Origin of the sequence: Streptomyces sp. 5K101 (genome assembly GCF_046506645.1) — a bacterium.
Taxonomy (GTDB): Bacteria; Actinomycetota; Actinomycetes; order Streptomycetales; family Streptomycetaceae; genus Streptomyces.
Genome location: NZ_JBKFFO010000011.1, coordinates 172,123 through 229,793, shown reverse-complemented (window position 1 = coordinate 229,793; position 57,671 = coordinate 172,123). Strand labels below are relative to the sequence as shown.

General features: G+C 70.9%; 46 protein-coding genes, 5 tRNA genes and 1 pseudogene (2 of these 52 only partly in view). 36 read left to right on the top strand and 16 right to left on the bottom strand.

Translation table 11 applies throughout. The annotated features are described in order from the left end of the window. The 6 genes from ACLB9X_RS22350 to serA all read left to right on the top strand — a co-directional run. Positions 1–205: the end of a 2-hydroxyacid dehydrogenase gene (locus ACLB9X_RS22350; protein WP_410362143.1), read on the top strand. Its footprint begins 749 nt before the window's first position; 205 of the gene's 954 nt are visible here — the last part of the coding sequence; the start codon falls outside the window, past its left edge; it ends in the stop codon at positions 203–205. Between the two features lie 391 nt (positions 206–596). After that, on the top strand, positions 597–3,404 hold the full coding sequence (locus tag ACLB9X_RS22345; protein WP_410362142.1) for a putative bifunctional diguanylate cyclase/phosphodiesterase: 2,808 nt from the start codon (positions 597–599) through the stop codon (positions 3,402–3,404). A gap of 222 nt (positions 3,405–3,626) precedes the next feature. Next, positions 3,627–5,480, top strand: a complete 1,854-nt coding sequence (locus tag ACLB9X_RS22340) for an acetolactate synthase large subunit (RefSeq protein ID WP_410362141.1) — start codon at positions 3,627–3,629, stop codon at positions 5,478–5,480. A gap of 26 nt (positions 5,481–5,506) precedes the next feature. Next, entirely contained in the window at positions 5,507–6,031 is a 525-nt protein-coding gene (ilvN, locus tag ACLB9X_RS22335) for an acetolactate synthase small subunit (RefSeq protein WP_410362140.1), read from the top strand. A 91-nt stretch (positions 6,032–6,122) separates the two neighbouring features. Next, on the top strand, positions 6,123–7,124 hold the full coding sequence (ilvC, locus tag ACLB9X_RS22330) for a ketol-acid reductoisomerase (RefSeq protein ID WP_410362139.1): 1,002 nt from the start codon (positions 6,123–6,125) through the stop codon (positions 7,122–7,124). A gap of 225 nt (positions 7,125–7,349) precedes the next feature. Continuing rightward, positions 7,350–8,942 (top strand): phosphoglycerate dehydrogenase, encoded by a 1,593-nt coding sequence (gene serA, locus ACLB9X_RS22325; protein WP_410362138.1) that lies wholly within the window; start codon positions 7,350–7,352, stop codon positions 8,940–8,942. A 469-nt stretch (positions 8,943–9,411) separates the two neighbouring features. Here the strand turns inward: serA and ACLB9X_RS22320 are convergent, their stop codons facing one another. After that, on the bottom strand, positions 9,412–10,629 hold the full coding sequence (locus ACLB9X_RS22320; RefSeq protein WP_410362137.1) for a PucR family transcriptional regulator: 1,218 nt from the start codon (positions 10,627–10,629) through the stop codon (positions 9,412–9,414). A gap of 183 nt (positions 10,630–10,812) precedes the next feature. Here ACLB9X_RS22320 and ACLB9X_RS22315 point away from each other — a divergent pair, with 183 nt between their 5' ends. Continuing rightward, positions 10,813–11,739, top strand: a complete 927-nt coding sequence (locus ACLB9X_RS22315) for a proline dehydrogenase family protein (RefSeq protein WP_410362136.1) — start codon at positions 10,813–10,815, stop codon at positions 11,737–11,739. 74 nt (positions 11,740–11,813) lie between these two features. Next, positions 11,814–13,445: an L-glutamate gamma-semialdehyde dehydrogenase gene (gene pruA, locus ACLB9X_RS22310; RefSeq protein WP_410362135.1), complete on the top strand. Its 1,632-nt coding sequence runs from the start codon at positions 11,814–11,816 to the stop codon at positions 13,443–13,445. A 179-nt stretch (positions 13,446–13,624) separates the two neighbouring features. On the opposite strand, the gene ACLB9X_RS22305 is transcribed toward pruA, so the two are convergent. Next, positions 13,625–14,623: an NADP-dependent oxidoreductase gene (locus tag ACLB9X_RS22305; RefSeq protein WP_410362134.1), complete on the bottom strand. Its 999-nt coding sequence runs from the start codon at positions 14,621–14,623 to the stop codon at positions 13,625–13,627. Between the two features lie 276 nt (positions 14,624–14,899). On the opposite strand from ACLB9X_RS22305, the gene ACLB9X_RS22300 reads away from it, so the two are divergent. From ACLB9X_RS22300 to ACLB9X_RS22290, 3 genes are all read left to right on the top strand, one after another. Further along, positions 14,900–15,028: a hypothetical protein gene (locus ACLB9X_RS22300; protein ID WP_410362133.1), complete on the top strand. Its 129-nt coding sequence runs from the start codon at positions 14,900–14,902 to the stop codon at positions 15,026–15,028. A gap of 83 nt (positions 15,029–15,111) precedes the next feature. Continuing rightward, positions 15,112–16,155 carry a 3-isopropylmalate dehydrogenase gene (locus ACLB9X_RS22295; RefSeq protein WP_410362132.1) on the top strand — a complete coding sequence of 348 codons (1,044 nt, stop codon included), beginning with the start codon at positions 15,112–15,114 and terminating at the stop codon, positions 16,153–16,155. Between the two features lie 257 nt (positions 16,156–16,412). Continuing rightward, positions 16,413–17,501 carry a branched-chain amino acid aminotransferase gene (locus ACLB9X_RS22290; protein WP_410362131.1) on the top strand — a complete coding sequence of 363 codons (1,089 nt, stop codon included), beginning with the start codon at positions 16,413–16,415 and terminating at the stop codon, positions 17,499–17,501. Positions 17,502–17,507: 6 nt separating this feature from the next. Here the strand turns inward: ACLB9X_RS22290 and ACLB9X_RS22285 are convergent. After that, a pseudogene (locus tag ACLB9X_RS22285) lies at positions 17,508–18,927 on the bottom strand (cytosine permease). 140 nt (positions 18,928–19,067) lie between these two features. Between ACLB9X_RS22285 and ureA the strand changes: the two are divergent. The 8 genes from ureA (at position 19,068) to ACLB9X_RS22245 (ending at position 28,891) form a co-directional block, all read left to right on the top strand. Further along, positions 19,068–19,760, top strand: a complete 693-nt coding sequence (gene ureA / locus ACLB9X_RS22280; protein WP_410362130.1) for an urease subunit gamma — start codon at positions 19,068–19,070, stop codon at positions 19,758–19,760. Next, entirely contained in the window at positions 19,757–21,490 is a 1,734-nt protein-coding gene (locus tag ACLB9X_RS22275) for an urease subunit alpha (RefSeq protein ID WP_410362129.1), read from the top strand. The genes ureA and ACLB9X_RS22275 overlap by 4 nt, the downstream gene beginning before the upstream one ends. An 8-nt stretch (positions 21,491–21,498) precedes the next feature. After that, positions 21,499–22,515 (top strand): agmatine/peptidylarginine deiminase, encoded by a 1,017-nt coding sequence (locus tag ACLB9X_RS22270; protein ID WP_410362128.1) that lies wholly within the window; start codon positions 21,499–21,501, stop codon positions 22,513–22,515. A 43-nt stretch (positions 22,516–22,558) separates the two neighbouring features. Continuing rightward, a complete protein-coding gene (locus ACLB9X_RS22265; RefSeq protein WP_410362127.1) occupies positions 22,559–22,807 on the top strand; it encodes a hypothetical protein in 249 nt (82 codons plus the stop codon). 38 nt (positions 22,808–22,845) lie between these two features. Next, positions 22,846–23,448, top strand: coding sequence for a TetR/AcrR family transcriptional regulator (locus tag ACLB9X_RS22260; protein WP_410362126.1), 603 nt, complete (start codon positions 22,846–22,848; stop codon positions 23,446–23,448). An 836-nt stretch (positions 23,449–24,284) separates the two neighbouring features. Further along, positions 24,285–25,898: a citramalate synthase gene (cimA, locus tag ACLB9X_RS22255; protein ID WP_410362125.1), complete on the top strand. Its 1,614-nt coding sequence runs from the start codon at positions 24,285–24,287 to the stop codon at positions 25,896–25,898. Between the two features lie 264 nt (positions 25,899–26,162). Next, positions 26,163–27,518, top strand: a complete 1,356-nt coding sequence (locus tag ACLB9X_RS22250; protein ID WP_410362124.1) for a hypothetical protein — start codon at positions 26,163–26,165, stop codon at positions 27,516–27,518. A gap of 152 nt (positions 27,519–27,670) precedes the next feature. Next, a complete protein-coding gene (locus ACLB9X_RS22245; RefSeq protein ID WP_410362123.1) occupies positions 27,671–28,891 on the top strand; it encodes a S8 family peptidase in 1,221 nt (406 codons plus the stop codon). 88 nt (positions 28,892–28,979) lie between these two features. Here the strand turns inward: ACLB9X_RS22245 and ACLB9X_RS22240 are convergent, their stop codons facing one another. Continuing rightward, entirely contained in the window at positions 28,980–29,606 is a 627-nt protein-coding gene (locus ACLB9X_RS22240) for a YceI family protein (protein WP_410362122.1), read from the bottom strand. 295 nt (positions 29,607–29,901) lie between these two features. Between ACLB9X_RS22240 and ACLB9X_RS22235 the strand changes: the two genes are divergently transcribed. From ACLB9X_RS22235 to ACLB9X_RS22225, 3 genes are all read left to right on the top strand, one after another. Continuing rightward, positions 29,902–33,771, top strand: coding sequence for an endo-alpha-N-acetylgalactosaminidase family protein (locus ACLB9X_RS22235; protein WP_410362121.1), 3,870 nt, complete (start codon positions 29,902–29,904; stop codon positions 33,769–33,771). A 313-nt stretch (positions 33,772–34,084) separates the two neighbouring features. After that, a complete protein-coding gene (locus tag ACLB9X_RS22230; protein ID WP_410362120.1) occupies positions 34,085–35,686 on the top strand; it encodes an acyl-CoA carboxylase subunit beta in 1,602 nt (533 codons plus the stop codon). Between the two features lie 27 nt (positions 35,687–35,713). Beyond that, positions 35,714–35,923 (top strand): acyl-CoA carboxylase subunit epsilon, encoded by a 210-nt coding sequence (locus ACLB9X_RS22225; RefSeq protein WP_410362119.1) that lies wholly within the window; start codon positions 35,714–35,716, stop codon positions 35,921–35,923. Between the two features lie 430 nt (positions 35,924–36,353). On the opposite strand, the gene ACLB9X_RS22220 is transcribed toward ACLB9X_RS22225, so the two are convergent. The 8 genes from ACLB9X_RS22220 to ACLB9X_RS22185 form a co-directional block, all read right to left on the bottom strand. After that, the gene (locus ACLB9X_RS22220; protein WP_050791473.1) at positions 36,354–36,935 is read right to left on the bottom strand and encodes a GTP-binding protein; all 582 of its coding nucleotides are present in this window, start codon (positions 36,933–36,935) and stop codon (positions 36,354–36,356) included. Continuing rightward, on the bottom strand, positions 36,916–37,548 hold the full coding sequence (locus ACLB9X_RS22215) for a DUF742 domain-containing protein (RefSeq protein WP_410362118.1): 633 nt from the start codon (positions 37,546–37,548) through the stop codon (positions 36,916–36,918). The genes ACLB9X_RS22220 and ACLB9X_RS22215 overlap by 20 nt, the downstream gene beginning before the upstream one ends. A gap of 108 nt (positions 37,549–37,656) precedes the next feature. After that, positions 37,657–38,070 carry a roadblock/LC7 domain-containing protein gene (locus tag ACLB9X_RS22210; RefSeq protein ID WP_005311461.1) on the bottom strand — a complete coding sequence of 138 codons (414 nt, stop codon included), beginning with the start codon at positions 38,068–38,070 and terminating at the stop codon, positions 37,657–37,659. Positions 38,071–38,080: 10 nt separating this feature from the next. After that, entirely contained in the window at positions 38,081–41,368 is a 3,288-nt protein-coding gene (locus ACLB9X_RS22205; RefSeq protein WP_410362117.1) for a nitrate- and nitrite sensing domain-containing protein, read from the bottom strand. Between the two features lie 337 nt (positions 41,369–41,705). Next, positions 41,706–42,287: a GTP-binding protein gene (locus ACLB9X_RS22200; protein WP_307713262.1), complete on the bottom strand. Its 582-nt coding sequence runs from the start codon at positions 42,285–42,287 to the stop codon at positions 41,706–41,708. After that, positions 42,268–42,672 (bottom strand): DUF742 domain-containing protein, encoded by a 405-nt coding sequence (locus tag ACLB9X_RS22195; protein WP_177151452.1) that lies wholly within the window; start codon positions 42,670–42,672, stop codon positions 42,268–42,270. The genes ACLB9X_RS22200 and ACLB9X_RS22195 overlap by 20 nt, the downstream gene beginning before the upstream one ends. 137 nt (positions 42,673–42,809) lie before the next feature. Continuing rightward, positions 42,810–43,223, bottom strand: coding sequence for a roadblock/LC7 domain-containing protein (locus ACLB9X_RS22190; RefSeq protein ID WP_142214992.1), 414 nt, complete (start codon positions 43,221–43,223; stop codon positions 42,810–42,812). A gap of 9 nt (positions 43,224–43,232) precedes the next feature. Further along, the gene (locus tag ACLB9X_RS22185; RefSeq protein ID WP_410362116.1) at positions 43,233–46,772 is read right to left on the bottom strand and encodes a nitrate- and nitrite sensing domain-containing protein; all 3,540 of its coding nucleotides are present in this window, start codon (positions 46,770–46,772) and stop codon (positions 43,233–43,235) included. A 579-nt stretch (positions 46,773–47,351) separates the two neighbouring features. On the opposite strand from ACLB9X_RS22185, the gene ACLB9X_RS22180 reads away from it, so the two are divergent. From ACLB9X_RS22180 to ACLB9X_RS22135, 10 genes are all read left to right on the top strand, one after another. Continuing rightward, positions 47,352–47,525: a hypothetical protein gene (locus ACLB9X_RS22180; RefSeq protein WP_410362115.1), complete on the top strand. Its 174-nt coding sequence runs from the start codon at positions 47,352–47,354 to the stop codon at positions 47,523–47,525. 371 nt (positions 47,526–47,896) lie between these two features. After that, positions 47,897–48,670: a fumarylacetoacetate hydrolase family protein gene (locus tag ACLB9X_RS22175; protein WP_410362114.1), complete on the top strand. Its 774-nt coding sequence runs from the start codon at positions 47,897–47,899 to the stop codon at positions 48,668–48,670. After that, positions 48,663–50,138 carry a glutamate--tRNA ligase gene (gene gltX, locus ACLB9X_RS22170; RefSeq protein WP_410362113.1) on the top strand — a complete coding sequence of 492 codons (1,476 nt, stop codon included), beginning with the start codon at positions 48,663–48,665 and terminating at the stop codon, positions 50,136–50,138. The genes ACLB9X_RS22175 and gltX overlap by 8 nt, the downstream gene beginning before the upstream one ends. Positions 50,139–50,261: 123 nt before the next feature. Then, a complete protein-coding gene (locus tag ACLB9X_RS22165; RefSeq protein WP_410362112.1) occupies positions 50,262–50,933 on the top strand; it encodes a DUF4241 domain-containing protein in 672 nt (223 codons plus the stop codon). Positions 50,934–50,973: 40 nt separating this feature from the next. Continuing rightward, the gene (locus ACLB9X_RS22160; protein ID WP_410362111.1) at positions 50,974–51,696 is read left to right on the top strand and encodes an HAD family hydrolase; all 723 of its coding nucleotides are present in this window, start codon (positions 50,974–50,976) and stop codon (positions 51,694–51,696) included. Positions 51,697–51,785: 89 nt separating this feature from the next. Further along, a tRNA-Gln gene (locus ACLB9X_RS22155) sits at positions 51,786–51,857 on the top strand. A 21-nt stretch (positions 51,858–51,878) separates the two neighbouring features. After that, positions 51,879–51,951 (top strand) — tRNA-Glu (locus tag ACLB9X_RS22150). A gap of 61 nt (positions 51,952–52,012) precedes the next feature. After that, positions 52,013–52,085 (top strand) — tRNA-Glu (locus tag ACLB9X_RS22145). A gap of 16 nt (positions 52,086–52,101) precedes the next feature. Further along, positions 52,102–52,173: transfer RNA gene (locus ACLB9X_RS22140), tRNA-Gln, on the top strand. A gap of 27 nt (positions 52,174–52,200) precedes the next feature. After that, a tRNA-Glu gene (locus tag ACLB9X_RS22135) sits at positions 52,201–52,273 on the top strand. Positions 52,274–52,507: 234 nt separating this feature from the next. Here ACLB9X_RS22135 and ACLB9X_RS22130 read toward each other — a convergent pair. Further along, a complete protein-coding gene (locus ACLB9X_RS22130; protein ID WP_392327983.1) occupies positions 52,508–52,756 on the bottom strand; it encodes an SCO4226 family nickel-binding protein in 249 nt (82 codons plus the stop codon). Positions 52,757–52,875: 119 nt separating this feature from the next. Continuing rightward, positions 52,876–53,592 (bottom strand): IclR family transcriptional regulator NdgR, encoded by a 717-nt coding sequence (ndgR, locus tag ACLB9X_RS22125; protein ID WP_026278050.1) that lies wholly within the window; start codon positions 53,590–53,592, stop codon positions 52,876–52,878. A gap of 144 nt (positions 53,593–53,736) precedes the next feature. On the opposite strand from ndgR, the gene leuC reads away from it, so the two are divergent. The 4 genes from leuC to ACLB9X_RS22105 all read left to right on the top strand — a co-directional run bounded on the left by leuC (position 53,737) and on the right by ACLB9X_RS22105 (position 56,903). Further along, positions 53,737–55,167 (top strand): 3-isopropylmalate dehydratase large subunit, encoded by a 1,431-nt coding sequence (leuC, locus tag ACLB9X_RS22120; RefSeq protein ID WP_410362110.1) that lies wholly within the window; start codon positions 53,737–53,739, stop codon positions 55,165–55,167. 6 nt (positions 55,168–55,173) lie between these two features. Beyond that, the gene (leuD, locus tag ACLB9X_RS22115) at positions 55,174–55,767 is read left to right on the top strand and encodes a 3-isopropylmalate dehydratase small subunit (RefSeq protein ID WP_410362109.1); all 594 of its coding nucleotides are present in this window, start codon (positions 55,174–55,176) and stop codon (positions 55,765–55,767) included. Positions 55,768–55,872: 105 nt separating this feature from the next. Then, the gene (locus ACLB9X_RS22110; protein ID WP_142213448.1) at positions 55,873–56,100 is read left to right on the top strand and encodes a hypothetical protein; all 228 of its coding nucleotides are present in this window, start codon (positions 55,873–55,875) and stop codon (positions 56,098–56,100) included. A gap of 143 nt (positions 56,101–56,243) precedes the next feature. Beyond that, entirely contained in the window at positions 56,244–56,903 is a 660-nt protein-coding gene (locus tag ACLB9X_RS22105; RefSeq protein ID WP_410362108.1) for an HU family DNA-binding protein, read from the top strand. A 95-nt stretch (positions 56,904–56,998) separates the two neighbouring features. On the opposite strand, the gene ACLB9X_RS22100 is transcribed toward ACLB9X_RS22105, so the two are convergent. Continuing rightward, positions 56,999–57,202 carry a hypothetical protein gene (locus ACLB9X_RS22100; RefSeq protein WP_410362107.1) on the bottom strand — a complete coding sequence of 68 codons (204 nt, stop codon included), beginning with the start codon at positions 57,200–57,202 and terminating at the stop codon, positions 56,999–57,001. Between the two features lie 52 nt (positions 57,203–57,254). Then, on the bottom strand, positions 57,255–57,671 hold the 3' portion of the coding sequence (gene cofC / locus ACLB9X_RS22095) for a 2-phospho-L-lactate guanylyltransferase (protein ID WP_410362106.1). It continues 216 nt past the right edge of the window; the window shows 417 of its 633 coding nt (coding positions 217–633); its start codon lies beyond the right edge, outside the window; its stop codon occupies positions 57,255–57,257.

The window sequence follows — 57,671 nt, the reverse complement described above, 5'->3', positions numbered from 1 at the left end:
CACCGCGGCACTGGATGTCACCGACCCCGAGCCGCTGCCCGCGGGCCACCCGCTGTGGCACGCGCCGGGCGTGCTGATCAGTCCCCATGTCGGCGGCTCGACCTCGGCGTTCATGCCGCGTGCCAAGCGGCTGCTGGTGGAGCAGCTCACTCGGTTCGCCGCGGGGGAGCCCCTGCGCAACGTGGTGGTGACCACCGGCCTCTGAGGACTGACGGTCGGACTCTTATCACTCTGTGAAGTCACTCGAATGCATGGCGTGCCTTCATCGTCGCAGGTCGTCACGGAGAGTAGAGGGACTATGTCCCTGAGTGACGATATTGGTGTATCGTCCCGACCTGGGGGCTGCACCGGACGCGAGGGGCGGTGCTGTGGCGCCAGCTGACTGCGGATCAGACCTGAGGGGGGCGACGGGCGATGCAGGGCCGATGGACCGAGAATCCGACGCGGCAGGGCCGCCGCCGACGGCTGCTGTGCGCCGCGGCGCACCGGCCCGGCCGGGCGCCGCGCATGCCGGCGAGCCGACCGCGGTCGGCGCACCCACCGCTCACCCACCCGGCGCGGCCCCAGCCGCCGACCACGCACCCGAGGACGGTCCGATGAGCGCCCCGGGGGCGGTGATGGCCCGGGACGCCGTCCCGGCCGGCGGCGCCTCGCTGCTTCCGCAGCTGACCCTGGCCGCCGTCTGCGCCGCCTACGGCGTGGGCGCGGCCCTCGGCTGGGGATCGCGCGAACTGGCCCTGATCATGGGCGACTTCGGCCTCAGTGTCGCCGCGCTCGTCGCCGCCCTGTCGTGCCTGCTCTACACGCGCACACGCCACTGCCGTTTCCGTCCCGCCTGGCTGCTCTTCGCGATCTCGTCGCTCATGGCGTCGGCGGGCAACGCCGTCTGGGGCTGGTACGAGGTGGTGCTCGGGCGCGAGGTGCCGAGTCCGTCCGTCGCCGACCTGTTCTTCCTCTGCTTCGCGCCCCCGGCCGTCGTCGGTCTGCTGGTGCTCGCCAAACGCCCGGCGACCAGGGCCGGCTGGGTCTGTCTCGGGCTCGACGCCTGGCTGATCGGCGGCTCGCTGCTCACCCTGTCGTGGAGCCTCGCCCTCGCCCACACCGCGCACACCCAGGGCGAGAGCGTGGCCCCGGCCGCGCTGGCCCTCGCCTATCCCATGCTGGACATCGTGCTGGTCAGCATGGTGCTCGCCCTCCACTTCCGGCGTTCGCCGACCAACCGGTCCGCCGTCAACACGGCGATCGCCGGTCTCGCGCTGACCTTGGTGTGCGACGCCCTGTTCACCTCGCCGCTGCTGCGCGAGAGCTACCAGTCGGGACAGCTGCTCGACGCGGGCTGGTTCGCCGGCTCGCTCCTGCTGGCGTACGCGCCCTGGGGCGCACGCCGCTCCGCCGAGACCGGGGCGCCGCCGCGCGGGCCCCGGCAGATCGGCCGCCCCCGCGTGGGTTCGCTGGCCGCCCTCACGCCGTACCTCGCGGCGGCGGTGTGCACGCTCGGCATTCTGTACAGCGTCACCGAGGGGCGCCGGGTCGACCGCGTCGTCGTGATCACCGCCTGTACGGTCGTGCTCGCCCTCGTCGTGCGCCAGGGGATCATGCTCCTGGACAACATCGCGCTGACCCACGAACTGGCCCAGAAGGAGAACCACTTCCGCTCCCTGGTCCAGGGCTCCAGCGACGTCATCATGATCGCGGCGCCCACGGGCGTCCTGCGCTACGTCTCGCCCGCGGCCACCAAGGTCTACGGGCGCGACGCCGAGGAGCTCGTCGGGTCCGGGCTGGCCGCGCTGATCCACCCCGACGACCTCGGGCGCGTCGTCCACGAGGTGCGCCGGTTCCTCGCCGCGCCGCCCGCCGACGAGCCGACGATCCGCATCGAGTGCCGTTTCCGGTCGGGCACGGGCGACTGGCTGAATGTCGAGTCCACGGTCAGCCGCCACCAGGGCGGGCTGATCTTCAACAGCCGTGACGTCACCGAGCGGGTGCGCCTGCAGGCCCAGCTCCAGCACAACGCCGAGCACGACCCGCTGACCGACCTGCCCAACCGCGCCCTGTTCACCGAGCGGGTCCGCCGCGCGCTCAGCGGCCGCAGGTCGGGCGATCCGGGCACCGCCGTGCTCTTCATCGACCTCGATGGCTTCAAGGGCGTCAACGACCGCCTCGGCCACCAGGCGGGCGACGAGCTGCTGATCCAGGCGGCCCGGCGGCTGGCCGATTCCGTACGGGCGGGGGACACGGCCGCCCGGCTCGGCGGCGACGAGTTCGCGGCCCTCATCATCGGCGACGGCACCCGCGACGGGACCGCGCGCGAGCTGCAGGTCCACGAGATCGCCGACCGGCTGCGGCTCATGCTCTCCCAGCCGTACCGCATCGACGGCAACGAGGTGCGGGTGGCCGCCTCCATCGGTGTGGCCTTCGCCGAGCCGGCCATGAGCCCCACCGACCTCATGCGCAACGCGGACCTCGCCATGTACCGGGCCAAGGCCGCCGGGAAGAACCGCGTCGAGCTGTACGCGCCCCAGATGCAGGCCGACGTGGTGCGCAGGACCGAGCCGGCGGCCCGGCTGCGCGGCGCCCTGCCCGACGGGGAGTTCGCCTTGCTGCACCAGCCCGTGGTGAGCCTGACCACCGGCCGGTTCGCCGCCGTGTCCGCGCAGGCCCGATGGCGGTCCGCACAGGGCATCCTGTTCACCCCGGCCGAGTTCCTGCGGGTCGCCGACGACAACCGCACCGCCGAGCTCGGCCGCCGGCTCCTCGAAGAGGCCGTGGAGCAGGCCGCCGAGCGGGGCAGGCTGGGGCATCCCACCCCGGTCGCCGTACGGCTGTCCGCCCGGCTCCTGCTGGACAGGTCCCTGCCGCTCGGCTCGATCGAGGCGCTGCTCACCCGCCACCAGCTGCCGTCCGGCGCGCTGATCATCGAGCTCGCCGACAGCGACCCGCGGATCTCCTTCGACGAACTGGAGCAGCGGCTGGTCGCCCTGCGCAGACTCGGCGTACGGATCGCCCTGGACGGATTCGGCAGCGGCTACGCGGCCATCAACGCCCTGCGCCGGCTGCCCGTGGACGTGCTCAAGCTCGACCGTGGCCTGGTCGAGGGCGTCGTCGAGTCCGCGCGGCTGCACAAGATCACCAGTGGGCTGCTCCGTATCGCCCGCGATCTCGGCATGCAGTCGGTCGCGGACGGCGTGGACGTCCCGGAGCAGATCCTGGCACTGCGGGCGATGGGCTGCACCCATGGCCAGGGCATGGCCTTCTCGGGGCCGCTGGACGAGTACCGGCTGCGCCGTGCCCTGTTCAGGGGCGAGTACCCGGTGCCGGCGGGGCTGGCTCTGCCGGTGCTGACCGGGGGGATTCCTCCGGCGCGAAATGGCTCAAATAATGAGACGCGTGTCCCACCCACTTGACAGTGACGGCGCGACGGGGAGAGGGTCAGTGCCATGCGCACCCGAATTCTCGTACTTGGAAAGCGCGTCGGCTGAGCAGAGCCGCACCGATCAGGCTCTGCGGACACTCCCGACGCGCTCCCCTCGCTTGCCTCACGGCACGAGGGGTTTTTTGTTGCACCGCCACGTACCGAATTCGCACCAAACCCTCGCAAAAACCCTCAGCATCGAGAAGAGAAGCCGATGACCGAGCAGGCCACCGGGGCCCACCATCCCCAGCCGCGGGCCCGTAGCGGCGGACAGCCCTCCGCCACCGTCGAACACGTCACGGGTGCGCAGTCCCTCATCCGCTCTCTCGAGGAAGTAGGGGCCGAGACGGTCTTCGGCATTCCGGGCGGTGCCATTCTCCCGGCGTACGACCCGATGATGGACTCGGCCAAGGTCCGTCACGTCCTGGTCCGCCACGAGCAGGGCGCCGGCCACGCGGCCACCGGATACGCGCAGGCCACCGGCAAGGTCGGCGTCTGCATGGCCACCTCGGGCCCGGGCGCCACCAACCTGGTCACCCCGATCGCCGACGCGCACATGGACTCCGTGCCGCTCGTCGCGATCACCGGCCAGGTCTCCTCCAAGGCGATCGGCACGGACGCCTTCCAGGAGGCGGACATCTGCGGCATCACGATGCCGATCACCAAGCACAACTTCCTGGTGACCAAGGCCGAGGACATCCCGCGCACCATCGCCGAGGCGTTCCACATCGCCTCGACCGGCCGCCCGGGCCCGGTCCTGGTCGACATCGCCAAGGACGCCCTCCAGGCGCGGACCACCTTCAGCTGGCCGCCGCAGACGGACCTGCCCGGCTACCGCCCGGTCACCAAGCCGCACGCCAAGCAGATCCGCGAGGCCGCCAAGCTCATCACCGCCGCCAGGCGCCCGGTGCTGTACGTCGGCGGCGGCGTCATCAAGGCCGGCGCGACCGCCGAGCTGAAGGTCCTCGCCGAGCTCACCGGAGCCCCCGTCACCACCACCCTGATGGCGCTGGGCGCGTTCCCCGACAGCCACCCCCTGCACGTGGGAATGCCGGGCATGCACGGTTCGGTCACCGCCGTCACCGCGCTGCAGAAGGCCGACCTGATCGTCGCCCTCGGAGCCCGCTTCGACGACCGCGTCACCGGCAAGCTGGACAGCTTCGCCCCGTACGCCAAGATCGTCCACGCCGACATCGACCCGGCCGAGATCGGCAAGAACCGCACCGCCGACGTCCCGATCGTCGGCGACGCGCGCGAGGTCATCGCCGACCTGGTCCAGGCCGTCCAGGCCGAGCACAACGAGGGCAACACCGGCGACTACACCGCGTGGTGGAAGGACCTCAACCGCTGGCGCGAGACCTACCCGCTGGGCTACGAGCAGCCCGACGACGGCAGCCTCGCCCCCCAGCAGGTCATCCAGCGCATCGGCGAACTCGCGCCCGAGGGCACGATCTTCGCCGCGGGCGTCGGACAGCACCAGATGTGGGCCGCCCACTTCATCGACTACGAGCAGCCCGCCACCTGGCTCAACTCGGGCGGCGCCGGGACGATGGGCTACGCAGTCCCGGCCGCGATGGGCGCCAAGGCCGGTCAGCCGGACCGCACGGTCTGGGCGATCGACGGCGACGGCTGCTTCCAGATGACCAACCAGGAGCTCACCACCTGCGCCCTGAACAACATCCCGATCAAGGTCGCCATCATCAACAACGGCGCCCTCGGGATGGTCCGCCAGTGGCAGACCCTGTTCTACAACCAGCGCTACTCCAACACGGTGCTGCACTCGGGCCCCGAGGCCACCGGCACGGAGAAGAGCGCCGGCACCCGCGTCCCGGACTTCGTCAAGCTGTCCGAGGCCATGGGCTGCTACGCGATCCGCTGCGAGTCCCCGGACGACCTGGACAAGGTCATCGCCGAGGCCAACGCGATCAACGACCGCCCGGTCGTCATCGACTTCATCGTCCACGAGGACGCCCAGGTGTGGCCGATGGTCGCCGCCGGCACCTCCAACGACGAGGTCATGGCCGCCCGTGGCGTCCGCCCCGACTTCGGCGACAACGAAGACGACTGAGAGCCGTAGGAAGAGGTACGACGCACATGTCCAAGCACACGCTCTCCGTCCTGGTGGAGAACACCCCCGGCATCCTGGCCAGGATCGCCGCCCTGTTCTCCCGCCGCGGCTTCAACATCGACTCGCTGGCCGTCGGTGTCACCGAGCACCCCGACATCTCCCGCATCACGATCGTGGTCAACGTCGAGGACCTGCCGCTGGAGCAGGTGACCAAGCAGCTCAACAAGCTCGTCAACGTCCTGAAGATCGTCGAGCTCGAGCCCGCCGGCGCCGTCCAGCGCGAGCTCGTGCTGGTGAAGGTCCGCGCGGACAACGAGACGCGCTCGCAGATCGTCGAGATCGTCCAGCTGTTCCGCGCCAAGACCGTCGACGTCTCGCCCGAGGCCGTCACGATCGAGGCCACCGGTTCGAGTGACAAGCTGGAGGCGATGCTCAAGATGCTGGAGCAGTTCGGCATCAAGGAGCTCGTCCAGTCCGGCACGATCGCCATAGGGCGTGGCGCCCGGTCCATCACGGACCGCTCGCTGCGCGCCCTGGACCGTTCCGCCTGACGCACCTTCTCGCCTGGCGAGACCCGTAGACCTCCCCATCCCCTCCCGCCGTACGGTGGGACGCAACACCAGCACTCCAAGGAGAATCCCAGTGGCCGAGCTGTTCTACGACGACGACGCCGACCTGTCCATCATCCAGAACCGCAAGGTCGCGGTGATCGGCTACGGCAGCCAGGGCCACGCCCACGCGCTGTCGCTGCGTGACTCGGGTGTCGACGTCCGCGTCGGTCTGCACGAGGGCTCCAAGTCCAAGGCGAAGGCCGAGGAGCAGGGCCTGCGCGTGGTGACGCCCGCCGAGGCCGCCGCCGAGGCCGACGTCATCATGATCCTCGTCCCGGACCCGATCCAGGCCCAGGTCTACGAGGAGCACATCGCCCCGCACCTGAAGGACGGCGACGCCCTGTTCTTCGGCCACGGCCTGAACGTCCGCTACGGCTTCATCAAGCCGCCGGCCGGTGTCGACGTCGCCATGGTCGCCCCCAAGGGCCCGGGCCACCTGGTCCGCCGCCAGTACGAGGAGGGCCGCGGCGTTCCCTGCATCGCCGCCGTCGAGCAGGACGCCACCGGCAAGGCCTTCGACCTGGCGCTGTCGTACGCCAAGGGCATCGGCGGCACCCGCGCGGGCGTCATCAAGACGACCTTCAAGGAGGAGACCGAGACCGACCTGTTCGGCGAGCAGGCCGTCCTCTGCGGTGGCACCGCGGCGCTGGTCAAGGCGGGCTTCGAGACCCTGACCGAGGCCGGCTACCAGCCGGAGATCGCCTACTTCGAGTGCCTCCACGAGCTGAAGCTGATCGTGGACCTCATGTACGAGGGCGGCCTGGAGAAGATGCGCTGGTCCGTCTCCGAGACCGCCGAGTGGGGCGACTACGTCACCGGCCCGCGCATCATCACGGACGCCACCAAGGCCGAGATGAAGAAGGTCCTCGCCGAGATCCAGGACGGCACGTTCGCCAAGAACTGGATGGACGAGTACCACGGCGGTCTGAAGAAGTACAACGAGTACAAGACGCAGGACGAGAACCACCTGCTGGAGACCACCGGCAAGGAGCTGCGCAAGCTCATGAGCTGGGTCGACAACGACGAGGCGTGACCGGCCGGGCGAGGGGGCCGCATCCGGCCCCCTCGCCTCCGCCACTTCGTCCAGCCACGGACGAGTGATCCTTCCACCGCGGCGCAAGACCGACGCCGGTGCACCACTACACTCATCAATACATTCGCGTCAGGCCCACAGTGTCGTGCGTCTTCCACGCGGCTAGCCCCCTCCACCGCTGCGGCCGTCGGGACGGCCGTCTGCACCGGACATGTGAGGACTCACGTGAGCTCGAAACCTGTCGTACTCATCGCTGAAGAGCTGTCGCCCGCGACCGTCGACGCGCTCGGTCCGGACTTCGAGATCCGGCACTGCAACGGCGCCGACCGCGCGGAGCTCATCCCTGCCATCGCCGACGTGGACGCGATCCTGGTCCGCTCGGCCACCAAGGTCGACGCGGAGGCCATCGCCGCGGCCAGGAAACTGCGGGTCGTCGCCCGCGCCGGCGTCGGCCTGGACAATGTGGACGTCTCCGCCGCCACCAAGGCCGGCGTCATGGTCGTCAACGCCCCGACGTCCAACATCGTCACGGCCGCCGAGCTCGCCTGCGGTCTGATCGTCGCCACCGCGCGCAACATCCCCCAGGCGAACACCGCCCTGAAGAACGGCGAGTGGAAGCGCTCGAAGTACACGGGCGTCGAGCTCAGCGAGAAGACCCTCGGCGTCGTCGGCCTCGGCCGCATCGGCGTGCTGGTCGCCCAGCGCATGTCCGCGTTCGGTATGAAGATCGTCGCGTACGACCCCTACGTGCAGCCCGCACGCGCCGCGCAGATGGGCGTCAAGCTCCTCACGCTCGACGAGCTGCTCGAGGTCTCCGACATCATCACCGTCCACCTCCCCAAGACGCCCGAGACGCTCGGCCTGATCGGCAACGAGGCCCTGCACAAGGTCAAGCCGACGGTCCGGATCGTCAACGCGGCCCGCGGCGGCATCGTCGACGAGGAGGCGCTGTACTCGGCGCTGAAGGAGGGCCGGGTCGCCGGCGCGGGCCTCGACGTGTACGCGAAGGAGCCGTGCACCGACTCCCCGCTGTTCGAGCTCGACCAGGTCGTCTGCACCCCGCACCTCGGCGCGTCCACGGACGAGGCGCAGGAGAAGGCCGGTATCGCCGTCGCCCGCTCCGTGCGCCTCGCGCTCGCCGGTGAGCTCGTCCCGGACGCGGTCAACGTGCAGGGCGGGGTCATCGCCGAGGACGTGCGCCCGGGCCTGCCGCTCGCCGAGAAGCTCGGCCGCATCTTCACCGCGCTCGCGGGCGAGGTCGCGGTCCGTCTCGACGTCGAGGTCTACGGCGAGATCACCCAGCACGACGTCAAGGTGCTCGAACTGTCCGCGCTCAAGGGCGTCTTCGAGGATGTCGTCGACGAGACCGTCTCGTACGTCAACGCACCGCTGTTCGCGCAGGAGCGCGGCGTCGAGGTCCGCCTGACGACGAGCTCCGAGTCCCCGGACCACCGCAACGTCGTCACCGTGCGCGGCACGCTCTCCGACGGCGAGGAGGTCGCGGTCTCCGGCACGCTGGCCGGCCCCAAGCACCTCCAGAAGATCGTCGCCGTCGGCGACTACGACGTGGACCTCGCGCTCGCCGACCACATGGTCGTCCTGCGGTACGAGGACCGTCCCGGCGTCGTCGGCACGGTCGGCCGCATCCTCGGCGAGGCGGGTCTCAACATCGCGGGCATGCAGGTCTCGCGGTCGGAGGAGGGCGGCGAGGCGCTCGTCGTCCTGACGGTGGACGACACCGTGCCGCAGTCCGTCCTCTCGGAGATCGCGGAGGAGATCGGCGCGACGTCGGCCCGCTCGGTGAACCTCGCGGAGTGACGCGCCCACGCACGCGTACGGAAGGGCCCGGGGCAACAGCCCCGGGCCCTTCCGCGTGTCCCCGCCACCGTGACCGGGGGCCCGGCCCCCAGTCCCCGCGCTGCAACCTGCCTTGCGGCCCGGCGGCGGTGGGTGGCCGCCGCCTTTTCACCGCAACCTGCCTTGCGGCCCGGCGGCGGTGGGTGGCCGCCGCCTTTTCACCGCAACCTGCCTTGCGGCCCGGCGGCGGTGGGTGGCCGCCGCCTTTTCACCGCAACCTGCCCTGTGGCCTGGCGGCCGTGGGCGGGCCCCGGCGGGGCTGTGGCGGAGACCACTACCCGGTGGTCCACGTCTACGAGCTGGATCCGGTCACAGCCGGGCGCACGGCAGCGTATGTCGCCACCGGCATCCACCGTGAACGGCTCAGTTGTCCGTGCCCTTTCCGTCGGCATCGACCTCACGGCGATCGACAATCTCCAGGGCGGCCGGATCAGAGCCGCGCGCCCTTGAGGGCCATGTGCAGCAGCAGCCGGTGCTCGCCGTCGTCCAAGTCCAGGCCGGTCAGTGCCTCGACGCGGGACAGGCGGTAGTAGAGCGTCTGCCGGTGGATGCCGAGGGCCGCGGCCGTGCGGCCCGCCTGGCCCGCGCAGTCCAGGAACACCTCGGCGGTCCGGGTCAGTTCCGCGTGGGCGGGGGCGAGCAGCTCCCGCACGGCCGGGTCGTCGGCCGCGCCCTCGGGCAGGGCCGTCAGCATCCGGTACGGGCCGAGGTCCGACCACCGGGCGACCGGGCCGAGCCCGGGCTCGGCCAGTACCGCACGGGCGGCGGACGCGGCCTCCCGCCACGCCCCGTCGAGCTCGCCGAGCCCGCGCCGCGCCGAGGCCACGCCGGCGGCCGCGCCCCCGGCTCCTGCCGGCGGCGAGCCCATCGCCGCCGCGTCGCGCAGCCGTGTGGCGACCGCCAGCGCGGGGGCCGCGCTGTCCGCCGACCGCAGCCGCACCAGCGCGGCGACGGCCCGCACCCCCGCCCACTTCTCGCTCCCGTGTGACGCCGCGCCCGACGCGGCCCCCGCCCGCAGCGGCAGCGTGCACAGCGCCGCCGCCCCGGGCAGTGCGCGGGCCGACGGGGCGTCGTCCACGGGCCAGGGCGTCACGCACACCACGGCGTGCGTCCCGTCGGCGTCCGCGCCCAGCGCCGTACGCAGCGCGGCCACCGCCATGTCGTACTGCCAGCCCCGCGCGGCGGCCAGCACCGCCCGCAGCTCGCGCGACAGGTCGGCGCCCGCGCGCTCCTCGTCGGCCATGAGCGTGCCGATCCGCTCCGCCACCTGCATGGCCGCGGCGAGCTGCTCCACGGTCGGACCCGGGTCGGCGTCGAGCAGCCACACGTAGCCGAGGACGACGCCCCGGTGCCGTACGGGCAGGCAGATGCGGTCACGGAAGACGCCCGCGTCCGGGGCGGCGGGGATGCGGACCGGACCCGTCGCGCGGGCGATGCCGAAGCCCTCGAACCAGGCTCGTACCGCCGGGGTGGACTTCCTGGTCAGGATCGACCGGGTGCGCACCGGGTCGAGCGTGGTCTCGTCGAAGGCGCTGTCGCTGTCGTGGGCGCCGAAGGCGATCAGCCCGAAGTCCCGGTTCTCCAGCGTCGCCGGCATGGCGAGCAGCGCGGAGATCTCGTCGACCAGGTCCTGGTAATCGCCCTTCATTGCGCCATTCTCGCACCCTTCAGACATGTGTCTGAGATCCGGGACACGGATGCGTGACAGCTGTCGATGGCCCCCGAACCGAGCGATCCTTAAGTTTCACGGTGGTTCTTCGTGCTGTTCCCGACACGTCCGCAAGACGTTCGGCTGCGGCCCCCTTCAACACCTGTTCCGTGGAGGTGCCCCGTGCTGGGTCCCGTGATCCTCGCCGCGTCGCGCAGCGACAAGATGCGCCGTTTCGTGTCGGCCGCCCCGGGGACCAAGCAGGTCGTCGCCCGGTTCATCGCCGGTGAGACGGTCGACCAGGTCATCCCGGTCGTCGAGGACGCCGCCGCCAAGGGCCTCGAGGTCACCCTCGACGTCGTCGGCGAGGACATCACCACGCCCGAGCAGGCGACCGCCGCGCGCGACGCCTACCTGGAGCTCATCGAGCACCTCGAGCCGCTGGACCTGGGCCCTCGTGCCGAGATGTCCGTCAAGCTGTCGATGTTCGGCCAGTGCCTGGAGGGGGGACACGAGCTGGCCCTCGCCAATGTCCGTCCGGTCGTCGAAGCCGCCGCCGCGATCGGCACCACGGTCACGCTGGACGCGGAGGACCACACCACCCTCGACTCGATGTTCGCCATCCACGAGGAGCTGCGGAAGGACTTCCCGCAGACCGGCTGCGTGATCCAGGCGTACCTGTTCCGCACGGTGGAGGACGCCCGGCGGCTGGCTGCGAACGGCAGCCGCGTGCGCCTGGTGAAGGGCGCCTACAAGGAGCCCGCCTCCGTCGCGATCCAGGACAAGGCCGAGATCGACAAGGCGTACGTCCGCATCCTCAAGATCCTGATGGAGGGCGACGGCTACCCGATGATCGGGTCGCACGACCCGCGGCTGATCGCCATCGGCCAGGAGCTCGCCCGCAGCGCCGGGCGCAAACTGGACGAGTACGAGTTCCAGATGCTGTACGGGATCCGCACCGACGAGCACGTCCGCCTCGCCGCCGAGGGACACCGGATGCGCGTCTACACCGCGTACGGCACCGACTGGTACGGCTACTTCATGCGTCGCCTCGCGGAGAAGCCGGCCAACCTGCTGTTCTTCGTGCGCTCGATGATCACCAAGAACTGAACCCGGGCACAGACCCCCAGAACCGATTCCAGGGCCGAGCCCCTCCCCACCCTCGCAAAGGAGTCACGGAAGTCATGGACGCTGTCACCCAGGTCCCCGCACCGGTCAACGAGCCGGTGCACGGCTACGCCCCCGGTTCCGCCGAGCGCGCCCGCCTCGAGGCCAAGCTCAAGGAGCTGGCCGAGAACCCGATCGAGCTGCCGATGACCATCGGCGGCGTCAAGCGGATGGGCGGCGGCGAGCGGGTCGACGTCGTGCAGCCGCACAACCACAAGGCCGTCATCGGCACCTTCGCCGGCGCCACCCAGCAGGACGCGCAGGACGCGATCGACGCCGCGCTCGCCGCCGCCCCGGGCTGGCGCGCGATGTCCTTCGACGACCGCGCCGCGATCATCCTGCGCGCCGCCGAGCTGCTGGCCGGCCCCTGGCGCGAGACCATGGCCGCCTCCACCATGCTCGGCCAGTCCAAGACCGCTCAGCAGGCCGAGATCGACACCCCCTGCGAGCTCGTCGACTTCTGGCGCTTCAACGTCAAGTACGCCCGCGACCTGCTCGCCGAGCAGCCGCCGGCGAACTCGCCGGGCGTGTGGAACCGCCTCGACCATCGCCCGCTCGAGGGCTTCGTCTACGCGATCACCCCGTTCAACTTCACGGCCATCGCCGGCAACCTGCCGACCGCGCCCGCGCTGATGGGCAACGTCGTCGTCTGGAAGCCGTCCCCGACCCAGACCCACGCCGCCGTGCTGCTGATGCAGCTGCTGGAGGAGGCAGGTCTGCCCAAGGGCGTCATCAACCTGGTGACGGGCGACGGCATCGCGGTCTCCGAGGTGGCGCTGAACCACCCGATGCTCGCCGGTATCCACTTCACCGGCTCGACCAAGACCTTCCAGCACCTGTGGAAGACGGTCGGCAACAACATCGAGAAGTACCGCTCCTACCCGCGCATCGTCGGCGAGACGGGCGGCAAGGACTTCGTCGTCGCCCACCCGAGCGCCGACCGCGCCGTGCTGAAGACCGCGCTGACCCGCGGCTCGTTCGAGTTCCAGGGCCAGAAGTGCTCCGCGTCCTCGCGTGCCTACATCCCGGCCTCCATCTGGAACTCCGGCTTCAAGGAGGAGTTCGCCGCCGAGGTCGACGGCCTCACGATGGGTGACGTCACCGACCTGACGAACTTCATCGGCGCCGTGATCGACGAGCGTGCCTTCGCCAAGAACAAGGCCGCGATCGACCGCGCCACGTCCGACCCGTCCTGCACGATCGTCGCGGGCGGCACCTACGACGACTCGGTCGGCTACTTCGTCCGCCCGACGGTCATCGAGTGCTCCGACGCGGAGAACGAGGTCTTCACGACCGAGTACTTCGGCCCCATCCTCGCCGTGCACGTCTACGAGGACGACAAGTACGACGAGATGCTGGAACAGATGGAGTCGGTGTCCGCGTACGCGCTGACCGGCTCGATCATCGCCGGTGACCGGGCCGCCGCGGCCGACGCGATGGACAAGCTGCGCTACGCCGCGGGCAACTTCTACATCAACGACAAGTCGACCGGCGCCGTCGTCGGCCAGCAGCCCTTCGGCGGCGGCCGCGCCTCCGGCACCAACGACAAGGCCGGCGCCCCGCAGAACCTGATGCGCTGGACGCTGACCCGCGCGATCAAGGAGACGCTGGTCCCGCCGACCGACTACTCCTACCCGCACATGGGCTGACGCCCGGCACCCCGCCTGACACCGCCCCCCTCCTGGACCCCCGAGCCGGGACGGGGGCGGTTCTCATGTCCTCACGCGCCGGAAACGTGCCAGGTCGGGGAACGTGCCGAGCCGGGAAACGCGCCCGGCCGGCAAGTCGTCGATCACGACCGCCGTCCCGGGCGCGTGGCCCGACGAGGTCAGGCGGCGATCAGCATCTTCCCCGTGTTCTCGCCGCGCAGCATCCCGAGGAACGCCTCCACGATCCGTTCGAAGCCCTGCACGACCGTCACGTCGGCGGTGACGGCACCGCTGTGCAGGTGCGGGACGAGGAAGTCCTCGAACTCGCCCTGCAGGGAAGCGTGGTTGCGCACCAGCACACCCTCCAGGCGCAGCGACTTGCCGACCACGTCGAAGAGGTTGCGGGGCGCGGGCGGAGGCTCGGCGGTGTTGTACTGCGCGATCGCCCCGACCCACGCGATCCGGCCCGACTCGCGCAACGCGGCGATGGCGCCCTCCAGATGGCCGCCTCCCACGTTGTCCACGTACGCGTCGATGCCGGTCGGCGCCGCCTTCGCGAGCAGCTCGGCCACCGGTCCGTCGTGGTAGTCGAACGCCGCGTCGTAGCCGACCCGTTCGGTCAGGTACCGGACCTTCTCCGCGGACCCCGCGCTGCCCACGATCCGGCCCGCGCCGAGCAGCCGGGCGATGCGGCCCGCCGCCGTACCGACCCCGCCCGCGGCGGCCGACACGAACAGGTCCTCGCCGGCCTGCAGCCGCAGCGTGCGGGTCAGTGCCGCGTACGCGGTCAGCCCGGTGCCGCCCAGGATGCTCAGGTGCGCGAAGAGCGGAACCCCTCGGTACTCCCGGAGCGTGCGGGTCCCGTCGGCGCCGGCCGTCACGAGTGCGTGGGTGCGCCATCCCGCCCGGTGGAAGACGAGATCGCCCTCGGCCAGTCCGGCGTCCCGGGACGCCACGACCCGGCCTATCGTCCGCCCCTCCAGCGGGCTGTTCAGCGCCCAGCCGCCGTCCATCTCCTCACGGTGGTACGGGTCCACGGACCAGTACAGGTTCTCCACCAGCGCCTGGCCGGGGCCCGGCGCGGGCACGGGCGCCTCGGTGAAGGCGAAGTCGGACGCGCTGGGGAAGCCGGTCGGGCGGGCGATCTGGTGCACGGTCAGCGCTGTGTGAGTCGTCATGATCGTGACGGTAGCCAGGATTGCCGTGGCCCCGCACCCAGTGGCGTCGAGTGAACGGGCCCCCGGAAACGGGGCGCGTCTCAGATAGTAGGAAGTCCGAGTAATTGTGGAGACAGGAGAGCGAGACTCGCCTAGCTTTGTAGGAGCCGAACGTCTCGCTCGATCCAGCGAATGGCGGCCGTGAGCCCGTGCACGAGGCAGGCAACCCCTGCGGCACCGCTCCCCGCCCCTTCCGGCGCCTTCGAAATCTCTTCTGATTCCAAGGAGTCGATCATCATGCCCGCTGAGACCGTCCGCCGAGTCCGTCACGCCTCCCGCACGAGCGAAGCCGACCGCAAGAACGCCGCCGCGGCCCTGCAGCGCGCCCTCGACCGCCGCGACAACGGCGGCTCGACCGGTCACTGATCCGCAGCGATCCCCGTACGACACGCGTGTCCACATGGCGGACGCGGTGTGTCATTGAATGGGACGGGGAGTAGGGTGCCGACATGTCTCGCAGCCTCAATCTCGCAGTAGTCCCCGGTGACGGCATCGGCCAGGAGGTCGTGGCGCAGGGCCTGAAGGTCCTTGCCGCCGTCCTCCCGCAGGATGTGAAGCTGGAGACCAAGGAGTACGACCTCGGCGCCAGCCGCTGGCACCGCACGGGGGAGACCCTCCCCGACGCGGAGCTCGACTCCCTCAAGGGCCACGACGCGATCCTGCTCGGCGCCATCGGCGACCCGTCGGTGCCGTCCGGCGTGCTGGAGCGCGGTCTGCTGCTGAAGCTGCGGTTCGCCTTCGACCACTACGTCAACCTGCGCCCGTCGAAGCTCTTCCCCAACACCGCGACCCCGCTCGCCGGCCGTCCGGACATCGACTTCGTCGTCGTCCGCGAAGGCACCGAGGGCCCGTACACGGGCAACGGCGGCTCCCTGCGCACCGGCACGGAGCACGAGGTCGCGACCGAGGTCAGCGTCAACACGGCGTACGGCGTGGAGCGCGTCGTGCGTGACGCGTACGAGCGGGCCAAGGCCCGTCCGCGCAAGAAGCTGACGCTCGTCCACAAGAACAACGTCCTCGTGTTCGCGGGCCACATGTGGAAGAACATCTTCGACAAGGTCGGCCAGGAGTACCCCGAGGTCACGACCGACTACCTGCACGTCGACGCCGCGACGATCTTCTTCGTCACCCAGCCGGAGCGCTTCGACGTCATCGTCACCGACAACCTCTTCGGCGACATCATCACCGACCTCGCCGCTGCCGTGACCGGTGGCATCGGCCTGGCGGCCTCCGGCAACATCAACCCGACGGGCGCGTTCCCGTCGATGTTCGAGCCCGTCCACGGCTCCGCGCCCGACATCGCGGGCACCGGCAAGGCGGACCCGACCGCCACCATCCTGTCCGTCGCCCTGCTCCTGCGTCACCTGGGCTACGAGAACGAGGCCGTCCGTATCGAGGACGCGGTCGCCGCCGACCTGGCGGCTCGCACCCCCGAGACCGTCCGCACGACGGACGAGATCGGCGACGCGCTCGCGGTACGAGTAGCGAGCTGACCCGCCGGACCACCTTTCCGGGGGTGTCCCCCGGACTCCCCAGAAGCCGCCGGGTCGCATTCCCACCGCGCCCGGCGGCTTTTCCTGTACGGCCACCGGGTGCCACCATCGAACCCTGGGCCGCACCCACGCCACGAAGACCGGACTCCCGCGCGCGATAATCGGGCACGGGCCGTGTCGGCCGGCAATGCTCGGACGTCCAAGCAGTCGGCGTGAGCGCGGTCCGCCACTGACAACCGGTGAAGGACACTGCACTCATGACGACGCCCACGATCGAGCTCAAGCCCTCCTCGCATCCGCTGTCCGACGCGGAGCGTGAGGCGATCCTGGCCAACCCGGGATTCGGCCGGCACTTCACCGATCACATGGTGACGATCAAGTGGACCGAGGGCCGCGGCTGGCACGACGCCGAGCTCGTCCCGTACGCGCCGCTGTCGATCGACCCGGCCAACATGACCCTGCACTACGCGCAGGAGATCTTCGAGGGGCTCAAGGCGTACCGCCGCCCCGACGGCTCGGTCGTCACCTTCCGCCCCGAGGCCAACGCCAAGCGCTTCCAGGCCTCGGCGCGCCGTCTGGCCATGCCCGAGCTGCCCGTGGACCTGTTCATCGCCGCCTGTGACGCGCTCGTCGAGCAGGACAAGGCGTGGGTGCCCGCGCACGGCGGCGAGGAGTCGCTCTACCTGCGTCCGTTCATGATCGCGACCGAGGTCGGGCTCGGCGTGCGCCCGGCCAATGAGTACCTCTTCATCGTCATCGCCTCGCCCGCCGGCGCGTACTTCCCCGGCGGCGTCAAGCCCGTCTCGATCTGGCTCTCCGAGAACCGCGTCCGCGCCGTCCCCGGCGGCATGGGCGACGCCAAGACCGGCGGCAACTACGCGGCCTCCCTGCTCGCCCAGGCCGAAGCGGCCGCCAAGGGCTGCGACCAGGTCGCCTACCTCGACGCCGTCGAGCACAAGTGGGTCGAGGAACTGGGCGGGATGAACCTGTACTTCGTGTACGACGACCGCATCGTCACGCCCGAGCTCACCGGTTCGCTGCTCGCCGGCATCACCCGTGACTCGCTCCTCCACCTGGCCAAGGACCTCGGCTACACCCCCGAGGAGGGCCGCGTCTCCATCGACCAGTGGCGGGCCGACACCGAGAACGGCACCCTCAAGGAGGTCTTCGCCTGCGGCACCGCCGCGGTCATCACCCCGGTCGGCCGGGTGAAGTCCGCGGGCGGCGAGTGGACGCAGTCGGGCGGCGAGCCGGGCGAGGTCACGATGCAGCTCCGCAAGGCGCTGCTGGATATCCAGACCGGCAAGGCGGAGGACGTCCACGGCTGGACCCACCAGCTCGGCTGAACCGGCTCAGGCTCCGGGCCCCGCACCCTGTACGGCAGGCTGCGGGGCCTGCTGCGTCCGCGCGCCGAGTGCCGCGTAGGCGATGCCGCCCACCAGTCCCGACAGGATGAAGCTGCAGTCGACGCCGCCGGTCAGGGCCAGCAGCGGGCCCTCGTAGAGGGGGGTGGACACGGCCGCCAGGCCCACCACCGCACCCAGCGCCCAGGACGCCGTGGCGCGCCGGTGCCAGCCGGCGCGGAACCAGTAGGCGCCGCCGTTGCGCACGGTGGTTGTAGACCTGCAGAGCCTCCGCGTCGTACTCGCCGCCCAGACGGACGTGGGCCGTCAGCGTGATGACCGTCCACGGCGTGCCGATCGCCGTCAGCAGCAGCACGAACGACGTCATCGCGGACTGCGCGTCCCACACGAAGTGGCCGACGAAGACGAATCCGGTCGCCACGACGGCGACGACGAGCGTGGCCCGGGTGCGCGTCGCCTTCGGCAGGATGGCGTCGAGGTCGAGGCCCATCGAGTACAGCATCAGACCGGCGTTGCCGACCGAACCGGCCGCCGCGGCGACCAGCAGCGGGATCACGTACCAGGCGGGGGAGGCGGCGACCAGCGGCCCGGCGTAGTCCAGTCCGGCACGCGCGGCCAGCGCCGTGTACGTGCCGAACAGCTGGGGCACGAGCAGGCCGGCCGTCAGCCCCAGACAGGTCGCCCGCAGCACCTGGCGCGGGCTGTGCCGCTCGGGCGAGATGTAGCGGGTGTAGTCGCCGAGCAGGGTGATGAAGGCGATGGGACCGCTCAGACCGGCGGCGACGGCGGACAGCAGCCAGGTCGGCCAGAACGAGCCGAGCAGGTACGGGGTGTCCGGCGGGGCGGCGGTGGTCAGATCGGGCGCGTACGCGATCAGGCCGAGCAGCAGCACCGTCATGCCGACCGCGAGGATCCGGCTCAGCCGCAGCAGCAGCCGGTAGCCGTAGACCGCGCCGACCACCGTGCAGGCGGCGAGCAGCGCGTAGACCACGGTGTGCGCGACGCCGCCGGTGGGCACGCCGGCGATCCGGGCCAGCGTGCCGAGCATCACGTCGCCGCCGATCCACAGGGTCAGCGCGGTGTAGCCGAGCGAGAGCAGCAGCCCGACGACCGAGCCGACGAGCCGGCCGCGCACGCCGAAGGCCGCGCCGCTGGAGGTCGACAGGTTGGTCGCGGTCCGCAGGGAGATGAGGGCCAGCGGGGCGGTGACCGCGACGCCGACGACGGTGCCGGCCACCACCGGGGTGACCGCGGGCCACAGGCCCGGACCGAAGGAGACCGGCAGCCAGCCGAAGACGATCACCCCCAGGCAGAGGTTGGACCCGAGGAGGATCGATATGAGATCCCTGGGAGTGCTGGTGCGCTCCGGCTCGGGGATCGTGTCGACTCCGCGCTGCTCCACCGGCATGAGGTGCCCCTCTCGCTCGATATTTGAGTGATGCTCTAATTAAGTGCTGCTCAATGTGAGTTGTGCCGGGGTGCAAGGCAAGGCTTTCAGTCATGACATGCGCTTGTTAGAGTCACACTCAAATATGGAGGTGTGGTGACGTGAGACTGACCCCGACCGAGCGCGACCGCCTGCTGCTGTTCGGCGCCGCCGAGCTGGCGCGGGCCCGGCGCGCCCGCGGACTGCGGCTCAACGTGCCGGAGGCGACCGCGCTCATCGCCGACACCGTCTGCGAGGCCGCCCGCGACGGGCGGCGGCTCGCCGAGGCGATCGAGGCGGCCCGCTCGGTGCTCGGTCCCGACGACGTCCTCCCCGGTGTCGCGGACATCGTCACCGAGGTCCATGTCGAGGCCGTCTTCGACGACGGCTCCCGCCTCGCGGTGGTCTCCGACCCCATCCAAGGCGGCGCGTGCGGAGCAGAGGCGCCCGGGGCGCTGCTGCCCGGCCCGGCGGACCCCGACCGTGAGCCGGACGTCGTCCTCACCGTGCGCAACACCGCGCCCGTGCCGGTCAGCGTCACCTCGCACTTCCACTTCTTCGAGGCCAACCCGCGGCTGCACTTCGACCGGGCCGCCGCCTACGGCATGCGGCTCGCGGTGCCGGCCGGCTCCTCCGTCCGCTTCGACCCGGGCGGCGAGGCGGAGGTCGGCCTCGTGCCCATCGGCGGCGACCGGATCGCCGTCGGGTTCGCCGGCCTGGTCGACGGACCGCTGGACGCGCCCGGCGCGAAGGACGAAGCCCTGCGCAGGGCGGCCGCCTGCGGCTACCTGGGCGTGGAAGGAGTGACACGATGAGCAGGCCCACCCGGCACCACGACCACCACCGGCCCGCACCCCGAAGCATCGACCCCCACGAATACGCGGCCGTGCACGGGCCGCGTGCCGGCGACCGGGTCGTCCTCGGCGACTCGGGACTGGTCGTGCGCGTCGAGTCCGACGCCCAGAAGCCCGGCGACGAGTTCCTGGCCGGCTTCGGCAAGACCGCCCGCGACGGGCTGCACCTCAAGGCCGCGGCCGTACGCGAGACCTGCGACGTCGTGGTGAGCAACGTTCTTGTGATCGACGCCGTGCAGGGCATCCGCAAGGTCTCCATCGGCATCCGCGAGGGACGGATCCACGCGATCGGCCGGGCCGGCAACCCCGACACCCTCGACGGCGTGGACGTCGTCGTCGGCACCGGCACGTCGATCGTCTCCGGTGAGGGACTGATCGCGACCGCGGGCGCCGTCGACACCCACGTCCACCTGCTCTCGCCGCGGATCATGGAGGCGTCGCTCGCCTCCGGCGTCACCACTGTCATCGGCCAGGAGTTCGGCCCGGTGTGGGGCGTGGGCATCAACTCGCCCTGGGCGCTGAAGCACGCGTTCAGCGCCTTCGACGCCTGGCCCGTCAACATCGGCTTCCTCGGCCGCGGTTCCTCCTCCGACCCCGCCCCGCTCGTCGAGGCCCTCGCGGAGGGCGGCGCGTCCGGTTTCAAGGTCCACGAGGACATGGGCGCCCACACCCGGGCGCTCGACACCGCCCTGCGCGTGGCGGAGGAGCACGACGTCCAGGTCGCCCTGCACAGCGACGGCCTCAACGAGTGCCTGTCCGTCGAGGACACGCTGCGCGTCCTGGACGGCCGGACGATCCACGCCTTCCACATCGAGGGCTGCGGCGGCGGACACGTGCCCAACGTGCTCAAGATGGCGGGCGTGCCGAACGTCATCGGCTCCTCCACCAACCCCACCCTGCCCTTCGGCCGGGACGCCGTCGCCGAGCACTACGGCATGATCGTCTCCGTCCACGACCTGAAGACCGACCTGCCCGGCGACGCGGCGATGGCCCGGGACCGGATCAGGGCCGGGACGATGGGCGCGGAGGACGTCCTGCACGACCTCGGCGCGATCGGCATCACGTCGTCCGACGCGCAGGGCATGGGGCGCGCGGGCGAGACCGTGCGCCGCACCTTCGCCATGGCCGGGAAGATGAAGGCCGAGCTCGGGCCCCTGGACGGCGACGGCGCGCACGACGACAACGCGCGCGTCCTGCGCTACATGGCCAAGCTGACCATCAACCCCGCGATCGCCCACGGCCTCGCGCACGAGATCGGGTCCATCGAGGTCGGCAAGATGGCCGACATCGTGCTGTGGCGGCCGGAGTTCTTCGGCGCGAAGCCGCAGCTCGTGCTGAAGGCGGGCTTCCCCGCCTACGGCGTCGTCGGCGACCCCAACGCCGCCACCGACACCTGCGAACCGCTCGTGCTCGGCCCCCAGTTCGGCGCGTACGGGGCCACCCCGGCCGACATCTCGGTCGCGTTCGTCGCCCAGGCGGCCGTCGACCTCGGCGGCGACCGGATGCCGACCCACCGCCGCCGCGTGGCCGTGCGCGGCACCCGCGGCATCGGCCCCCGCGACCTGCTCCTCAACTCCCGTACCGGAGACGTCTCCGTGGACGCCAGGACCGGACTGGTCATGCTCGACGGCGACCCGATCCGCTCCGAGCCCGCAGAGTCCGTCTCCCTCAACCGCCTCTACTTCCTCTAGGACGTGACGTGACCTTCCGCATGCCGGCCGAATGGGCCCCGCACGAGCGCACCTGGATGGCCTGGCCCGGCCCCAACCCCACGTTCGCAGGCGACGGGGAGCTGGCCGATGCCCGCGCCGCCTGGGCCGCGGTGGCCCGCGCCGTACGCCGCTTCGAACCGGTGACCGTGATCGCGGGCATCGGCCAGTCGGTCTCGGCCCGCGAACTGCTCGGCCCGGACATGGACGTCGTCGAGCGGGACCTGGACGACGCGTGGATGCGCGACATCGGCCCCACCTTCGTCACCGACGGCACCCGACTGGTCGCCGTGGACTGGGTGTTCAACGGCTGGGGCGCCGCCGACTGGGCCCGCTGGGAGCACGACTCCAAGATCGCCCGCCATGTCGCCGACCTCGCGGACGTGCCCGTCCACGCCTCCCCGCTGGTCAACGAGGGCGGCGCGATCCACGTCGACGGCGAGGGCACGGTCCTCCTCACGGACACCGTCCAGCTCGGCCCCGAGCGCAATCCCGGCTGGACCCGGCAGCAGGTGGAGGCCGAGGTCCACGCCCGCCTCGGCACCACGAAGGCGATCTGGCTCCCGCGCGGCCTCACCGGCGACTACGGCATGTACGGCACCCGCGGCCACGTCGACATCGTCGCGGCGTTCGCCGGGCCGGGCGTCGTCGTCACCCACACCCAGCCCGACCCGGCCCACCCCGACCACGAGATCTGCAAGGCGAACGTCGAGCTCCTGAGGTCGCAGACGGATGCCAAGGGCCGCCGGATCGAGGTCGTCGAGGTCCCGGCGCCGACGGTGCTGCGCGACGAGGACGGCGAGTGGGTCGACTACTCGTACATCAACCACTACGTCTGCAACGGCGGCGTGGTGCTGTGCGCCTTCGACGACCCGCGGGACGAGATCGCGGCGGGCATCTTCCGCCGGCTCTACCCGGGCCGTACGGTCACGCTCGTGGACGCGCGGACGATCTTCGCGGGCGGCGGCGGCATCCACTGCATTACGCAGCAGCAGCCGCGGGTCTGATATCCGCTGGTGGCGGCCGCGGGCTCCGTGTCAGCCTGCGGCCGTGCCACCCGTCGAACCCGCGACGGACGCCTGCCGGATCCAGGCCTGCTGTGCCGTCACGGACGACGAGATCGCGCCCCTGCTCGTCGTGCTGCGCGAGCTGGTGGACGAGGGGTCGCTCGGCACCGTGGTGGAGGCCGCCTTCGAGACCGGCCTCGCGGAGCCGGCCGCGGACGCGGGCAGCGCCTCGCCCGAGGAGGTCCGGGCCCTGAAGGAACGGATGGCGGAGTACGGGTGGACGATCAGGTAGAACGTACGGGTGAACGCATTCTTCCCGGTGGTCGCCGCATGACCCCCGCATCCCGCCGCCGCAATGTCGCGCCCCCGCGCGAGGCGCTGCTCGCCGCGGCCATGGACACGATCGCCGAGCGCGGGCTCGAGGGGCTCACCATGGCCGGGCTCGGCCGCGAGGTCGGGATGAGCAGCGGGCACCTCCTCTACTACTTCCGCACCAAGGACGAGCTGCTGCTGCAGACCCTGGAGTGGAGCGAGGGCCGGCTCGGCGCCGAGCGCAGCGCGCTGCTGTCCCGCCAGGCGTCCGCACGTGAGCGGCTCGACGCCTACGTCGACCTCTATGTGCCGGACGGGCCGCGCGACCCCCACTGGACGCTGTGGCTGGAGGTCTGGAACCGCTCGCAGAACGCCGACGACGACGCCCGCGCCCGGCAGGCCGCGATCGAGGGGGCCTGGCACCGGGACCTGGTGGCCCTCCTCGCGGAGGGCGTCTCCCGCGGCGAGTTCCGCGCGGTCGACGCGGACCGGTTCGCGGCGCGGCTGCGGGCGCTGCTGGACGGTTTCAGCGTCCACGTCGCGGTGGGCATACCGGGCACGGGCCGCGCCCAAGTGCTCGCGCACGTCCGTGACTTCCTCAAGGACACCCTGCTGCCCTGACGGGCTGCGCCCGGGGGCCGTGCGTTGCCGACGCCGGCCGAGGCAGGTGTTCCCCCCACCCCGCCCCTCCCCGAAACCGGGGCTCCGCCCCCTGCCCCGCAGCGGCTTGCAGGCGGCCACCGCGGGCGGCGGCCGCACCGGTGCCGTTCTCGCGGTGCGGGCGGCACGCTGCCCGCACGGCCAGTCGCGCCGCCCGGGTTGGGCCGTTGGCCTCTGGCCGACCGGTGGTGTCTGCCGGCATCGGCTGCTGGTCCTGTGCCGTGGTGCCCCTCGCCCGAACCGGGGCTCCGCCCCTGCCCCGCAGCGGCTTGCGGGCGGCCCCATATGCTTCGCCGCGTGCCCCCGGCGTTCTTCGCCCGGAACGCGATACCGCCGCCTGCGGCACCGCGCCGCTGGGGTCCCGGGGGCGCCGCCCCGGCCCGCATTCGCCCCGCACCGGGCCCGGAAAGCCGTAGCCGCCTCAGGGCTGCGCGCGCCGCGCAGGCGGCCGACGCGGCCGGGCACGGGCCCGGAGCGAGGCCAGGGCCCGGGAAGGGGCGACCGCATCGTGAGATACGTGTCCAGTGGTGGCACCACCTGTGGCACACTGCCACCGTGCTCTCGTTCGCCATGATTATCGGCAGCAGCGCGCCGGTCCGCAGTGACCGCTGACCCGTGGACAGCAATCCCGCGGCAGGCGGCACCGTGCCCCAGACCCGCGCGCAGACCTCTCGCACCCGCGAGAGGTTTTTTCGTTTTGCGGCCTCACCCACGGCCGAGAGCGAGACGCACGCGATGATGGGGGCAAGTGGAGCCAGACATTCCGGAGCCACTCACCCGACAGGAGTCAGGACAGCATGACCACCAACGCCCAGGACACCCACGTCGACGACAGTTTCCACGTCTTCGACACGACGCTGCGCGACGGTGCCCAGCGCGAGGGCATCAACCTCACGGTCGCGGACAAGCTGACCATCGCCCGGCACCTGGACGACTTCGGCGTGGGCTTCATCGAGGGCGGCTGGCCCGGCGCCAACCCCCGCGACACCGAGTTCTTCTCCCGCGCGCAGAAGGAGATCACCTTCCGGCACGCCCAGCTCGTCGCCTTCGGCGCCACCCGCCGCGCCGGGTCGACGGCGGCCGAGGACCCGCAGGTCAAGGCGCTCCTCGACTCGGGCGCGCCCGTGATCACCCTCGTCGCCAAGTCGCACGACCGTCATGTCGAACTCGCCCTGCGCACCACGCTGGACGAGAACCTGGAGATGGTCCGCGACACCGTCTCGTACCTGCGCGACCAGGGCCGCCGGGTCTTCGTGGACTGCGAGCACTTCTTCGACGGCTACCGCGCGAACGCCGAGTACGCCAAGTCCGTCGTGCGCACCGCGCACGAGGCCGGCGCCGACGTCGTCATCCTGTGCGACACCAACGGCGGCATGCTGCCCGCCCAGGTCCAGGCCGTCGTCTCCACCGTCATCGCGGACACCGGCGCCCGGCTCGGCATCCACGCCCAGGACGACACGGGCTGCGCCGTGGCCAACACGCTCGCCGCGGTCGACGCGGGCGCCACCCACGTGCAGTGCACGGCCAACGGCTACGGCGAGCGCGTCGGCAACGCCAACCTCTTCCCGGTCGTGGCCGCGCTGGAGCTCAAGTACGGCAAGAAGGTCCTCCCCGAGGGCGCGCTCGCCGACATGACCCGCGTCTCGCACGCGATCGCCGAGGTCGTCAACCTGACCCCCTCGACCCACCAGCCCTACGTGGGTGTCTCCGCCTTCGCGCACAAGGCCGGCCTGCACGCCTCCGCGATCAAGGTCGACCCCGACCTGTACCAGCACATCGACCCCGAGCTGGTCGGCAACACCATGCGCATGCTGGTCTCCGACATGGCCGGCCGTGCCTCGATCGAGCTCAAGGGCAAGGAGCTCGGCATCGACCTCGGCGGCGACCGCGAGCTCGTCGGCCGGGTCGTGGAGCGCGTCAAGGAGCGGGAGCTCCAGGGCTACACGTACGAGGCCGCCGACGCGTCCTTCGAGCTGCTGCTGCGGGAGGAGGCGGAGGGCAGGGCCCGCCGCTACTACCGCACGGAGTCCTGGCGCGCGATCGTGGAGGACCGCCCCGACGGCACGCACGCCAACGAGGCCACGGTGAAGCTGTGGGCCAAGGGCGAGCGCATCGTCGCCACCGCGGAGGGCAACGGTCCGGTCAACGCCCTGGACCGCGCGATGCGGGTCGGGCTGGAGAAGATCTACCCGCAGCTCGCGAAGCTGGAGCTGATCGACTACAAGGTCCGTATCCTCGAGGGCCGCCACGGCACCGGCTCGACGACCCGCGTACTGATCACGACCGGCGACGGCGCGGGCGAGTGGTCCACCGTCGGCGTCGCGGACAACATCATCGCCGCTTCCTGGCAGGCCCTGGAGGACGCGTACACCTACGGCCTGCTGCGCGCCGGGGTCGAGCCGACGGAGTGAGGCGGCCGGCTCAGCACGCGTCGTCGTCGCGTCGTCGAGTTCCTTGAACTCCTTGCGGGGCGTGGCCCGGTCGTCCGCCCCGACCTCGCCGGGCACCTGGGGCTCCGGGTACCCGGCGCGGAGGCGGCCGGTCCCGCCGTACGCGCTGCTGTCGCCGTCGGCGTAACTCGGGATCGTCGCCCCCGCGAGGGATGCCCCGAAGCCTTCGCGGAGCGACCTCGGAAGGCTATGTCCCCTTTGCCGTCATTCGGGTAGCGTCGATGTATGAGGACACGGCCGTTCACCCTTGTGTCGGCCCTCGCGGGGCTGACGCTCATGCTGCTCCTGATCCTGGCGCCGGCCTCCGCCGCCAGGGCAACGGGACTGTCCGACGCCGCCGCCGCCCTGAAGCAGGGGCCGGTGTACGTCCACCCCGCCATGACCGGCCAGGTCTCGCAGTCCGAGGCCGACGCGCTCGCCGAGCGGATCGAGCAGGCCGACAAGCCGGTGTTCGTCGCGGTGCTGCCCGCCACGGCGGAGTTCCCGCCCGACAACCTGCTGGTCAACCTGCGCACCGAGACCGGGATCACCGGCCTGTACGGGGTCCGGCTCGGCGACGGCTTCGACGCGGGCGCCGACCGCAGCGTCATGTCCAACCAGGCCGTCGACAACCTCGCCCAGGCGGTGCGGGGCAACGGATCCGTCGACGCCGCCACCCAGCTGGAGAGCTTCGTCGACCAGGCCCTGACCCAGGTCCGCGGCAGCGCCCCGGCCTCCTGGGGCACCGCGACCGGTGACGAGGCCGTCGACACCGGCGCGCTGATCGCCCTCGGCGCGGTGGTCGCGGCGGGTGGTGCCGGCGCCTACGCGGTCGTGCGCAACAAGCGCCGCCGCAAGGCGGAGGAGGAGCGCGCCGCGCTCGACAAGCTCCGCGTGGTCGTCGACGAGGACATCACCGCCTTCGGCGAGGAGCTCGACAGGCTGGACTTCCACCCCTCCGAGAAGGGCGCTGACGACGCCATGCGCGCCGAGTACGAGCGTGCCCTCGACGCGTACGACACGGCCAAGTCCCGCATGGGGGCTGCCCAGCACCCGAATGACGTCCGCGGGGTCACCGAGGCGCTGGACGACGGCCGCCACTCCCTCACGGTCCTCGCGGCCCGCAGGGAAGGCCGCCCCGTGCCCGAGCGCCGCGCGCCGTGCTTCTTCGACCCACGCCACGGCCCCTCCGTCAAGGACGTCTCGTGGATGCCGGACAGTGGCGCCGCGGCCCGTGACGTCCCGGTGTGCGCCGCCGACGCGGCCCGCCTCGAAGACGGCATGGAGCCGATGTCCCGCACCGTGGAGACCGGCTACGGCCGCCGCCCCTACTGGGAGGCGGGCCCGGCCTACGGTCCCTGGGTGGGCGGCTACTTCGGCGGCGGCATCCTCCCCGGCCTGCTGATGGGCACAATGCTCGGCAGCATGCTCGCCACTCCCGCGTACGCGGCGGACTACGGGGCCGGAGAGTTCAGCGGCGGCGAGTACGGCGGCGGCGACGTCTCCGGCGCCGACTTCGACGCCTCGGACTTCGGCGGCGGCGGTGACTGGGGCGGCGGCGGCGATTTCGGCGGTGGCTTCGACGGAGGCGGAGGCTTCTAGCCGCGGACCACGAGCCGACGGCCCGGGGGAGGCACGGCCCCGGCCCCGCGTACGGCAAACGGCGGCAGGACCCGTCGCATTGACTACGTGAAGTAGCAAATCGCTACGAACGGTCATCGCTCGCGATCTTCGGGCGTGTTTCCCTCTGCCGCATGTCAACCACATCACGGCTTCGTGCCCTCGCGACAGCGGTCACCACGGCCGCCGCGGTCCTGCTGGCGGCCGTCCCGCCGACCGCCGCCGATCCGTCCGATCCCTTTCCGTCCGACTCGACCACCGCCCGGCACCCGGCGCCGCTGCACCGCTCGGCGAACGCGCTGCCGGGCCGGTACATCGTGACCGTCAGCGACACCGCCGACGCCGCCGGCATGGTGGGAACGGTCGGCGCCAAGCCGCTGTACACCTACACGTCGGCCCTGCGCGGCTTCGCCGCGAACCTCAGCGCCTCCCAGTTGGAGAAGGTCCGGCTGACCCCCGGCGTCGTGGCCGTCGAGGAGGACGCCAAGGTCACGGCGTTCCCGCCGGGCGCGGGAGCGGGCCTGGCGCCGGCCTCGTCGTGGGGGCTCGACCGGATCGACCAGCGCGCCCTGCCGCTCGACAGCGACTTCACCACCGCGGGCGACGGCAGGGGCGTCACGGCGTACATCCTCGACACCGGAATCGACTACGGGCACAGCGAGTTCGGCGGGCGTGCCAGGTTCGGTTACGACGCCGTCGGGGACGGCGCGCGACGCGGGCTGGACTGCCACGGGCACGGGACGCACGTCGCGGGCACCGTGGGCGGCGCGGCCCACGGCGTGGCACGCGAGGCCTCGCTCGTCAGCGTCCGGGTGCTCGACTGTGCGGGCAACGGCACCTGGTCCAGCATCATCGCCGGATTCGACTGGGTGGCCGCCCACGCCGAGAAGCCGGCCGTTCTCAACGCCTCTCTCGGGGGCGCCAGGTCGGCGGCGGTGAACAGCGCGGCCGAGGCGCTCGCGGGAAGCGGCGTCCTGCCGGTCGTCGCGGCGGGGAACGACGCGCAGGACGCCTGCAACGTCTCCCCGGCGTCCGCGGACGGCGTGGTCACGGTCGGCGCGACCACCCGTGCCGACCAGGAGACCACCTTTTCCAACTACGGCAAGTGCCTGGAGCTCTACGCCCCCGGCGCCTCCATCGTCTCGGCCCGGATGGGCGGCGGCAGCATCGAGCACGACGGCACCTCGATGGCGTCCCCGCACGTCGCCGGTGTGGCGGCGCTCTACCTCGCGGGGCATGCCACGGCTTCTCCCGACGATGTCGTGGACTGGCTGGTGGACAGCTCCACGGCCAACGTGGTGACCGCCACCACCGCCGCGTCGCCCAACCGTCTGCTCTACACCGGCGGCCTGTGAGGCGGCCGGCGCACGACCGAGCGCCCGCCGTGCCGAGGGGATCGGCAGGGCGGGCGCGCTCGTGGACGGGCGCCAGGGGCGCACGGGGTCATGCGGCCTGCGGGGCGCTCTTGATCGCGGAGATGTCGAACGTCAGCTTGACCTTGTCGCTGACCATCACGCCGCCGGCCTCCAGTGCCGCGTTCCACGTCAGACCCCAGTCGGAACGCAGGATCTCGGTTGCGCCCTCGAAGCCGACGCGCTCGTTGCCGTAGACGTCGGTGGCGGAACCCTGAAACTCCAGGTCGATGGAGAGCGGGCGCGTCACGTCCTTGATCGTCAGGTCGCCCGTGATCCGGTACCGGTCGCCGCCCAGCTGCTCGGCGCCGGTGGAGCGGAAGGACATGGTCGGGAAGTTCTCGGCGTCGAAGAAGTCGCCGCTGCGCAGGTGGCCGTCGCGGTCGGCGATGCCGGTGTCGATGCTGGCGATGTCGACGTCGATGGCCGCCGTGGAGCGGGACGGGTCGGTGCCGTCGAGGCTCAGGGAGCCCTGGTGGGAGCCGAAGCTGCCGCGCACGTTGGTCACCATCGCGTGCCGCACGGTGAAGCCGATGCTGCTGTGGGCGGGGTCGATCGTGTAGTCGCCGCTCAGGGCCGCGAGCTGTGGGTCGACCGTGGCGGTGGCGACCGCGGCGGAGGTGGCGGACTCGTTGTTCCTGCGGTTGAAGAGGCCCATGACTGCTCCTTGGGGACGGATGCCGGAGGGTCTTCCGGCATGTTGTTCAAGCTTCAATGAAATTGACTGTAGACCTATTCCGTTTAATATTCAACATCTTCTGTGCGGGGCGCCACAGCGGAGACGGCTCGGGAACAGCTGCGCGCGGCGAGGGCGACCACCACGGGGACGTGATCCGGTGCCCGCACGCCTGCCGCGCGCCGACTTGGACTAACCGACGGGGGTTGTTGGACTGCGGCGTCCCTGCCGGTCCCGGTTCGTTGACGCCCCGAAGGCCGGGGGCTACGCAGTCCCCATGCCTCATAGATACCGCGTGGCCTGTGCGATGGCCGCCGCCTCCTGCGCCGTGCTCGTCCTGGCCGGGACCGTCCAGCCGGCCGCCGCCGAAGCCGACGGGCCCGCCGCCGTGACCGCGGCCGGCGGCGGGCCCGTCATCACCTCAGGGGCCCTCTCGGTCACCGTCGCCGACGACTTCCCCCGCGTGCTCTCGTACACCGACCGCGCCTCGGGCGCCTCGCTCCTCGGCAGTACCCGGCCGGTCACCGAGGTCACCCTCAACGGAAAGCCGTACGCGGTCCGGCCGGCGGACGCCCCCCGCGTCGACGCCGCTTCCGTGCGCCACACCCTGGTCTTCCCCGACCTGCCCGGCGTCGAGATCGACACCCTCGTGTCGGTGTCCGGCCGGGCGGTGACCTTCAAGGTCACCGCCGTACGCGACATCGACGCCTTCCGCGTCGGCACCCTCGACATACCCGGGCACGACCTCGTGTCCGTCGGCAGCACGGACGAGGGCGCGGCCACCGCGTTCACCAGGCTCGACCCCGACTCCACCCGGACCGCGGACGTGTTCGGGACGGTCACCGCGGACACGCCCGCCGAGGCCGCCCCGGTCGGCGCCACGTACGCCATCGTCAACACCGCCTCGCTGGCCGCCGCCGTCGAGTCCAACTCCTCGTACGACAAGCCGAGCGGCGCCACCGGCGGCGACGACGCGCGCCTGTGGCACCAGGCCCGCAAGTCGGGTGACGGCTCGGTGCGCGTCGGCGTCTCCTCGGGCCAGTGGACCTACCGCGGCGACGGCGCACCGCAGCCGGAGAGCGGCGAGAACCTGCCCTGGGCGAAGGTCGTCGTCACCCCCGACGCCAACGCCGACAGGAAGGTCGACTGGCAGGACGGCGCCGTCGCCTTCCGCTCGATCGGCATCAGGGCGCCCGGCAGCAAGGACACCCCCGACCGGGTGATCACGCACATCCCGTTCAACTTCGCGAGCCAGGCCACGCACCCCTTCCTGCGCACCCTCGACGACGTCAAGCGCATCTCGCTCGCCACGGACGGCCTCGGCCAGCTCGCCGTGCTCAAGGGCTACGGCTCCGAGGGCCACGACTCCGCACACCCGGACTACGGCGGCAACTACAACAAGCGCGCGGGCGGACTGGCCGACCTCAACAGGCTCCTGAAGTCGGGCAGGAAGTGGGGGGCGACCTTCGGCGTGCACGTCAACGCCACCGAGTCCTACCCCGAGGCGAACCACTTCAGCGAGACCCTCGTCGACAAGACAAGGCCCGGCTGGAACTGGCTCAACCAGAGCTACTACATCAACCAGCGCCGCGACATCAACAGCGGTGACCTCGCCCGCCGTTTCCAGCAGCTGCGCGACGAGACCGACCCCAACCTCGGCTTCCTCTACATCGACGTCTACTACACGCACGGCTGGATCGCCGACAAGACGATGCAGGCCGTGCAGAAGCAGGGCTGGAACGTCGGCACCGAATGGGCGGACAAGTTCGAACGGGCCTCGCTCTGGTCGCACTGGGCCAACGACCTGAACTACGGCGGAGCCACCAACAAGGGCCTCAACTCCCAGATCATCCGCTTCATCCGCAACGGTGAGAAGGACATCTGGAACAACCACCCGGTGCTCGGCCAGACCGTCCTGGAGGACTTCGAGGGCTGGACCGGCGAGACCGACTGGAACGCCTTCTACGACAACGTCTGGCAGCGCAACCTGCCCGCCAAGTACCTCCAGCAGCAGCGGATCACCCGCTGGGCCGGCAACGACATCACCTTCACCGGCGGTCTGCGCGGCACCGTCGAGGACGGCCGGCGCGCCTTCTACGACCGCGGCCGCAAGGTCCTCGACGGCGACCGCTACCTGCTGCCGTGGGACGGCGGCGCCAAGCTGTACCACTACAACAAGACGGGCGGCACCAGCAGTTGGGCCGTCCCCGGGCAAGGTGCCTACACCGTCTACAAGCTCACCGACAACGGCCGCGTGAGGACCGGGACCGTACGGCCCGCGGGTGGGAAGGTGACGCTCACCGCGCAGGCCGGTCAGCCGTACGTGCTCTACCCGGACCGCGCCCCCGAGCAGCGCGACGCACGCTGGGGCGAGGGCACCCACGTCGCCGACCCCGGCTTCAACGACGCCTCGCTCGACGCCTGGACCCGGCGCGGCACGGTCGCCCGCGACACCGACGACCACGGCCGCAACAGCGCCGCCCTGACCGGTGCCGCCACCGCGTCGGTCTCCCAGCGGATCATCGGCCTGGACGCCGGCAAGCGGTACACCGCATCCGCCTGGATCGAGGTGGAGCCCGGCAGCTCCCGCCGCACGACGCTGTCCGCCGGCGGCACGTCCGTCGTCGTCGAGCGGTCCACGGTCAAGGACATGGTCGCCGCATCCGACCGGCACGGCACCTACTTCCAGCGCGCCAAGGTGAACTTCACCGCGCCGTCCGGCGCCACCACCCTGCGCGTCGAAGCCGCCGCGGGCAGCACGGCACGCGTCCGCGTCGACGACGTGCGGGTCGTCGCCAACACACCCAACGGCAAGGAGGGCGCGCTCGTCCACGACGACTTCGAGGACGTCGACCAGGGCTGGGGACCGTTCCTCAAGGGCGACGCCGGCGGCGTCACCGATCCGCGCACTCACATCAGCCAGTTGCACGCCCCCTACACACAGGCCGGGTGGAACGGGAAGCTGGTCGACGACGTGCTCGGCGGCAAGGAGTCCCTCAAGTCGCACGACGAGAACACCGGCCTCGTCTACCGGACCGCGCCGTGGACCGTGCCGATGGAGAACGGCCGCACGTACCGCGTCGAGTACGCCTACCAGTCCAGCCACGCCGGGGCCTACGAGTGGGTCACCGGGTACGACCGGGCGAAGGGCGGCTCCGTGGAGTGCCGCCGCACCCCGATCGGGATGATGGGGGCACCTCCCAGCGGTAGCTGGGGGAGGACCACCGGCCACTTCTCCGAGACGGTCACCGCGGGCTGCGGCGACACGTGGACCGGACTGCGCAAGCGCGGTGACGCCCCGGACGGCGCGGACTTCGTGCTGGACGGCTTCACGGTCACCGACCTCGGCCCCGCGGCCGAGCAGGCCGCCTGCGGCACGCTCGCCGTGGCGGCGCCGCAGACCCTGGTGCCGGGCCGGAAGAACGAGGTCACGGCCGCCTTCGCCAACGACGAGGCGACCGCGGCGGGCGACGTGACGCTGGCCCTGGCACTGCCCGAGGGCTGGACCGCCGAGCCCGTGGGCCCGGTGACCTTCCCGTCGGTCGCACCGGACGCCGAGGTCACGGGCACGTGGCAGGTGACGCCGCCGGCGGACGCCGCGTACCGGACGTACTCGATCGGTTCGACGGCCGCGTACACCGTCGGCGGCACGGGCCGGAAGCTGACTGCGTCCACATCCGTGCGCACCCTGCCGCCGCCGCCCTCCGCCGACACCTGGGCGAGCGACCTCGACTGGACGTCCGCGCAGAACGGCTGGGGGCCCGTCGAGCGCGACCTGTCCAACGGCGAGACCGGCGCCGGCGACGGCAAGCCCCTGACGATCGGGGGAGTGACCTACGAGAAGGGGCTCGGCAGCCACGCCCCCGCGAAGATCCGCTACTACCTGGGTGGCCGGTGCACCTCCTTCACCGCCTCGGTGGGCGTGGACGACGCCCAGACCACCCGCGGCACCGTCCGGTTCGGCGTACTGGCGGACGGGACCGAGAAGGCGGCCTCGCCCGTGCTGAAGGCCACCGACCCGGCCTGGTCCCTGACCGCGGACGTGACCGGGGCCGACTACGTCGATCTCGTCGTCGGTGACGGCGGCGACGGCAACGGCAACGACCACGCCGACTGGGGTGCCGCCCGCTTCCACTGCGGCGGCTGACGCCCCGGTCCCCCTCCGTACCGCCCGGCCCCGCAGGGCGGCCGGGCGGTACGGAGGTCTCCGGGGCCGGTACGGTGGGTCCGCGCCGCCTCGCCCGCCCCGGGAATTCACCCGACCGGCCCAGGGACGCCATCTGGCTGTGAGCCGGCTCTCACCCAGCTCTGTTGTGGGACCTGCACAAAGAAGGGCCGGGCCAGGCTGGTGGTTGGCGCTCTGTACGGGATGGTTCTGTCAGAGGCCGACAGGAGATCGGTCGCGAGACTGTACAGAGTCAACGGCATGCTTTTCTTGGCTCCCTCCGTAGGGTCGATGCATGACCGTTTTGGACCAGACCACCAGCGAGCCGACCGAGGCCGGCGAGCCGGCCGACGCGCGCGGCCGTGTGGCCGAGCTGCACGCCCTGCGCGAGCAGGCGGAGCGCGGCCCCAGTGACCGGGCGACCGAGGCGCAGCACGCCAAGGGCAAGCTGACCGCCCGCGAGCGCATCGAGCTGCTGCTGGACGAGGGTTCCTTCAAGGAGGTCGAGCAGCTGCGCCGGCACCGGGCGAGCGGCTTCGGCCTGGAGGCCAAGAAGCCGTACACCGACGGTGTCGTCACCGGCTGGGGAACGGTCGAGGGCCGGACGGTCTTCGTCTACGCGCACGACTTCCGGATCTTCGGCGGTGCGCTGGGCGAGGCCCACGCGACCAAGATCCACAAGATCATGGACATGGCCATCTCGGCGGGCGCTCCGCTGGTGTCCCTGAACGACGGGGCCGGCGCGCGCATCCAGGAGGGCGTCTCGGCCCTGGCCGGATACGGCGGCATCTTCCAGCGCAACACCAAGGCCTCCGGGGTCATCCCGCAGATCTCAGTGATGCTCGGCCCGTGCGCCGGCGGTGCGGCGTACTCGCCCGCGCTGACCGACTTCGTGTTCATGGTCCGCGAGACCTCGCAGATGTTCATCACGGGCCCGGACGTCGTCAAGGCGGTCACGGGCGAGGAGATCACCCAGAACGGCCTGGGCGGCGCTGACGTCCACGCGGAGACCTCGGGCGTCGCGCACTTCGCGTACGACGACGAGGAGACCTGCATCGCCGAGGTCCGCTACCTCCTGTCGATGCTCCCGCAGAACAACCGGGAGAACCCGCCGGCCGTCGCCTGCGAGGACCCGGCCGACCGCCGCAGCGATGTGCTCCTCGACCTGGTCCCGGCGGACGGCAACCGGCCGTACGACATGCACAAGGTCATCGAGGCACTCGTCGACGAGGGCGACTACCTGGAGATCCACGAGCGCTGGGCGCGCAACATCATCTGCGCCCTGGCCCGCCTGGACGGCCAGGTCGTCGGCATCGTGGCCAACCAGCCGCAGTCACTGGCCGGCGTCCTCGACATCGAGGCGTCCGAGAAGGCCGCCCGCTTCGTGCAGATGTGCGACGCGTTCAACATCCCGATCGTCACGCTGCTGGACGTGCCGGGCTTCCTGCCGGGCGTCGACCAGGAGCACGGCGGCATCATCCGCCACGGCGCGAAGCTGCTGTACGCGTACTGCAACGCCACCGTCCCGCGGATCTCCCTCATCCTGCGCAAGGCGTACGGCGGCGCCTACATCGTCATGGACTCGCAGTCCATCGGCGCCGACCTGACCTACGCCTGGCCCACCAACGAGATCGCGGTCATGGGCGCCGAGGGCGCGGCGAACGTCATCTTCCGCAAGCAGATCGCCGAGGCCGAGGACCCCGAGGCCATGCGCACGCGCATGGTCAAGGAGTACAAGGCCGAGCTGATGCATCCCTACTACGCCGCGGAGCGCGGCCTGGTCGACGACGTGATCGACCCGGCCGAGACGCGCGAGGTGCTCATCCGCTCCCTCGCCATGCTCCGCACGAAGCACGCCGACCTGCCGTCCCGCAAGCACGGCAACCCCCCGCAGTAATCCTGCGACAGGACTGGAGCCCGACCCATGAGCACTCCTACCGACCCCTCGTCCGTCGTCCGCGTCGAAAAGGGCCACGCCGAGCCCGAGGAACTGGCGGCCATCACCGCGGTCCTGCTGGCGCGCGCGGCGTCCCGCACCGACGCGCCGCAGCCGCACCGCGGCCGCACGACGGCGGGCTGGCGCCGCCTGGAGCGTCAGCGCGGCTTCCAGCCGTCCCACAGCTGGCGCGGCTGACGCCACCCCCCGGAAGGCCCCGCACACCCTGGTGTGCGGGGCCTTCCCCGTTGCAGGGGGTCGTCCGCTGCGCGGGGCTGTTCCCCTCCCTGCCCCTTCCCGAACCGGGGGCTCTGCCCCCGGACCCCCGCGCCTCAATCTCCCCCTACGGCCTGGCGGCCGTGGGTGGGGGTCCCCCCGGCGAAGCCAGGGGGAGTGCCCCCAGCGGGGCTGACCTTGTCAGTCCGTCCGGCGCTTGAGGACACCGCGCGAAGCGCGGTACCGGGTCCGGGCGGAGCCCGGTTTCGGGAAGGGGCGGGGAGGGGACTAGCCCGCCGCAGGCGCCCCCCGCCCCCCAACCCAGCCGCCCCGCAACGGCAACGGCCCCCGTGGCTCCGTCCGGAGCCACGGGGGCCGTTGCACAGGGGCGTACCGGCACCCCCGACCCGCGCTAGCGCAGGCGCGCCATCAACGCATGCTCGACCAGTGTGATGAGGGCGCTCTTGGCGTCTGCGCGGTGGCGGGCGTCGGTGGTGATGATCGGGGTGTCGGGTCCGATCTGGAGGGCTTCGCGGACTTCTTCGGGGTTGTAGGGCTGGTGTCCGTCGAAGCCGTTGAGGGCGATGACGAAGGGGAGTCCGCTGTTCTCGAAGTAGTCGACGGCCGGGAAGCAGTCGGCGAGCCGTCGGGTGTCGACGAGGACGACGGCGCCGATGGCGCCGCGGACGAGGTCGTCCCACATGAACCAGAAGCGGTCCTGTCCGGGGGTACCGAAGAGGTACAGGATCAGGTCCTGGTCCAGGGTGATGCGGCCGAAGTCCATGGCGACGGTGGTTGTCGTCTTGTCGCCGGTGTGCGTGAGGTCGTCGATGCCCGCCGACGCTGACGTCATGACGGCCTCGGTACGCAGCGGGTTGATCTCCGAGACGGCGCCGACGAACGTGGTCTTGCCCACGCCGAAGCCGCCCGCCACCACGATCTTCGCGCTGGTGGTTGAGCGGGCTGCACCGCCGCTAGAGCTTGCGAAGTCCACTGAGCACCCTTTCGAGCAGTGTCACGTCTGGCTGGCCGCCGGCGGCCGAGTCGCCGCCGGGCTGGTGGATGGCGACAAGTCCGGCCTCGGCCAGGTCGGCGACGAGGATCCGGGCAACGCCGAGGGGGATGGAGAGAAGCGCCGAGATCTCGGCGACCGACTTGATCTCGAAGCAGAGCCGGCAGATCCGCTGGTGCTCGGGCAACTGCCCTTGCAGCCGGGCCGGATCGGCCGTGGTGCTGACCAGAGCCTCGATGGCGAGCTGGTAGCGCGGCCGGGTCCGGCCGCCGGTCATCGCGTACGGACGGACCAGGGGGTTGTGCTTGCCCGGCCCGGCAGCCGGGCCGGGCTCGGATCCCGTCCGGGGCTCGGGGGACCGGCGCGGCGCCACCGGTTGGACACGGGGCTGCTGTTGTCCGTACGAGGTGCCGTACGACGCCTCGTAGGAGGAGTCGTACGACGGGTCGTAGGCAGACGGCGACTGCGGCTGCTGGTACTGCTGGGCGCCGCCCTGTCTGCTCGGCGTCGAAGGAAAATTGAAGCGGTTGTGGGTGTGTTCACCCTGGGGCTGTTGAGCACCGTCAAATGGGTGTCTGCCTGGGGGTGTTGACACTTTTCCTCCTCCGACTGCCGGTCGCCGGTCCCTGTCCCTGTCCCTGTCCCTGTGGAGCCGCGCCACCGCACCTTATGGTGCGGTGGCGGGAAATGCACTGTCTGTATGTCAGTTGAGCAGACTTCCCTGGAGCTCTGCACGCAGGTCGGGGGTGAGGACGCTGCCCGCCCGGTCGACCAGGAGGGCCATCTCGTAGCCCACGAGACCGATGTCGGCCTCCGGGTGGGCGAGGACGGCCAGCGACGACCCGTCGGAGATGGACATGATGAAGAGGAAGCCGCGTTCCATCTCCACGACCGTCTGGTTGACGGCGCCGCCTTCGAAGATCCGGGACGCTCCCGCGGTCAGCGAGGTCAGACCGGAGGCGACCGCCGCCAGCTGATCGGCACGATCACGCGGGAATCCCTCGGACATCGCCAGCAGGAGTCCGTCGGCGGAGACCACCACGGTGTGGGACACCCCAGGGGTGTTGTCCACGAAGTTGGTGATCAACCAGTTCAGATTCTGCGCCGCCTGGCTCATCGGGCTCACACTAACGCTCCTGGTTGTAGGTACTACCCGGGCCACCGGGTCGATCGTAAGTGGCCGGTCCGTTCGTGTCCGTTCCCGCGTTGCGTCCCTGCTGGACACCGCGCCGCAGGTTGCTCAACCTGCCACGCACGTCCTCAGGGGCGCGGGAGACCTGGGGGCCGCCCTGCGGGGTCTGCTCCGCGGTGCCCTCGATCAGGTTCGCCTTGGGCACCCGCCGGGGGAGACCGGACGAGGTGACTCCGCCCGCCTTCGGCTCGCGGAGCTTCTCCGCCCGCTGCCAGCGCTCGTCGTTCGTCGAGCGCCACTCGTCGGAGGAGGACCCGCTGCCGCCGTTCTCCCCGGCCTGCCCGCTCCGGGGAGCCTGCGGGGCCTGCTCGGCCGGCTGCTGCCACTGCCGCTGGGCCTGCTGCTGAGGCTCCGACGGCTGACCGCTGCCGCGTCGGGGGAGACCGGATGCGGTCATCTCGTGGCCGCTGCTCGGAGTGGGTCCCGGACGTTCGAAGCCTACGCGCTCGGAGCCGTTAAGGGGAGCGCTGGGGGCAGATTCCGATTCCGCGCGGAACTCCGGCTCATAGGCAGCTTGGTAGCTGTCCTGATCCGTCCACTCTGCCTGGTGGGGCTGGGTCTCGTAGGCGCCGTCGTACTGCGGCTCGGAGCTCTGCGAACCCTGGTAGTCAGCTTCCGCATATGCGTCCTGCAGGTGCTCCTGCGCGGGCCGGGACTCGGGGTAGCCGCCGGCCGCGGCCGAGTGGTCGCCGTAGCCCTGCTCGCCGTAGCCCTGCTCGCCGTAGCCCTGCTCGCCGTACGACTGGTCCCCGTAGGGCTGGTCCCCGTACGGCTGCTGGTCGTAGCCCTGTTGCTCCTGTGCGTACTCCTGGGCGGAGAACTCCTGGCCGTACTCGGCGCCGTACTCCTGCTGCTGCTCCTGCGCGTAGGGGGCCGCCTCGTCGCGGAACAGCGGGCGGTCACCGCCCTGCGCCTGTGCCTCCAGCGCGGCACGGCGCTCCTCCCGCATCAGCGAGCGGCCCACCGGGTCGAGCTGGGCCTTGTCGCCGGCCTGCTCGTAGCGGGAGTCGTCGAAGCCGAGTTCGGCCGCGGTCCGCATCGGGGCGGCCTCGTAGGACTGCTGCTCCGGGATGATCTGTGAGACGGTGAAGTCGTCCTGCGGCAGCGCCTCGCCGCCGCCACCGTGCGTGATGGCGTCGGGAAGCATGACCAGCGAGGTGGTGCCGGCCTGCTCGCCCGAGGGGCGCAGCTGGACGCGGATGCCGTGCCGGTCGGAGAGGCGGCCGACCACGAACAGGCCCATGCGCTGCGAGACGGCGGCGTCCACGGTCGGCGGGTTGGCCAGCTTGTGGTTGATGTCCGCGAAGTCCTCGGCGGTCAGGCCGATGCCCTTGTCGTGGATCTCGATCATCACCCGGCCGTCGGGCAGACGGGTCGCGGTGACGCGGACCTTGGTCTGCGGGGAGGAGAACGTGGTGGCGTTCTCCAGCAGCTCGGCCAGCAGGTGCACGAGGTCGGTCACGGCCTGGCCGTGGATCTCCGTCTCCGGGACACCGGTGAGCTCGATGCGCTCGTAGGACTCCACCTCGGAGGAGGCGGCGCGCAGCACGTCGACGAGCGGCACCGGCTGGTTCCAGCGGCGGCCGGGCTCCTCGCCCGCGAGGACGAGGAGGTTCTCACCGTTGCGGCGCATACGGGTCGCCAGGTGGTCCAGCTTGAAGAGGTTCTCCAGCTGGTCCGGGTCGGCCTCGTTGTTCTCCAGATCGGTGATCAGGGTCAGCTGGCCCTCGATCAGGGACTGGTTGCGGCGCGAGAGGTTCGTGAAGATTGCATTGACGTTTCCGCGGAGCATGGCCTGCTCGGCGGCGAGCCGGACGGCTTCGCGGTGGACCTGGTCGAAGGCACGGGCGACCTCGCCGATCTCGTCCGTCGTGTTGATCGGGATGGGCTCCACGCGGGTGTCGACGCGGCCCGGCTCGGTGCGCGAGAGCTGGTCGACCAGCATGGGCAGGCGCTGCTCGGCGATGCCGAACGCGGCGTGGCGCAGCTTGCGCATCGAGCGGCTCATCTGGCGGGCCATGAGGCCGGCCAGGATGAAGGCGGTCAGCAGGGCGACGACGACGATGGCGCCGTTGGTGATCGCGTCGTTGCGGGCGTCGTCGGAGATCGCCGAGGCCTCGGCCACGGCGCGGTCGACGAGGTCCTTCTCGATCTCGGTGTAGCCGTCGAACTTGGCGGTCGCCGCGCCCATCCACGTCTCGGGCGTGACGTCCTTGGCCTTGAGCTGCTTCGGGCTCAGGCCCGAGCCGATCGCACCGGCCATGCCGGTGAAGAAGGAGCCGTCGGGGCCCTTCGGCGGGTTGAGGCCCGCGGCCTGCAGCCGCTTCGCCCCGTCGGCCGCCTTGCCCGTCATGATCTCCTTGAGCTTGGCGGTGTCGGCCTCCGTACCGCCGGAGACGTACTCGCCGATGGCGATCTGCTCGAGGTAGTTGTACGAGTTGAACGCGACGGTCTGCTTGGCGAAGACGGTCTCGTCCTGGCTGGGCCGGATCAGCAGGTGCATGCCGATCGAACGCTCCAGCGACGCGGCGGCCTTGGCGAGCTGTACGGCGTAGACGGTACGGCCGTAGCTGGTGACGTTGCCGGTGCCGAGGCCGAGCTCGTTGGAGAACTCCATGAGCACGTGCTGGACCTTGACGTAGCCCTCTTCGGTCTGCACCGGGTCGAGGGCCTTGGAGTAGGCGGCCTGGCGCAGCTTGGCGAGGTTCGGCTCCTCCTTGTCGAAGAGCTCGAGACGGCGCTCCAGGCCCTGGCCGTCGGGCATGTCCTTGACGGCCTCGCGGAACTTGGCCGCGGCGGCGTCGGTAATCTCGTACGCCTCCGTGACGACGGGGCTCTTGCGGTCGGCCTCGCTGGTGGCGAGCAGCAGCGTGGAGGCGGTGAGGTCGCGCTCGTTGAGCAGGGCCTGGCCGTACTCCGAGGCGGCGCGCACGATCAGCGCCGTCTTCTCGGCGTCCTGGGCCTCGCTCCAGGTGTCCATGGACTGCTTCACCTGGAATCCGCCCATGACCAGTCCGACGAGGACGGGTATGAGGAGGATCGCGTTCAGGCGGGTGGGCACACGCCAGTTGCGCGGGGACAGCTTGCTGGAACTGCCGGCGGCCGGGGACGCGCTCGAACCACCGGACGTGTCCGCGGGCGTCACTGCTGTGCGCGCGGGCGGGGGCGGGGTGAAGTTGCCCCGCGCCTGCTGCCCTGCGGAGCTCGTATTGCTTCGCCTCACTCGACCAACAACCTCTCGGCGTCGGCACCAACGCTGTGCCGTGGTTCGTTCATAGCCGGTACTACTCGGCAGTTCGACGAATTCCAGCACGCCGAGCCGTCCCATTCCAAACACCTGGGAACGGGGATTCCGGTGGCCCAACCCTCAGATAAAACGGGCATAAAGAGCGAGCCCCGCCAAAAAGCGGGACTCATGTGAGCGCAGCGACACCGAACGTGCGCAAGGGGTGGCAGCTATGCCCCAATTCTCTTTCGAAACGTTATGAACAGGAGGGCGGGCCGTGTCAAAGGACACAGCCCGCGACCTGACAACTACGACAACTGCCGTATTGCGCCGCCTACTTGAGGCGTGCCATGAGGGCGTGCTCGACCAGTGTGATGAGGGCGCTCTTGGCGTCTGCGCGGTGGCGGGCGTCGGTGGTGATGATCGGGGTGTCGGGTCCGATCTGGAGGGCTTCGCGGACTTCTTCGGGGTTGTAGGGCTGGTGTCCGTCGAAGCCGTTGAGGGCGATGACGAAGGGGAGTCCGCTGTTCTCGAAGTAGTCGACGGCCGGGAAGCAGTCGGCGAGCCGTCGGGTGTCGACGAGGACGACGGCGCCGATGGCGCCGCGGACGAGGTCGTCCCACATGAACCAGAAGCGGTCCTGTCCGGGGGTACCGAAGAGGTACAGGATCAGGTCCTGGTCCAGGGTGATGCGGCCGAAGTCCATGGCGACGGTGGTTGTCGTCTTGTCGCCGGTGTGCGTGAGGTCGTCGATGCCCGCCGACGCTGACGTCATGACGGCCTCGGTACGCAGCGGGTTGATCTCCGAGACGGCGCCGACGAACGTGGTCTTGCCCACGCCGAAGCCGCCCGCCACCACGATCTTCGCGCTGGTGGTTGAGCGGGCCGAACCGCCGCTAGAGCTTGCGAAGTCCACTGAGCACCCTTTCGAGCAGTGTCACATCCGGCGTACCGCCGGCCTCTCCGTTGCCCGGCTGGTGAATCGCCACCATGCCGGCCTCCGCCAGGTCGGCGACGAGGATGCGCGCGACACCGAGCGGCATCGACAGCAGCGCCGAGATCTCGGCGACCGACTTGACCTCCCGGCACAGGTGGCAGATGCGCTGGTGCTCGGGGAGCAGCCCGGCGAGCAGGGCCGGGTCCGCGGTGGTGCTGACCAGAGCCTCGATGGCGAGCTGGTAACGCGGCCGGGTCCGGCCGCCGGTCATGGCGTACGGCCGGACCAGCGGCTGGTCGCCCTCGTCCCCGTACGCGTCCAGTGACGTGCCGTACGGATCGTGAGAGGCGGGTGGCGGGGTCATGAATCCTCCGGGCGTGACAGCAAGTGGTCGGCTGTGCCGTCTGATGGGGCCGGTGGGGGGCCTTGGGCGGCCGTTCGGTTGTCGGTGCGGTGGTGGCGGCCCGGCCGGCGAGTGGGGTCGCCGGTGCCGCCGGAACGTCAGTGCAGGAGACTTCCCTGGAGTTCGGCTCGCAGATCAGGCGTCAGGACGCTGCCCGCACGGTCGACCAGGAGGGCCATCTCGTAGCCCACCAGGCCGATGTCGCACTCGGGGTGCGCGAGCACGGCCAGTGACGATCCGTCGGAGACGGACATCAGGAACAGGAAGCCGCGTTCCATCTCGACGACGGTCTGGCTGACCGGACCGCCCTCGAAGATCCGGGAGGCTCCCGCGGTCAGCGAGGTGAGCCCGGACGCCACGGCCGCGAGCTGGTCGGCGCGGTCGCGGGGAAAACCTTCGGACATGGCCAGCAGAAGACCGTCGGCGGAGACCACCACCGTGTGCGACACCCCGGGGGTGTTGTCCACGAAGTTGGTGATCAACCAGTTCAGGTTCTGGGCCGCCTGGCTCATCGGGCTCAACTATCGCTCCTGCTGGTGAGTGGGGCCGAGGTTGAAGCTGCCGGTCGTCGAGCTGTTCTGCTGTCGACCCTGCTGAATGCCCCGGCGCAGATTGGTCAGCCGGCCGCGCACGTCGTCGGGCGCGCGCGAGACCTGCGGGCCGGAGGTGTGGCTCTGCTCCTGCGCGGTTCCCGGAACGAGGTTCGCTCGCGGGACGCGACGGGGCAGACCCGAGGTGGTGATGCCGCCGGCCGCGGGCTTGCGCACCCGCTCGGCCTGGCGCACCAGTTCGTCGTTCGGCGAGGTGCGCCAGGCGGCGCCGTTCGCCGACGGCGCGTTGCCCGGGTTCCCCGGGTTCGGCGACGGGGAGTGCTGCGGCATCCGCGGACCGGAACGCTGCGGCTGCTCGGGCTGCTGACCGCCCTGCGACCCGTGGAACCAGTTCGTCTCCAGCGTGTCGTACAGCGGCGTTCGGCCGTCCCCCGGGCCGGACGCCGGAGGCAGGGCCTCGGGCTGGTGCGGAGCGGGCAGGGAGTCGGCAGGCCCGGCCGGGGCGAAGCCCCCGTCCCGGCGGCGCGGGGCCGGCTGCTGCGGCGCCTGGAAGTCCGGGCGGCCGAACTGCGCGGTCTGCGCCGGATCCTGCGGCTGCGAGCCGTCCCGGCCGCCGTACACGTCGGAGCGTACGAAGTGGCCCGGGGAACCGTGGCCCGTGGGCGCGTTGAAGTCCGGCCGGGGGATCTCGGCGGTGGCACCGAGTTCGCGCAAGGCGTCGTGGTCCTCGTGGCCGCGCGGCGCGTCGGCCGCCGGGCGCTGCTGTGGAGCGGGGGCCTGGCCGCTGCCCCAGCTCGTGGTCTGCGGACGCGGCTCCTCGCGCCGTGCGGGGGAACCGCCCGGCAGCTCGGCACGCGGTCCGCCGGTCGGCGGCAGCTGCCGACCGCGGTCGCGAGTATCCTGCGCGCCCTGACGGAAGCCGCTCTGCGGAGCGTCGTTACGGAAGCCGCTCTGCGGAGCGTCGTTACGGGGAGCCGGAGCGCCCTGTCCGCCACGGCCCGCGCCGAACGCGCCGCCCTGACGCGCGGAGTCCTGCGGGGAGGCGGGCTGACCGCCCTGGGCGGGTCGGGGGACGCCGTCACGCCCGGGCAGCGCGGCACGCGGCGCCGAGGGGGCGCCGACCTCGCCGCGCGGCGCACCGGCACCGAGACGGCCGCCCGAGGGCGTACCCCCCGCGCCGGGTCCACCGGCACCGGGGCCACCCGCGCCGGGACCGCCGCCGAGGCCCGGACGGCCGCCGCCGGCCGGAGCGCCGGGACGGCCCGGCAGACCGGCACCGCCCGCGCCCGGGCCACCCGCACCGGGCTTGCCCGGAACCTTCTTGCCGCCGTGGGCGACATCGACGGGCAGCATGACGAGCGCGGTGGTGCCGCCGGAGTCAGACGGGCGCAGCTGGATACGGATGCCGTGCCGCAGGGACAGGCGGCCGACCACGAACAGACCCATGCGGCGGGAGACCGAGACGTCCACGGTGGGCGGCGACGCCAGCCGCTCGTTGATCGCGGCGAGGTCCTCGGGGGAGAGGCCGATGCCGGTGTCGTGGATCTCGACCAGCACACGGCCGTCGGGCAGTGCGTGACCGGTGACCCGGACCTTGGTCTGCGGGGAGGAGAACGACGTCGCGTTCTCCAGCAGCTCGGCGAGCAGGTGCACGAGGTCGTTGACGACGCGGCCGGCGACCTCGGTCGCGGGCACCGCCGCCAGCTCGATGCGCTCGTACTGCTCCACCTCGGACGCGGCGGCACGCAGGACGTCGACCAGCGGGACCGGGCGCGTCCACCGGCGGCCCGGCTCCTCGCCCGCGAGGACGAGGAGGTTCTCACCGTTCCGGCGCATACGGGTCGCGAGGTGGTCCAGCTTGAACAGCGAGGACAGCTGGTCCGGATCGGCCTCGCGGGACTCCAGCTCGGAGATGAGCGAGAGCTGGCGCTGGATGAGGCCCTGGGAACGGCGCGAGAGGTTGGTGAACATCGCGTTGACGTTGCCCCGCAGCAGGGCCTGCTCGGCGGCGAGGCGGACCGCCTCGCGGTGCACGTCGTCGAAGGCCGCGGCCACCTGGCCGATCTCGTCCCGGGAGTGCACGCCGACGGACTCGACGGAGGTGTCCACGTCCTGCGGGTCGGCCTCCGACAGCTGCTTGACGAGTTCCGGGAGCCGGTCCTGGGCGACCCTCGTGGCGGTGTCCTGCAGGCGGCGCAGCGAGCGGATCATGGAGCGCGCCACGACGAAGGCGCCGACGAGCGAGACGCCGAGGACGACGAGGATCAGCGCACCGTTGATGATGGCCTCGCGCTGCGACTCCTGGCGCAGCTCGCGGGCCTTGGTCTCCATCTGGCCGAGGAGGGTGGCCTCGATCTGCTTCATCGCGTTGATGCGGACCGAGTAGTCGTCGGTCCAGTCCAGGTGCGACCGCTTGGGCAGTCGGCTGATCTGGCCCTCGGTGTCCAGGACGCGCTTGGCGTACAGCTCCGAGGCCGCGATGGTCGGGTTGCCGTTGTCCAGTGTGGCGGTGAGCTCCTCGGCATCGCCGCCGGTGGACTCGTAGATCGCCTTGAACGCCTTGAGCTCGGTCTCGCCGTTCTCCACGGCGGCCTTGCCGTACAGGCGGTCGTTCTCCGACAGGCCGGGCGCCTTGGCGTCGTCACCACCGGGCAGGGCCGCGGCGATGATCGCGCGCTGGATGGACGCGTACTCCTTGGCGGACGAGAACGCGGCCAGCGCACGCGTCCGCTTGATCATCTCCGGGTTGCTGGTCGCCTGCGCCATGTCCTGCGACAGGCTCAGCAGCGACTCGATGAGCCGGCTGTACGCCTCCACCGTCTGGGAGTTCGGGACGTCGCCCTCGTACGCCGTGGCCCGGATCTTGGTGAGGCCGTTGACCTGGACGGCAATCTGGTTCGCGTTGGCGCGGATGCTCTCGAGCGCCTCGTCGTCGTCCGTGTTCGGGATGTTGCGGGTGGCGTCGAGGAACGCCTTCTTGACCAGGTCGGTCTGGTTGCGCGGGCCGGAGACCTTGAAGTCCGTGACGGAGGAGCCGTTGGCGAGCGGGCCCGCGGACAGGTCGCGCTCGGACTGCAGCGCCTGCGCCAGGTCGGTCGCCGCCCGGGTCATCTCCGTGAGCAGCTGCATGTGGTCCAGCTGCTTCATGTCGTCCATGGACTCCTGGATACGGAGTCCGCCCAGCGTGGTCGCCGCGACGACCGGCAGGGTGAGCAGTGAGACGAGACGCGTGCTGATGCGCCAGTTCCGCAGCGCTATTCGCGAGCCGGTGTCCGTGGGGCCCTTCGCCGGGGACGGGCTCTTGGCGCCGTCCGCGGAGGGCGCCGACGCGCCGGGGCGCGCGCCTCGCTCACCGCCGTCACCGGGCGCGGCCGGTCCCTGGCCATGGGCGTGCTGGGGCGAGGAGCCGCGGTCGGTCCCGCCGCGCGGCTCCTGTTCCGCCGCAGCTTCCCCGCGGCCCTGGCGGGCCTGGGGGGACCCCAGGCCATCCCTCTTGAAACGTCCCTGCACTAGCGTCGCAACCTCTGGACCAGGCGTCCCTCCGCTTGCACGGCGGGACGGTGTCGGCGTCTCGGGGCATCGATGCCTGCCCCATGGTGGTCGTGATTGACCGGCGCTGCTCCCCCTTCTCCGCCGCCACTCGGCGCTGCGTTGCGCCCCTTGCGCGCCGGCCTGAAACCGCGGCGGTGCGTGGAATTCCAGCACAGTGCCGGATCTCCAACAAGGGCCGCGTACCGGCCTGTGACGTGGGTGACGTGCTGTAAGCGATTTGTCACAAGACGTAGAAAATGATCGCGGAGGAAAGGGACGTTACGGCATGAGTCACTTAGGGGTGGGGGGTGTCCCGGTCGCGATGATCAGGAGCGGAATGGCGTCTTCAGTGGCGGAATGTCCGATCCTGCAAGGAAGATCCACAGCCTGGATTGTCTGAAATGACACTGTCTTCGTGAGCAAACTCACACATAGATCAGCGTCTCCCCCTGGCTTTCCGTGGGAATTGAATGCATAGCCTGTCGCTTTACAAGGGTGGGCGCGCTGTCAACCGCACCTCCCGAAGCATCCCTACTCCGACAAGGTCTGAAACCGGCGATGAAGACGACGATGATGTTCCGCAACATAGCCAACCCCCGTCGCACGACGCTCGCGCACCTCAAGGACGCGGACGAGCTGCAGACGCCGGAGCAGCCGGAGCACGCGGTCGATCTTCCCACCCAGACGGCCAACCCCCGCCGCACCGTCTTGATGGACGCGCCCTCTCTTTGAGGCTCGGTTCCCCTCCGGGGCGCCTAAGTCGGCGTCGACGGTCGATCGTGCTCGACCCCTCGTCCCTCGGGGCCTCCGCGCTCCACCAGCTACCGCTGGGAGGTGCCCCCATCCGTTTCGACACCGCCGCGCCCCTTCGGCTCACTCGCCACGGGGTGGAAGCCACCCGCCCAGTAGTACGGCGCCGGCGCCTTTCGCGTTCACCCCTTCGGCCCGCCGGCCTCGCCGGCGGACTCTCACGCCACCGCACGGGGCGTTATCGGCATGTCGGGCAGTCCCCGCCGCGTTAGCCTGGAGCGTCAGTCTCCGGGCAGCGAGCGTCAGCGAGCAGCGCCGGTCAGCGAGTGAGTAGTGAGGGGCGACAGCAACCCGTGCGCATCGCCAGGTTCTCCATCGACGGCAATGTCGCCTTCGGCGCGGTCGAGGAAGGCCCCGACGGCCTCCTCCTCGACATCATCAAGGGCATCCCGTACACCGACTTCGAGCTCTCGGGCACCAAGGTCCCGCTGAGCAAGGTCCGGCTGCTGCCCCCCGTGCTCCCCAACAAGGTCGTGGCCATCGGCCGCAACTACGCGGAGCACGCGGCGGAACTCGGCAACGAGGTCCCGGAAGTCCCCGTCGCCTTCTTCAAGCCCACCACCTCCGTGATCGGCTCCGGCGACGCCATCGAGTACCCCTCGTTCTCGAACGAGCTCCACCACGAGGCCGAGCTCGCCGTCGTCATCGGCCGGATGTGCCGCGAAGTCCCGCGCGAACGCGTCAAGGACGTGATCTTCGGCTACACCTGCGCCAACGACGTCACCGCGCGTGACGCCCAGAAGCGCGAGAAGCAGTGGGCCCGGGCCAAGGGCTTCGACACCTCCTGCCCGCTCGGCCCCTGGGTGGAGACCGACCTCGACCCCGCCGACCTGACGATCCAGTGCACGGTCAACGGCGAACAGCGCCAACTCGGGCGCACGAGCGAGATGGTCCGGTCCGTCGAGGACCTGATCGTGCACATCACCGAGGCCATGACGCTGCTCCCGGGCGACGTCGTCCTCACGGGCACCCCCGCGGGGGTCGGCCCCCTGAACGTCGGCGACGAGGTCGCCGTCACCATCGAAGGCATCGGCACTCTCACCAACAAGGTGATCAAGCGTGGCTAACGGATCCGTCCGCGTACGTTTCTGTCCCTCCCCGACCGGCAACCCCCATGTGGGCCTGGTCCGCACCGCCCTGTTCAACTGGGCCTACGCCCGGCACAACGGCGGCACCATGGTCTTCCGCATCGAGGACACCGACGCGGCCCGCGACTCCGAGGAGTCGTACAACCAGCTGCTCGACTCGCTGCGCTGGCTCGGGCTCGACTGGGACGAGGGCCCCGAAGTGGGCGGCCCCCATGGCCCCTACCGCCAGTCCCAGCGGATGGACATCTACCAGGACATCGCCGCGAAGCTGATCGCCGGCGGTTACGCGTACCACTGCTACTGCACCGCGCTGGAGCTGGAGGCGCGCCGCGACGCCGCCCGCGCCGCCGGCCGTCCCTCCGGCTACGACGGCAAGTGCCGCACGCTGACCGCCGAGCAGAAGGCCGCGTACGACGCCGAGGGCCGCGAGTCCATCGTGCGCTTCAAGATGCCCGAGGAGCCGATCACCTTCACCGACCTGGTGCGCGGCGAGCTGACGTTCACGCCGGACAACGTCCCGGACTACGGCATCGTCCGCGCGAACGGCGCCCCGCTCTACACGCTCGTCAACCCGGTCGACGACGCGCTGATGGAGATCACCCACGTGCTGCGCGGCGAGGACCTGCTGTCCTCCACCCCGCGCCAGATCGCGCTCTACAAGGCGCTGATCGAGCTGGGCATCGCCAAGGAGATCCCCTCCTTCGGCCACCTGCCGTACGTGATGGGCGAGGGCAACAAGAAGCTGTCCAAGCGCGACCCGCAGGCGTCCCTCAACCTCTACCGCGAGCGCGGTTTCCTCCCCGAGGGCCTGCTCAACTACCTTTCCCTGCTCGGCTGGTCGTTCTCCGCCGACCAGGACATCTTCACGATCCCGGAGATGGTCGCGAAGTTCGACCTCGCGGACGTCAACGCCAACCCGGCCCGCTTCGACCTGAAGAAGGCCGAGGCCATCAACGCCGACCACATCCGCATGCTCGACGTGAAGGCGTTCACCGAGGCGTGCGAGCCGTGGCTGCGGGCCCCGCACGCCAACTGGGCCCCGGAGAACTTCGACCGGACCAAGTGGGAGGCCATCGCCCCGCACGCGCAGACCCGCCTGACGGTCCTCTCCGACATCACCGCCAACGTCGACTTCCTCTTCCTCGACGAGCCGGTCGAGGACGAGGCGTCCTGGACCAAGGCGATGAAGGGCGAGCCGACCGCGCTGCTGACCACCGCCCGCGAGAAGCTGGCCGCGGCCGACTGGTCCAGCGCGGACTCCCTCAAGGAGGCCGTCCTGGCCGCCGGTGAGGCCCACGGCCTCAAGCTCGGCAAGGCCCAGGCCCCGGTCCGCGTCGCGGTCACCGGCCGCACGGTGGGCCTGCCGCTGTTCGAGTCCCTGGAGATCCTGGGCAAGGACAAGACCCTGGCCCGTATCGACGCGGCGCTGGCGAAGCTCGCGGCGTAACCGGCGTAACCGGCGTGTCCGAGGGGGCGGTGGCCGAAGAGGCCGCCGCCCCCTCGGCGTTGTCGGAGCGCGGGACTAGTGTTCGGGGCGATCACGATCGTCTCGGCTCCCTGGGGGACCAGCATGCCCATGCCCGCGCCCGACTTCTCCTGGCACTTCACGCCCGGCAACCGCTTCCAGGACATGGGATCGCTCGTCGGCACGATGTCCGTGGTCAAGGGCGGCGAACTGTGGCTGCCCAGTGGGAAGGTCGTGGCCTGCGACCCCTTCGTCTCGCTCGGCACCGGCGAGTCCGAGCCGTTCACCGCCGAGGTGGCCCCCGGCCGCTACCCGGTGGAGTGCGCCGTCGCCACGCTCGCCGAGCCCGACGAGCCGCCCGCCGACGAGCCCCACCTGCGCATCGCCGCCGCCCGCCTGCTGATCAAGGACACCGAGCCGGTCACCTGGGAGATCGCCCACCAGGCCGGCCAGGACCCGGCGGAGCTCGCCGACGACGAGTTCTTCGCATACGGGGTGGACGCGGGCACCGGCTGCTTCTACGACGCCGCCTGCGACGAGTCGTTCCCCGACTGCGTGGGCGACGAGGGGCCGCTGTGGGACGCCTTCGACGCCGGCGGCGACGCGTACCTGGGCCCCCACACGGTGACCGCCCCCGACACCGGCCACAACCTGATCGCCTTCATGTCCGGCTGGGGCGACGGCGCCTACCCCACCTGGGTCGGCCGCGATGCCTCCGGCGAGGTCGTCTGCTTCGTGACGGACTTCTTCGTGGTCCCGCACGAGGCCACGGCCTGAACGCACGCTGCCGGCCGCGTCACGGCGGTACGGTCGAATCATGCCGATCCGGGCCGTCCTCTGGGACATCGACGACACCATCTTCGACTACGCGAGCGCCGACCGCGCCGGCATGCGCCGGCACCTGCGGAACGAGGGCCTGCCCGGCGGTTACGACACCGTCGAGCAGGCCCTCGTCGCATGGCGGGAGATCACCGACGTCCAATGGGCCCGCTTCGCCGCCGGGGAGACCACGTTCACGGGGCAGCGGCGCGACAGGGTCCGGCAGTTCCTCGGTGCGCCGGGGATGAGCGACGACGAGACCGACGCCTGGTTCGGCCGGCACGTCGCGCACTACGAGGCGGCCTGGGCGCTGTTCCCCGACGCCGTGCCCGTCCTCGACCTGCTCGCGCGTGACTACCGTCACGCCGTCCTGTCGAACTCCAGCATCCACAACCAGGACCCCAAACTCCGCGCCCTCGGCGTGCGGGACCGCTTCGAGGCCGTCGTCTGCGCCGTGGAACTCGGCGTCTCGAAGCCCGAAGCCGCCGCCTTCCTCGGGGCCTGCGAGGTCATCGGCCTGGCCCCGCACGAGGTGGCGTACGTCGGCGACCAGCCCGACATCGACGCCCGCGGTGCCGTCGAAGCGGGACTGACCGGCATCTGGCTCGACCGCGCGGATCTGGGCGGCAGACCGGAGCTCAACCGGATCACCGGACTCGACCAGCTGCCCGCACTGCTGCGCGGCGATACCCGTTTTGGAGCGCCGTCCACCTTCGGGTAATGTTCTTCCTGCGCCAAGGGGAGCGGGCCGAAAGCCCGGAACCGGAAGCGCAAACCCGAACAAGATCCCCACCAGGGGTTGCGTTTTGGTGGCCTATGGTGTAATTGGCAGCACGACTGATTCTGGTTCAGTTAGTCTAGGTTCGAGTCCTGGTAGGCCAGCTCGCAGAGCTCATCTGCAAAGCCCCCGTTGTGTAGCGGCCTAGCACGCTGCCCTCTCAAGGCAGTAGCGCCGGTTCGAATCCGGTCGGGGGTACAGATCCTTCCCGCGATGTCCTCAGGGTCGCACCCGATGACGTCGACGCAGGATCGCTAGGGCCCCCGTTGTGTAGCGGCCTAGCACGCCGCCCTCTCAAGGCGGTAGCGCCGGTTCGAATCCGGTCGGGGGTACTGGTCTAAACCACCATGGGCTATGGTGTAATTGGCAGCACGAGTGATTCTGGTTCATTTAGTCTAGGTTCGAGTCCTGGTAGCCCAGCGGATCCAGCCCATGGATCACGATCTTGCCCCCGTTGTGTAGCGGCCTAGCACGCCGCCCTCTCAAGGCGGTAGCGCCGGTTCGAATCCGGTCGGGGGTACGAGACCGAAGGGGTCCTCCACGAAGGTGGAGGACCCCTTCGGCGTTTCCCGACGGCTGGACGGTGCCGTACCTGCGGGGCCGTCCCCACTTGCTCGGTGCTCATCTGGCGTGCGTACAGCAGCAGTTCGGCGGCGGAGACCGCGTCTTCGAGGCGCAGGACCGGCCGCGCGTCCGAGGTCCGGACGCGGCGCAGCCTCCGTCACCCACGGTGACGGAGGCTGCTCGGAGAGCCTCACACGGTCAGAGGCACCGCGTGGATCTCGTCCGCGGGGTGGCCCGTGCGCTCGTGGATGCGCTGCACGGCGTCCGCCGACGGCCCTTCGGAGAGGCAGTACACGGTGCCCGACTCCGGGTCCGCCCACGCCTGCTTGAAGTGCACGCCCTCCTCGCCCTCGATCGCGAGATCCGCGCGGTGCGCCTCCCTGAGCTGGTCGCTCGTGATGCCCTTCATCCCGTGGTGTACGTCCATGAACTCGGCCATGGTCCTGCACCTCCGTCGCTCGGCAGCTACCTCCATGCTGCACCCGGCACGCCCCGGCAACACCTCCGGCCGGCCCCTGCGGCGTTGAAGGGGCCGGCCGGAGGTGGACGCAAGGGGGGTCAGCCGGAGCGGCGCAGCGCCTCGCTCAGGCGTGCGGCGGCGTCGATGACGGCCTGGGCGTGCATACGCCCGGGATGGCGGGTCAGGCGCTCGATGGGGCCGGAGACCGACACGGCGGCCACCACGCGGTTCGACGGGCCCCGCACGGGGGCGGAGACCGATGCCACGCCCGGCTCGCGCTCGCCGATCGACTGGGCCCAGCCCCGGCGCCGTACGCCCGACAGGGCCGTCGCCGTGAAGCGCGCGCCCTGCAGCCCGCGGTGCAGCCGCTCGGGCTCCTCCCAGGCCATCAGGATCTGCGCCGAGGAGCCCGCCTTCATCGTGAGCGTGGAGCCGACGGGCACGGTGTCCCGCAGTCCGGACAGCCGCTCGGCCGCCGCCACGCAGATGCGCATGTCTCCCTGCCGGCGGTAGAGCTGGGCGCTCTCGCCGGTCACGTCGCGCAGGTGGGTGAGCACCGGCCCGGCCGTGGCCAGCAGCCGGTCCTCGCCGGCGGCGGCGGCGAGCTCCGCCAGCCGCGGCCCGAGGATGAACCGGCCCTGCATGTCCCTCGCCACCATACGGTGGTGTTCCAGTGCCACGGCCAGGCGATGGGCCGTGGGTCGTGCGAGTCCCGTGGCCGCGACCAGACCCGCGAGGGTGGCCGGACCGGACTCCAGGGCGCTCAAGACAAGGGCCGCCTTGTCGAGAACACCGACGCCGCTAGAGTTGTCCATGCAACGATACTCACGTCTCACTCTGTGAAACGCAAGTTCAATTTTCCATGGAACTTGTCACGCTGTAGTTGCGGCCCGCGGACCAACGGGCACTGCACATGATCTCTAGTTGTGCCGGCGGCACAGCCGGCCGGAGGGAAAGCGATGGGTAGGACACTCGCGGAGAAGGTCTGGGACGACCATGTCGTCCGGCGCGCCGAGGGCGAGCCCGACCTCCTCTTCATCGATCTGCACCTGCTGCACGAGGTGACCAGCCCCCAGGCCTTCGACGGTCTGCGGAAGAGCGGTCGCCGGGTGCGGCGGCTCGACCTCACCATCGCGACCGAGGACCACAACACCCCGACCCTCGACATCGACAAGCCGATCGCCGACCCGGTCTCCCGCACCCAGCTGGAGACCCTGCGGAAGAACGCGGCGGAGTTCGGTGTCCGGCTGCACCCGCTGGGCGACGTCGAGCAGGGCGTCGTGCACGTCGTCGGCCCGCAGCTGGGCCTGACCCAGCCCGGCACGACGGTCGTCTGCGGTGACTCGCACACCTCCACCCACGGTGCCTTCGGCGCGCTGGCCTTCGGCATCGGCACCTCCCAGGTGGAGCACGTGCTGGCCACCCAGACCCTGCCGATGGCCCGCCCCAAGACCATGGCCATCACGGTCGACGGCGAGCTGCCCGACGGCGTCACCGCCAAGGACCTGATCCTCGCCATCATCGCGAAGATCGGCACCGGCGGCGGCCAGGGCTACGTGATCGAGTACCGCGGCTCCGCCATCGAGAAACTCTCGATGGAGGCCCGGATGACCATCTGCAACATGTCGATCGAGGCCGGCGCCCGGGCGGGCATGATCGCCCCGGACCAGACCACGTTCGACTACCTGCAGGGCCGCGACCACGCCCCGGAGGGCGAGGACTGGGACGCCGCCGTCGCGTACTGGAAGACGCTGCGCACCGACGACGACGCCGTCTTCGACGCCGAGGTGTTCATCGACGCCGCCGAACTGGCCCCGTTCGTCACCTGGGGCACCAACCCCGGCCAGGGCGCGCCCCTGTCGGCGAACGTCCCCGACCCGGCTTCGTACGAGGATGCATCGGAGCGCCTGGCGGCCGAGAAGGCCCTGGAGTACATGGGGTTGACCGCCGGACAGCCGCTGCGCGACATCAAGGTCGACACCGTCTTCGTAGGCTCGTGCACCAACGGCCGTATCGAGGACCTGCGCTCGGTCGCCGCGATCCTGGACGGCCGCAAAGTCGCCGACGGCGTACGGATGCTGGTCGTCCCCGGCTCCGTCCGGGTCGCCCTGCAGGCGGTCGAGGAGGGCCTGAACAAGGTCTTCACCGACGCCGGGGCCGAATGGCGCCACGCGGGCTGCTCCATGTGCCTGGGCATGAACCCCGACCAGCTGGCTCCGGGCGAGCGCTCCGCGTCCACCTCCAACCGCAACTTCGAGGGCAGGCAGGGCAAGGGCGGCCGTACGCACCTGGTCTCGCCGCACGTGGCAGCCGCCACCGCGGTGCTCGGCCACCTGGCCTCCCCGGCCGACCTGTCCGACGCCGTCGTCTCCACGCCCGCGGGGGTCTGAGGAATCATGGAAGCTTTCACCACGCACACCGGCCGTGCCGTTCCGCTGCGCCGCAGCAATGTCGACACCGACCAGATCATCCCCGCGCACTGGCTGAAGAAGGTCACCCGTGACGGGTTCGAGGACGGCCTGTTCGAGGCCTGGCGCAAGGACCCCGAGTTCGTGCTCAACCGGCCGGAGCGCAGCGGGGCCACGGTCCTGGTCGCCGGCCCCGACTTCGGCACCGGCTCCTCCCGCGAGCACGCCGTGTGGGCCCTGCAGAACTACGGGTTCAAGACCGTCATCTCGTCCCGCTTCGCCGACATCTTCCGCGGCAACTCCCTCAAGAACGGCCTGCTGACCGTCGTTCTCGACCAGAAGACCGTGGACGCGCTCTGGGCGCTGACCGAGGCGGACCCGACCGTCGAGATCACGGTGGACCTGGAGCAGCGAAAGGTCCTCGCGCCGGGAATCGACGCCGACTTCGAGCTCGACGAGAACGCCCGCTGGCGACTGCTGAACGGCCTCGACGACATCAGCCTCACCCTTCAGAACGAAGCGGACATCACGGCGTACGAGGCGGCCCGGCCGTCCTTCAAGCCCCGTACGATTGACGCCTGAGCAGCACTTTTCCCGAACTGCGCCCTCCACTTTCCCGGTGGGGGGCGCAGTCGTATGTTGAAACCCGGTAGGGCGACAACTCGGCCCAGATGGCACAATCGGTGCATGGAACGTGACAGCCAACTCGAGCTCTACGAGGCGGTCGCGGCCCGATTGAAGGAAGCGCACACAAGAGTGCGCGCACTGCAAGTCCCGGAGGGCGTAAGGATGGCGCTGTCCCGGAAGCTGCTGGTCGTCACGGCAGCGGCGAAGCACGATCTCCCGGATGCGGCAAGGCGTCTGGACCGGTTGATGAAGGACCTCGACGAGGGCCGATTCCCCGAAGGTGACTGACCGCAGAACTCCGCCGAGGTCGACTTCGTTGCGGCACTAGGGTGATTAGCCCGTTTCGTGTTTGATTTGCGGTATATATCTGCCTAACGTGCGAAAAAGCCTGGACGCAATCGTTCCGGCCAAATGTCTCCGAAGGGGAAGACGTGAACAAGGCGCAGCTCGTAGAAGCGATTGCCGACAAGCTCGGCGGCCGCCAGCAGGCCGCTGACGCTGTCGACGCGGTGCTTGACGCGATCGTCCGCGCAACAGTCGCCGGAGACCGGGTTTCGGTCACCGGCTTCGGCTCGTTCGAGAAGGTCGACCGTCCCGCCCGTTACGCCCGCAACCCGCAGACGGGTGAGCGCGTGCGGGTCAAGAAGACGTCCGTTCCGCGGTTCCGTGCGGGCCAGGGCTTCAAGGACCTGGTCAGCGGTACGAAGAAGCTCCCCAAGGGAGGCGAGGTCTCCGTCAAGAAGGCCCCCAAGGGCAGCCTCATGGCCGGGGCCCCGACCCGTACGACCGCCAAGGCCGCGGCCAAGAAGGCCGCCGCCAAGAAGGCCACGGCGAAGAAGACGACCGCGAAGAAGACCACCGCGGCCGCCAAGAAGACCACGGCGAAGAAGACGACCGCGAAGAAGACCACCGCGGCCGCCAAGAAGACGACGGCGGGTGCCAAGAAGGCCGCGCCGGCGAAGACCACGGCCAAGAAGGCGGCGGCCAAGAAGACCGCCCCCGCCAAGAAGGCCACCGCGAAGAAGGCGCCCGCCAAGAAGGCGACGGCGCGCAAGACCACCGCCAAGAAGACCACCGCCCGCAAGAAGTAGGCGGAAGCAAGCGGTACAAGGTCACACAGGGCCACTCACGCGCCGGGCCGGCCTCCCCCTGGGAGACCGGCCCGCGGCGTGTGTACGCCCCGGCGTCAGAGCGTCTGGAGCGTCACCAGGGTGATGCGGCGCGCGTCGCCCTCGCCCTCGGTCTCGATGCGCACCCGCTGCCCGGGGCGCAGCAGCCGCAGGCCGCCCGCGTCGAAGGCGGCGGCGTCGAAGTCCACCGGGGTGCCGTCGTCGAGCAGCACGCTCCCGCTGCGGGTCTCGGGGTCGTACGTGTACGAGGTCGCCTGCATGCGCCCACCTTACGGGGCCCCGGGCCGCCGGGCGGATCAGGGCGGGCAGCGGCTAGGGGCCGTCCGGCGCGGGCGCGCCCGTCGTGAGCCGCCGGCTCGTCCGCGGGCCGACCCCGAGCGCCAGTGCCACCGAAAGATCCGCCGCCGTGTCCACGTCCCGGCGCACGGAATCGACGCCGCAGACAACGATTTCCGCGGCGCCCGATGCCAAATGCCGACGGCGGGAAGGGCCGCCGAAAGCCGGACGCAATTCCACTCCCGGCAACGCGCTGAGCAATGTCGTGCCGATTCCTGCGGCATCCGCCAGAAATGCCCGGGTAAATACCGAAGCCGCACCCAGTACGCTGGCCAATTCACGCGGCCGCAATGCCGGCAGATCGGCGTTGAGCGCGGCGACCGCCGCATTCGGGCGTCGCACGCGCACCGAGTACGCGCCGTGGGCCAGTGCCGCGTTGAGACCCGCCGCGGG

What these genes read in the sequence shown, in the direction of transcription:
- ACLB9X_RS22110 (WP_142213448.1), top strand. Translation starts at nt 55,873, where the DNA reads ATGGAACGTGACAGCCAACTCGAGCTCTACGAGGCGGTCGCGGCCCGA.
- ACLB9X_RS22190 (WP_142214992.1), bottom strand. Translation starts at nt 43,223, where the DNA reads ATGAGCCAGGCGGCCCAGAACCTGAACTGGTTGATCACCAACTTCGTG.
- leuD (WP_410362109.1), top strand. Translation starts at nt 55,174, where the DNA reads ATGGAAGCTTTCACCACGCACACCGGCCGTGCCGTTCCGCTGCGCCGC.
- ACLB9X_RS22235 (WP_410362121.1), top strand. Translation starts at nt 29,902, where the DNA reads ATGCCTCATAGATACCGCGTGGCCTGTGCGATGGCCGCCGCCTCCTGC.
- ACLB9X_RS22300 (WP_410362133.1), top strand. Translation starts at nt 14,900, where the DNA reads ATGCCCGCTGAGACCGTCCGCCGAGTCCGTCACGCCTCCCGCACGAGC.
- ACLB9X_RS22295 (WP_410362132.1), top strand. Translation starts at nt 15,112, where the DNA reads ATGTCTCGCAGCCTCAATCTCGCAGTAGTCCCCGGTGACGGCATCGGC.
- ACLB9X_RS22225 (WP_410362119.1), top strand. Translation starts at nt 35,714, where the DNA reads ATGAGCACTCCTACCGACCCCTCGTCCGTCGTCCGCGTCGAAAAGGGC.
- ACLB9X_RS22160 (WP_410362111.1), top strand. Translation starts at nt 50,974, where the DNA reads ATGCCGATCCGGGCCGTCCTCTGGGACATCGACGACACCATCTTCGAC.
- ACLB9X_RS22275 (WP_410362129.1), top strand. Translation starts at nt 19,757, where the DNA reads ATGAGCAGGCCCACCCGGCACCACGACCACCACCGGCCCGCACCCCGA.
- ACLB9X_RS22100 (WP_410362107.1), bottom strand. Translation starts at nt 57,202, where the DNA reads ATGCAGGCGACCTCGTACACGTACGACCCCGAGACCCGCAGCGGGAGC.
- ACLB9X_RS22320 (WP_410362137.1), bottom strand. Translation starts at nt 10,629, where the DNA reads ATGAAGGGCGATTACCAGGACCTGGTCGACGAGATCTCCGCGCTGCTC.
- ACLB9X_RS22210 (WP_005311461.1), bottom strand. Translation starts at nt 38,070, where the DNA reads ATGAGCCAGGCGGCGCAGAATCTGAACTGGTTGATCACCAACTTCGTG.
- ACLB9X_RS22290 (WP_410362131.1), top strand. Translation starts at nt 16,413, where the DNA reads ATGACGACGCCCACGATCGAGCTCAAGCCCTCCTCGCATCCGCTGTCC.
- ACLB9X_RS22305 (WP_410362134.1), bottom strand. Translation starts at nt 14,623, where the DNA reads ATGACGACTCACACAGCGCTGACCGTGCACCAGATCGCCCGCCCGACC.
- ndgR (WP_026278050.1), bottom strand. Translation starts at nt 53,592, where the DNA reads ATGGACAACTCTAGCGGCGTCGGTGTTCTCGACAAGGCGGCCCTTGTC.
- ACLB9X_RS22345 (WP_410362142.1), top strand. Translation starts at nt 597, where the DNA reads ATGAGCGCCCCGGGGGCGGTGATGGCCCGGGACGCCGTCCCGGCCGGC.
- ACLB9X_RS22240 (WP_410362122.1), bottom strand. Translation starts at nt 29,606, where the DNA reads ATGGGCCTCTTCAACCGCAGGAACAACGAGTCCGCCACCTCCGCCGCG.
- ACLB9X_RS22260 (WP_410362126.1), top strand. Translation starts at nt 22,846, where the DNA reads ATGACCCCCGCATCCCGCCGCCGCAATGTCGCGCCCCCGCGCGAGGCG.
- ilvN (WP_410362140.1), top strand. Translation starts at nt 5,507, where the DNA reads ATGTCCAAGCACACGCTCTCCGTCCTGGTGGAGAACACCCCCGGCATC.
- leuC (WP_410362110.1), top strand. Translation starts at nt 53,737, where the DNA reads ATGGGTAGGACACTCGCGGAGAAGGTCTGGGACGACCATGTCGTCCGG.
- pruA (WP_410362135.1), top strand. Translation starts at nt 11,814, where the DNA reads ATGGACGCTGTCACCCAGGTCCCCGCACCGGTCAACGAGCCGGTGCAC.
- cimA (WP_410362125.1), top strand. Translation starts at nt 24,285, where the DNA reads ATGACCACCAACGCCCAGGACACCCACGTCGACGACAGTTTCCACGTC.
- ACLB9X_RS22250 (WP_410362124.1), top strand. Translation starts at nt 26,163, where the DNA reads ATGAGGACACGGCCGTTCACCCTTGTGTCGGCCCTCGCGGGGCTGACG.
- ACLB9X_RS22245 (WP_410362123.1), top strand. Translation starts at nt 27,671, where the DNA reads ATGTCAACCACATCACGGCTTCGTGCCCTCGCGACAGCGGTCACCACG.
- ACLB9X_RS22130 (WP_392327983.1), bottom strand. Translation starts at nt 52,756, where the DNA reads ATGGCCGAGTTCATGGACGTACACCACGGGATGAAGGGCATCACGAGC.
- ACLB9X_RS22230 (WP_410362120.1), top strand. Translation starts at nt 34,085, where the DNA reads ATGACCGTTTTGGACCAGACCACCAGCGAGCCGACCGAGGCCGGCGAG.
- ACLB9X_RS22180 (WP_410362115.1), top strand. Translation starts at nt 47,352, where the DNA reads ATGAAGACGACGATGATGTTCCGCAACATAGCCAACCCCCGTCGCACG.
- ACLB9X_RS22165 (WP_410362112.1), top strand. Translation starts at nt 50,262, where the DNA reads ATGCCCATGCCCGCGCCCGACTTCTCCTGGCACTTCACGCCCGGCAAC.
- ACLB9X_RS22195 (WP_177151452.1), bottom strand. Translation starts at nt 42,672, where the DNA reads ATGACCCCGCCACCCGCCTCTCACGATCCGTACGGCACGTCACTGGAC.
- ACLB9X_RS22340 (WP_410362141.1), top strand. Translation starts at nt 3,627, where the DNA reads ATGACCGAGCAGGCCACCGGGGCCCACCATCCCCAGCCGCGGGCCCGT.